At 49.9% G+C, this 45,981-nt stretch carries 44 protein-coding genes and 2 tRNA genes; 31 read left to right on the forward strand and 15 right to left on the reverse strand.

The genetic code is table 11. The annotated features are described in order from the left end of the window. Nucleotides 1-768: 768 nt before the first annotated feature. The 3 genes from ACQY18_RS00800 to ACQY18_RS00810 form a co-directional block, all read right to left on the reverse strand. Nucleotides 769-1,902 carry a hypothetical protein gene (locus ACQY18_RS00800; RefSeq protein WP_428038479.1) on the reverse strand — a complete coding sequence of 378 codons (1,134 nt, stop codon included), beginning with the start codon at nucleotides 1,900-1,902 and terminating at the stop codon, nucleotides 769-771. Nucleotides 1,903-2,062: 160 nt separating this feature from the next. Then, complete coding sequence (locus ACQY18_RS00805) at nucleotides 2,063-3,580, reverse strand: hypothetical protein (protein WP_428038480.1); 1,518 nt, start codon at nucleotides 3,578-3,580, stop codon at nucleotides 2,063-2,065. 93 nt (nucleotides 3,581-3,673) lie between these two features. Then, nucleotides 3,674-4,213 (reverse strand): hypothetical protein, encoded by a 540-nt coding sequence (locus tag ACQY18_RS00810; RefSeq protein ID WP_176777253.1) that lies wholly within the window; start codon nucleotides 4,211-4,213, stop codon nucleotides 3,674-3,676. Nucleotides 4,214-4,324: 111 nt separating this feature from the next. Here ACQY18_RS00810 and ACQY18_RS00815 point away from each other — a divergent pair, with 111 nt between their 5' ends. Both ACQY18_RS00815 and ACQY18_RS00820 read left to right on the forward strand, forming a co-directional pair. Then, entirely contained in the window at nucleotides 4,325-4,942 is a 618-nt protein-coding gene (locus tag ACQY18_RS00815) for a hypothetical protein (protein WP_428038481.1), read from the forward strand. Nucleotides 4,943-4,950: 8 nt separating this feature from the next. After that, nucleotides 4,951-5,487: a hypothetical protein gene (locus ACQY18_RS00820; protein ID WP_428038482.1), complete on the forward strand. Its 537-nt coding sequence runs from the start codon at nucleotides 4,951-4,953 to the stop codon at nucleotides 5,485-5,487. Between the two features lie 72 nt (nucleotides 5,488-5,559). Here ACQY18_RS00820 and ACQY18_RS00825 read toward each other — a convergent pair whose 3' ends face one another. Continuing rightward, nucleotides 5,560-6,042 (reverse strand): redoxin family protein, encoded by a 483-nt coding sequence (locus ACQY18_RS00825; RefSeq protein WP_176777250.1) that lies wholly within the window; start codon nucleotides 6,040-6,042, stop codon nucleotides 5,560-5,562. 65 nt (nucleotides 6,043-6,107) lie between these two features. Here ACQY18_RS00825 and ACQY18_RS00830 point away from each other — a divergent pair, with 65 nt between their 5' ends. The 5 genes from ACQY18_RS00830 (at nucleotide 6,108) to ACQY18_RS00850 (ending at nucleotide 9,356) form a co-directional block, all read left to right on the forward strand. Beyond that, nucleotides 6,108-7,028, forward strand: a complete 921-nt coding sequence (locus ACQY18_RS00830; RefSeq protein WP_176777249.1) for a peptidoglycan DD-metalloendopeptidase family protein — start codon at nucleotides 6,108-6,110, stop codon at nucleotides 7,026-7,028. A gap of 18 nt (nucleotides 7,029-7,046) precedes the next feature. After that, complete coding sequence (locus ACQY18_RS00835) at nucleotides 7,047-7,439, forward strand: bactofilin family protein (protein ID WP_428038483.1); 393 nt, start codon at nucleotides 7,047-7,049, stop codon at nucleotides 7,437-7,439. Nucleotides 7,440-7,459: 20 nt separating this feature from the next. After that, entirely contained in the window at nucleotides 7,460-8,140 is a 681-nt protein-coding gene (locus ACQY18_RS00840) for a SurA N-terminal domain-containing protein (protein WP_428038484.1), read from the forward strand. A gap of 9 nt (nucleotides 8,141-8,149) precedes the next feature. Beyond that, nucleotides 8,150-9,058: a PfkB family carbohydrate kinase gene (locus tag ACQY18_RS00845; protein ID WP_428038485.1), complete on the forward strand. Its 909-nt coding sequence runs from the start codon at nucleotides 8,150-8,152 to the stop codon at nucleotides 9,056-9,058. Nucleotides 9,059-9,173: 115 nt separating this feature from the next. Continuing rightward, nucleotides 9,174-9,356 carry a hypothetical protein gene (locus ACQY18_RS00850; protein ID WP_176777244.1) on the forward strand — a complete coding sequence of 61 codons (183 nt, stop codon included), beginning with the start codon at nucleotides 9,174-9,176 and terminating at the stop codon, nucleotides 9,354-9,356. A 68-nt stretch (nucleotides 9,357-9,424) separates the two neighbouring features. Here the strand turns inward: ACQY18_RS00850 and ACQY18_RS00855 are convergent, their stop codons facing one another. Beyond that, nucleotides 9,425-10,459: a glycosyltransferase family 9 protein gene (locus ACQY18_RS00855; RefSeq protein WP_428038486.1), complete on the reverse strand. Its 1,035-nt coding sequence runs from the start codon at nucleotides 10,457-10,459 to the stop codon at nucleotides 9,425-9,427. 486 nt (nucleotides 10,460-10,945) lie between these two features. Then, nucleotides 10,946-11,029: transfer RNA gene (locus tag ACQY18_RS00860), tRNA-Leu, on the reverse strand. 271 nt (nucleotides 11,030-11,300) lie between these two features. Between ACQY18_RS00860 and ACQY18_RS00865 the strand changes: the two genes are divergently transcribed. Beyond that, entirely contained in the window at nucleotides 11,301-12,305 is a 1,005-nt protein-coding gene (locus ACQY18_RS00865) for a SpoIID/LytB domain-containing protein (protein ID WP_428038487.1), read from the forward strand. Between the two features lie 87 nt (nucleotides 12,306-12,392). On the opposite strand, the gene ACQY18_RS00870 is transcribed toward ACQY18_RS00865, so the two are convergent. Continuing rightward, on the reverse strand, nucleotides 12,393-14,330 hold the full coding sequence (locus tag ACQY18_RS00870) for an N-acetylmuramoyl-L-alanine amidase family protein (RefSeq protein WP_428038488.1): 1,938 nt from the start codon (nucleotides 14,328-14,330) through the stop codon (nucleotides 12,393-12,395). Nucleotides 14,331-14,355: 25 nt separating this feature from the next. Between ACQY18_RS00870 and ACQY18_RS00875 the strand changes: the two genes are divergently transcribed. The 4 genes from ACQY18_RS00875 (at nucleotide 14,356) to ACQY18_RS00890 (ending at nucleotide 17,655) form a co-directional block, all read left to right on the forward strand. Next, on the forward strand, nucleotides 14,356-15,105 hold the full coding sequence (locus ACQY18_RS00875) for a Nif3-like dinuclear metal center hexameric protein (protein ID WP_176777241.1): 750 nt from the start codon (nucleotides 14,356-14,358) through the stop codon (nucleotides 15,103-15,105). Between the two features lie 18 nt (nucleotides 15,106-15,123). Next, nucleotides 15,124-16,359: a M20 family metallo-hydrolase gene (locus ACQY18_RS00880; protein ID WP_428038489.1), complete on the forward strand. Its 1,236-nt coding sequence runs from the start codon at nucleotides 15,124-15,126 to the stop codon at nucleotides 16,357-16,359. Beyond that, the gene (locus ACQY18_RS00885; protein ID WP_428038490.1) at nucleotides 16,360-16,779 is read left to right on the forward strand and encodes a type II secretion system protein; all 420 of its coding nucleotides are present in this window, start codon (nucleotides 16,360-16,362) and stop codon (nucleotides 16,777-16,779) included. It abuts the gene before it with no gap. Between the two features lie 63 nt (nucleotides 16,780-16,842). Further along, nucleotides 16,843-17,655, forward strand: a complete 813-nt coding sequence (locus ACQY18_RS00890) for a prepilin peptidase (RefSeq protein WP_428038491.1) — start codon at nucleotides 16,843-16,845, stop codon at nucleotides 17,653-17,655. Nucleotides 17,656-17,719: 64 nt separating this feature from the next. On the opposite strand, the gene ACQY18_RS00895 is transcribed toward ACQY18_RS00890, so the two are convergent. Beyond that, nucleotides 17,720-18,949 (reverse strand): Bcr/CflA family efflux MFS transporter, encoded by a 1,230-nt coding sequence (locus ACQY18_RS00895; protein ID WP_176777238.1) that lies wholly within the window; start codon nucleotides 18,947-18,949, stop codon nucleotides 17,720-17,722. A 165-nt stretch (nucleotides 18,950-19,114) separates the two neighbouring features. Here ACQY18_RS00895 and ACQY18_RS00900 point away from each other — a divergent pair, with 165 nt between their 5' ends. The 8 genes from ACQY18_RS00900 (at nucleotide 19,115) to ACQY18_RS00935 (ending at nucleotide 29,730) form a co-directional block, all read left to right on the forward strand. Beyond that, nucleotides 19,115-21,826 carry a valine--tRNA ligase gene (locus ACQY18_RS00900; protein WP_428038492.1) on the forward strand — a complete coding sequence of 904 codons (2,712 nt, stop codon included), beginning with the start codon at nucleotides 19,115-19,117 and terminating at the stop codon, nucleotides 21,824-21,826. Beyond that, nucleotides 21,826-23,175 (forward strand): peptidase T, encoded by a 1,350-nt coding sequence (gene pepT / locus ACQY18_RS00905; protein ID WP_428038493.1) that lies wholly within the window; start codon nucleotides 21,826-21,828, stop codon nucleotides 23,173-23,175. Before ACQY18_RS00900 ends, pepT (ACQY18_RS00905) begins: the two co-directional genes overlap by 1 nt. 129 nt (nucleotides 23,176-23,304) lie before the next feature. After that, nucleotides 23,305-24,846: a tripeptide aminopeptidase PepT gene (pepT, locus tag ACQY18_RS00910; protein WP_428038494.1), complete on the forward strand. Its 1,542-nt coding sequence runs from the start codon at nucleotides 23,305-23,307 to the stop codon at nucleotides 24,844-24,846. Between the two features lie 10 nt (nucleotides 24,847-24,856). Then, nucleotides 24,857-25,462, forward strand: a complete 606-nt coding sequence (gene rdgB / locus ACQY18_RS00915; protein WP_176777234.1) for an RdgB/HAM1 family non-canonical purine NTP pyrophosphatase — start codon at nucleotides 24,857-24,859, stop codon at nucleotides 25,460-25,462. A 152-nt stretch (nucleotides 25,463-25,614) separates the two neighbouring features. Next, the gene (locus ACQY18_RS00920) at nucleotides 25,615-25,992 is read left to right on the forward strand and encodes a MerR family transcriptional regulator (RefSeq protein ID WP_176777233.1); all 378 of its coding nucleotides are present in this window, start codon (nucleotides 25,615-25,617) and stop codon (nucleotides 25,990-25,992) included. 13 nt (nucleotides 25,993-26,005) lie between these two features. After that, nucleotides 26,006-26,545 (forward strand): flavodoxin family protein, encoded by a 540-nt coding sequence (locus ACQY18_RS00925; protein ID WP_428038495.1) that lies wholly within the window; start codon nucleotides 26,006-26,008, stop codon nucleotides 26,543-26,545. Between the two features lie 34 nt (nucleotides 26,546-26,579). Further along, nucleotides 26,580-28,337, forward strand: a complete 1,758-nt coding sequence (locus ACQY18_RS00930; RefSeq protein WP_428038496.1) for a 1-deoxy-D-xylulose-5-phosphate synthase — start codon at nucleotides 26,580-26,582, stop codon at nucleotides 28,335-28,337. Nucleotides 28,338-28,392: 55 nt separating this feature from the next. Beyond that, on the forward strand, nucleotides 28,393-29,730 hold the full coding sequence (locus ACQY18_RS00935) for an ATP-dependent DNA helicase (protein ID WP_428038497.1): 1,338 nt from the start codon (nucleotides 28,393-28,395) through the stop codon (nucleotides 29,728-29,730). Here ACQY18_RS00935 and ACQY18_RS00940 read toward each other — a convergent pair. Then, nucleotides 29,727-30,101, reverse strand: a complete 375-nt coding sequence (locus ACQY18_RS00940) for a hypothetical protein (protein WP_428038498.1) — start codon at nucleotides 30,099-30,101, stop codon at nucleotides 29,727-29,729. The two genes, ACQY18_RS00935 and ACQY18_RS00940, sit on opposite strands and share 4 nt — an antisense overlap. 75 nt (nucleotides 30,102-30,176) lie before the next feature. Continuing rightward, the gene (locus ACQY18_RS00945; RefSeq protein WP_176777228.1) at nucleotides 30,177-31,391 is read right to left on the reverse strand and encodes an iron-containing alcohol dehydrogenase; all 1,215 of its coding nucleotides are present in this window, start codon (nucleotides 31,389-31,391) and stop codon (nucleotides 30,177-30,179) included. A gap of 129 nt (nucleotides 31,392-31,520) precedes the next feature. Between ACQY18_RS00945 and ACQY18_RS00950 the strand changes: the two genes are divergently transcribed. Both ACQY18_RS00950 and ACQY18_RS00955 read left to right on the forward strand, forming a co-directional pair. Continuing rightward, nucleotides 31,521-31,787: a hypothetical protein gene (locus ACQY18_RS00950; RefSeq protein ID WP_428038499.1), complete on the forward strand. Its 267-nt coding sequence runs from the start codon at nucleotides 31,521-31,523 to the stop codon at nucleotides 31,785-31,787. A 78-nt stretch (nucleotides 31,788-31,865) separates the two neighbouring features. Further along, nucleotides 31,866-31,952, forward strand: a tRNA-Ser gene (locus ACQY18_RS00955). Nucleotides 31,953-32,662: 710 nt separating this feature from the next. On the opposite strand, the gene ACQY18_RS00960 is transcribed toward ACQY18_RS00955, so the two are convergent. Continuing rightward, on the reverse strand, nucleotides 32,663-33,421 hold the full coding sequence (locus tag ACQY18_RS00960) for a hypothetical protein (protein ID WP_428038500.1): 759 nt from the start codon (nucleotides 33,419-33,421) through the stop codon (nucleotides 32,663-32,665). Nucleotides 33,422-33,481: 60 nt separating this feature from the next. Between ACQY18_RS00960 and ACQY18_RS00965 the strand changes: the two genes are divergently transcribed. The 3 genes from ACQY18_RS00965 to ACQY18_RS00975 all read left to right on the forward strand — a co-directional run bounded on the left by ACQY18_RS00965 (nucleotide 33,482) and on the right by ACQY18_RS00975 (nucleotide 36,827). Then, nucleotides 33,482-34,687 carry an aminopeptidase gene (locus ACQY18_RS00965; RefSeq protein ID WP_176778139.1) on the forward strand — a complete coding sequence of 402 codons (1,206 nt, stop codon included), beginning with the start codon at nucleotides 33,482-33,484 and terminating at the stop codon, nucleotides 34,685-34,687. Nucleotides 34,688-34,907: 220 nt separating this feature from the next. Next, entirely contained in the window at nucleotides 34,908-35,687 is a 780-nt protein-coding gene (locus ACQY18_RS00970; protein WP_176778140.1) for a hypothetical protein, read from the forward strand. A 165-nt stretch (nucleotides 35,688-35,852) separates the two neighbouring features. Further along, nucleotides 35,853-36,827 carry a hypothetical protein gene (locus ACQY18_RS00975; RefSeq protein WP_428038501.1) on the forward strand — a complete coding sequence of 325 codons (975 nt, stop codon included), beginning with the start codon at nucleotides 35,853-35,855 and terminating at the stop codon, nucleotides 36,825-36,827. A gap of 177 nt (nucleotides 36,828-37,004) precedes the next feature. Here the strand turns inward: ACQY18_RS00975 and ACQY18_RS00980 are convergent, their stop codons facing one another. From ACQY18_RS00980 to ACQY18_RS00990, 3 genes are all read right to left on the reverse strand, one after another. After that, nucleotides 37,005-37,628 (reverse strand): anaerobic ribonucleoside-triphosphate reductase activating protein, encoded by a 624-nt coding sequence (locus ACQY18_RS00980; protein ID WP_176778142.1) that lies wholly within the window; start codon nucleotides 37,626-37,628, stop codon nucleotides 37,005-37,007. 26 nt (nucleotides 37,629-37,654) lie between these two features. Then, the gene (nrdD, locus tag ACQY18_RS00985; RefSeq protein WP_176778143.1) at nucleotides 37,655-37,855 is read right to left on the reverse strand and encodes an anaerobic ribonucleoside-triphosphate reductase; all 201 of its coding nucleotides are present in this window, start codon (nucleotides 37,853-37,855) and stop codon (nucleotides 37,655-37,657) included. A 126-nt stretch (nucleotides 37,856-37,981) separates the two neighbouring features. Next, nucleotides 37,982-40,027, reverse strand: coding sequence for a ribonucleoside triphosphate reductase (locus ACQY18_RS00990; RefSeq protein ID WP_428038508.1), 2,046 nt, complete (start codon nucleotides 40,025-40,027; stop codon nucleotides 37,982-37,984). 448 nt (nucleotides 40,028-40,475) lie between these two features. Between ACQY18_RS00990 and ACQY18_RS00995 the strand changes: the two genes are divergently transcribed. Beyond that, a complete protein-coding gene (locus tag ACQY18_RS00995) occupies nucleotides 40,476-40,736 on the forward strand; it encodes a hypothetical protein (RefSeq protein WP_428038502.1) in 261 nt (86 codons plus the stop codon). Between the two features lie 60 nt (nucleotides 40,737-40,796). Here the strand turns inward: ACQY18_RS00995 and ACQY18_RS01000 are convergent, their stop codons facing one another. Then, nucleotides 40,797-41,264 (reverse strand): TspO/MBR family protein, encoded by a 468-nt coding sequence (locus ACQY18_RS01000; protein WP_428038503.1) that lies wholly within the window; start codon nucleotides 41,262-41,264, stop codon nucleotides 40,797-40,799. A 114-nt stretch (nucleotides 41,265-41,378) separates the two neighbouring features. Here ACQY18_RS01000 and ACQY18_RS01005 point away from each other — a divergent pair, with 114 nt between their 5' ends. The 5 genes from ACQY18_RS01005 to ACQY18_RS01025 form a co-directional block, all read left to right on the forward strand. Further along, a complete protein-coding gene (locus tag ACQY18_RS01005) occupies nucleotides 41,379-41,753 on the forward strand; it encodes an acetyl-CoA carboxylase biotin carboxyl carrier protein (RefSeq protein WP_428038504.1) in 375 nt (124 codons plus the stop codon). 9 nt (nucleotides 41,754-41,762) lie between these two features. Beyond that, a complete protein-coding gene (gene accC / locus ACQY18_RS01010) occupies nucleotides 41,763-43,154 on the forward strand; it encodes an acetyl-CoA carboxylase biotin carboxylase subunit (RefSeq protein ID WP_428038505.1) in 1,392 nt (463 codons plus the stop codon). Next, nucleotides 43,138-43,602 (forward strand): D-glycero-beta-D-manno-heptose 1-phosphate adenylyltransferase, encoded by a 465-nt coding sequence (gene rfaE2, locus ACQY18_RS01015; RefSeq protein WP_176778148.1) that lies wholly within the window; start codon nucleotides 43,138-43,140, stop codon nucleotides 43,600-43,602. Before accC ends, rfaE2 begins: the two co-directional genes overlap by 17 nt. 54 nt (nucleotides 43,603-43,656) lie before the next feature. Beyond that, nucleotides 43,657-44,847, forward strand: coding sequence for an aminotransferase class I/II-fold pyridoxal phosphate-dependent enzyme (locus ACQY18_RS01020; protein WP_428038506.1), 1,191 nt, complete (start codon nucleotides 43,657-43,659; stop codon nucleotides 44,845-44,847). 51 nt (nucleotides 44,848-44,898) lie between these two features. Further along, nucleotides 44,899-45,981: N-acetyltransferase family protein (locus ACQY18_RS01025; protein ID WP_428038507.1), on the forward strand; the 1,083-nt coding region annotated here is incomplete at its 3' end.

Here is a 45,981-nt window from a genome sequence, read left to right on the forward strand (position 1 = left end):
CCAACCGCTATGCGGACGATTTCCGCGGTTTAGATGTTTCCCCCAAGGGGGCAACAGGGAGTAGATATTTCACCAAAGGGGACCCGCGGACCGGCAGAGGTGGAAATGGGTTTGAGATTGGGATGATTAGCAGCAGGTTTGGGTTTAGTAACGTTGAACTGAGAACGTTTCGTATGGTTGATGGAAACACTCACCACCCTTCATTGCAATACCAATATGGCTTGATCCGCTATTATCAGAGTGATAATACTAGTTGCTGGGGAACCAACCAAGCCGGGCGCGAATTATGTGCGGACTTTTGCGGAATAGATACGCCTGTGTCAATGTGTTGTGATAACGGAACGGCTACTATCTGCCCTTTTCCCACTGACAACTAATTTGTCCGCGCTTTGTGCGCGTTATAGCGCCGTTTAGCACCCTTTTACACCCCGCCCAAGCGGGGTTTTTTATGGGGTTGCACCCCAAACCCGCCTTACTTTTTTTCATTGCAAAAAAAGTAAGCAAAAAAGCTAGCCCCCTGGGAACCTATAAAACCTATTTTGAGCCGGGCGTTTTACAACTCCCTACGGTCAAACAAATAAAACGCCTTTATAATTCCGTTCAAAATAGGTTTTATAAGCAGGTTCAAAAGGGGGGCATTTAACGGCAACGGCAAAACGGCAAACAACGAGAGTAAAAAGGAAGAAAGACATTTGGCGCGCACGGAGGAAAAATCCACACTAAAGCGGGGGCGTTTTTATTTGATTAAAGAATTTTTTTAAGAAAAAATTAATTTTTCGGTTCGGTCGGTTGCGCTTTGGGCGCAGTGGAGCCCTGCTCTTTGGGCGCGGTGGAATCTTGCGTTTGGGGCGCGGGTAAGTCCGGCTCTTTTTGCGCGGCCGTTTCTGCCGTTTGGGGGGCCTGTTCTTGCGGAGTGGCGGCAGATGTCGCTTTCGGAGCGGTGGCCTGTTCTTGCGCGGCGGCTTTTTCTTGCTGGGCCGTTCCGTCCGTGGCTTTCGGGGCCGTTTCTGCCGGAGTTTCCGGGGTGCTGTTAGCACGGGGCGCTTTGTCCGTTTCGGTCTTAGCTTGTTCCGTTTCTTGCGCCGTAGCGGTTTGCGGTTTTTCGGCATCTTTCGGCGCATTTACTGCGGCGGTTTTTAACTCGTCCGCGCGGGTTTCTTGCGCCACAGTTTCCTGTGTTTGGGCCCCTTGCGGGATGTTCGCGGGGGCGGTTTGCGGTGTGTCCGCATGCGCGGCTTGCGGCTCCGCCGGGGTTTGCGCTTGAGTCACGGCGGCAGGTTCCGCCTGTTGCGCCTTTTTAGCGGGTGCTTTTTCCTCCGCCTGTTTGGGCGCGGCCGTTTTGGCCGGAGCTATATTTTTAGCGGGGGTTTCCGCCTGTTTTGTAGGAATTTCTGCCTGTTTGGCAGGTGTTTCAGCCTGTTTAGCAGGTGTTTCCGCTTGTTTGGCGGGTTTCTCGGCTATTTTTTCTTCCTGCGGTTGCGGGAAGTAATCTTGCGCCATTTTTTCCACCCGTTTGAGCGCGGCGGAATAATCCGCACTGGCTTGTGCAAAGCGGGAGGTGACCGCGGTGCCGGGAGTGTTTTTGGCTATTTCCAGCTCGTAGCGGGCTTTTTTAAGGTCAAAATCCTGGCGGGCCCAAAATAAATCAATTTGGTGGATTAAGCGCTCTTTTTCCTCTCCCACCACTACCGGGCAGGAGTTGAGGGCCTCATTCAAAATGTGCAGGTTGCGTTGGGCGGCGTCCAAGGTGGCGGCGGCAATAGCCGGGTGGGCGGATTGGGCATCCGGCACGGAAATAGCGGCCGCTACGCTGGAACTGCGTTCGGGCAGATAAATGTTGCCCACCAGCATACCGCCTACAAATACTAAAGCTAAAGTAAATAAATATAAAATATAGCGCATAAAGACCCTTGTGTATATTTTAGCAAAAAGCGGCCCCGGGGAACGGATAATATTTTGCGGTTTTGGCGGAGCCGTTCAATCCTACCTGCCGGAGCGGGTTTCCGGTGCCGAAAATAAAAAACGCCGCCTTGCGGGCGGCGTTCAAAATAAGCGGTGCAGGTTATCTCTGCCAACCGTGTTGTTTTTTGTAATGGAAATAATTTTTCATGGCGCGCAGGTATTCAATATAGCCGTAAGCGCCTTCGTTCAAGTTGGTGTTGTACCAAAGGTAGCCGTCCATCCCGGCGGCAAATAAACCGTCGGCGGGTTCTTCCCCGCGGTCATATTTGCTGGAGGCAATTACCGCTACATTTTGGTCCATTTGGCGCAGTTCGGGCATCATGGCTAAACCGCCGTTGGGAACCAGTAAGTCGGTGACGACTAAGTCATAATGTACCCCGTCTTGCACGTTTTGTAAAAATTTACTGCCGTCTGCAAACACTTCCACTTTGGCATTTTTGCCCAGGTAGCCTTTTTCGCCCCATTTGCTAAAGTTCAAGCGGGGCAGGGTGTCATCATTAATTACGGCAATACGCATATTTTCCGGGAGGTGTTTTAATAATTCTTCCCGCTCTATGGCCGCGGCTTCCTGCGTAATGGGCGGATTGGCTTTTTTCATGCGCACATAGGCGTAAGATTCCATTTCTTCCAATTCGTCCGGGTCCAAAATCAAGGTAGAGGAGCGCGGGAGCAGGTAGTCGGTCCCGTCCGGGTTTTTCAAGAAAAATTCTTTTAAGTCCAGGTGGCGTCTGTCAATGCGGCCGGCAACCTCTTTTTTAATCCCCAGTTTCCCTTTGAGCATGGGGTTTAATTCTTCTATCACGCGCACCCAGTACGTTTCCTGCGCCAGCAAGTACGGGTCTTTAGGAATAGAAGTTAAAGCGGCCCGCACGGCGTATAAGGTATCGTCGGCCCTTTTGACCAACCACCCCACTTCGGCAGGAACCGGCATGCGGCCTTCTCCGGGTAGGGCGTTGTAATAAATGGTGGGCATTACATCGGCTTTGGCTTGTGCAATTCTCTGCTGTACTTCGGCATATTGTTTGGTTAAGTATTCCATGGTTTCCGCCGGAACGTCGTGGCGCATATATTGGGAAAATTGCCCCGGTTGGGTCGGTTTAACGGTGTTTAATTCGGCCAGTTCGTTTCTTAAATTCACCCAGCGTTGGCGCTCCCGGCCGATAATGGCTTTATCGGAAAGGGTGTTTTCTTTAACGATGGTGACTTTTTCGGGTACGGCTTCGGATTTAACAAATGCCAAATTGGCAGACGGATAGACCGAATGTTTGGGGGATTTTTTAGTGCCGGCTTGCGCCCCGGTTTGGTTCGCCGGAGCGGCGGCCTTTTGGTGGCGGGCGGGCGTTTTGGCCCCGGCCTTGCGGGTGGCCGCGGCGGCTTTTTTATCTGCCGGGTGGTGGGCGGAAAGTTTAGCCGCGTTGGAGGCCGAGGCTTTGGCGGCCCGGTGGGCCGTGCCTTGGGTGGCGGCGGTCAAATGTTTTACGGCGGAGCCTGTTTCGGCGGCTTTTACGTCCCGCGCCGCCGTTTTGGCTACCGCTTTAATAATGTTTTTTTGTTGTGCCCACGCGGCGGGCATGCAAAGCAACAACGCCGCAATACTAAGCCAAATTTTTTGTAGCATAAAATCTCCTTAAAATGGTATCTACTTATAGTGTAATATATGCGTGAATAAAATGCCATGGGCCTAAAGCCCCAGGCATTTTATAGGCCCTTGTTAATTTTTAGGGTCGTAATGGGTTTCGTCCGCCTGTTCTTCTTCCTCTTCTTCAAAATCTTCTTCTTCGGCGCGGATGTCTTGCGCAAAGCGGGCCCAATCTTTGGCGGGGGCTTCAAAATTGATGTTCAGCCCGGTGTTGGAATAGGGGCCGAAGACTTTGTCTTCCCCGGCTAAAATGTTTTGTTCTAGCGTCACTTGCATAAAAAAGTTATCCGGCCGGTTGAACGCACTGCAACAGTTTTGGGGCGGCTCGCTGGGGCGCATATAAAAAGAGGCTTTCGGCTCCAGCATAGTCCAGTTGCTTTCCTGGCGTTTGGCTAAAACCTCGGCAATAAAATCGGATAAATAAATGGTTTCTTCGTCCTTTACGGCTACCAGTTTTTCCGCTAATGCGGGGTTGAAAACGCTTTCGCCCTGGCAATATAAACCTATTTGGTATTCCATAAATTCCCCTTCACTGCCCGGGGTAGACCAAATGGTAAGCGGGGTGATTTCCAATTCCAAGTGGCCGTGTTCGCCGAATTTTATTTTAGCCATAGTCGCTCCTTGTGTGTAAAAAGGTAAAATCAGTTTCTCTTATTATAGTAAATCGGGCGGAAAAATCCGCGCGTGTTTTGCTACAATAAGGGGAAGGGAGATTTTTATTTTATGAAAAAAATTTTATTGCCGTTATGGGCGGGTTTGTGCTTGTGTGCCTGCCAGAAAGAAGCCCCAAAACCCGTAGAAGTTTCCCGTTCCCCTGCGCCCGTGCCTACGCAAACAGGCCCGGCGGCTTGTTCCGGGCAGTATGCGGAAAAACTGCGCGCGTGCGAACCTTTTACCTGTGTGGAAAACATAGACGTAAACGGCCCTAAAACGCTCACCCGTACCGTGGTGGGCCCGCAAGAGGGCCTGTGCGTGGAAACCACCGCATGGCAAGCCGCCGCAAACGCGGCCCCCGCGCCGGACGGTTGGCCCGGCCAATGGGAGCAAACCTGCCGTTTCCCCGCTGCGGAACAAACGCAACAGGCGGATTATTTAGCGCGTTATTTTGCCCCGGAAAAACCAATCACTCCGCAAGCCCAGTTGTTGCTCCCTCCGGCAGAGCCGTCCCCGACGGAAAACCCTTTGGCTGTTTTTTTACAGAAACACCTTTGTTCCCGCCCGGAATTGCCCGGGGAGAGAACCGTTCCGCCTATCCGCTGTACGGGGACGGATTCCATAACCGTTATTTTACCGGGTAAAAACGGCGTGCCGGTGCCTCAAACCGTGCGGTGTGAAAATTAGGAGAATGTATGTTCAAAAAAACGCTTTTGTTGGTGTCTGCTTTGTGTTTTGCGGCGTGTTCTAATCCCCCGCAGGAAGACGTGGCGGCATTGGCCGCCCCCGCCGAAACGGCCCCTATGCAAAAAGGAAATTGCAACGCGGCGTATACGGCACATTTGGGCCGTTGTGAAAACTACACTTGCACGGAAGGCGCCCCGGACGGGTTGGAAATTGTCCGCACGGTAAAAGGCCGGGAAGGGGATTGGTGCGTGGAAAGCGTGGTGACGAAATCCGCCGGGAAAACGCCCGCGCCCGAGGACGAATTTTTGGAAGAAGACGAAACGGCCCAAGAGCAAATTTGCGCATACCGGGCGGAACAACTGCCCGTAGCCGCCGATTATTTAAGCCGCTATTATGCGCAGAACGGCAACTTTTGGGTTCATTCGGATGTGTCCGCTTCTTTAACCGCCGCCGAAGACGAAAACCCGTTTGCGCAATTTGCGCAAGACGGCACTTGCGCGTGGGCGGTGGCGGATGCCGCCGATGTGGACCAGGTGGATTTTTAATTTTGCGCTTTTGGAAGAGACAAAAAATCCCCGGGCAACCCCGGGGATTTTTTAGCTAGAACGGTTTTTAAGTTATTTGGTCAGCTTGGTTAGTTCTTCCTTAAATTGGGCTTCCAAATCCGGCGAATAGCCGTTCCACGCGCGCACCAAGCGGTGTTTTTTATCAAATAACATAATGTGCGGGAAACCTTGCACGCCCATTTCCGTTCCGGCCTGGCGGGCATTATACAGGGCTTTGGTTTGCATATTGTGCTGTTTGATAACGGCTAATACGGCTTCTTTGTCGCTATCCGCAAAGGCGCCCACTACTTCGGCTTTGCCTGCAAAGGCCGCGCTGGCGGCATCCAATGCCGGCAAGGAGCGTTTGCACCAGGGGCACCAGGAGCCCATAAACGCAATCAATATGGGTTTGCCTTTGTAATCCGCAGAGTTCCAGGAAGTTTCTTCCGTGGCGGCTACGGGTAAAGAAAGGTTGAGTTTAGGCACCTGCGGCAACGGTGCAATACAAGCGGCGGCCAAACAGGCTAAAACTGCGGTAAAAAGAATTTTTTTCATAGATTTCCTCATTTTATTTATTTTGGAGCGCCAACAGACGCTCCGTATATGATAGAATACAAAAGATGGATAAATTAATCAATTCGTTGGAACGGTGGCTGGGCGAACGGGTGGACATATTAATTATGCCCCGGTTCGGCTCTTCCAAAAAAATTAAAGTGCGCGTGCTGACCGTGCTGGTGGTTTTAGCCTTGTGGCTGGCCGTGACGGTGGCCGGACTTTATTTTTGTATCCGCGCGTACGATTACAACATTACCAAAGCGGATAACCGTTTAATGCGCGTAAAAATGCAGTTGATTTCCGACGAGTTGGAGCGCGGCCGCAAGTATTTGGATTTATCCCGCACGACGGAAATGCAAATGCGCCAAATGTTAGGTATGCCGGGCGGAAAATTTGTTAATATGCCTAAAGGGTGGGAAGAACAGCAGGAAAAGGCCGACGCGCGCGCCAAAGCCTTGTTCGGCAAAGATTTGAAAGATTTTGATACAGATGAATTTGAAAAATATATAGATGCCCTGCAAGATACCGCCCAAACGCGCTTGGCCGCGTATCAGGAAATTGCCTGGTACTATGCCAACGCCCGCGAGGGCCTGCACTCTACGCCGTCTATCCGTCCGTCTACCGCGCGGATTAGCTCTGGCTTTGGGTACCGGTTGGACCCGTTCGGCCGCCGTTCTTCCAAACGGCACGCCGGGTTGGATTTTGCTGGCAAGCCCGATAGCCCCATTATGGCTACGGCCGACGGCGTGGTGCGCCACACGGGTTGGGTAAACGGTTATGGGCAGGCGGTACTGGTGGACCATGGGTTTGGGTATTCCACCTTATACGGGCATACAACCGGTGTTCGCGTAAAAGCAGGGGACGTGGTGAAGCGCGGGCAGATTATTGCCACCATGGGCTCTTCGGGCCGCTCCACGGGCACGCACCTGCATTACGAGGTTTGGAAAGACGGCCAGCCCGTCAATCCACGCAACTATTTTAAGTGATTTTTTAGGAGGCAATTTATGGGATTTTTGAAGAAAGATTCTGATTTTGAGTCTGGCGAACATTTTTCTATCGTCAGTGCCGAGTGTTATTTTCAAGGCACCTTGAGCGTACAAGGTTCTTTGCGTGTGGACGGCCGTTTGGAAGGGGCGGTGGATAATGCTCGCCATATTATTGTTGGCGACGGCGGCCACATTACCGGAGATGTGACGGCGGAAGTAGTGGTGTGCGGCGGCGAAATTGAAGGAAATGTATGCGCCGAAATGCTGGAAGTTTTGGCCAAAGCCCGCATTAAAGGCGATATCCGCGCCAAAAAAATGATTGTGGAAGAAGGCGGACGGATTGAAGGGCATTGTTCTATCGGCGGTACGGAAGAAGATGCCGCCGCGCAAGAAGACGGATTAACTAAATAAATTAGGGAGCAAAAACAAGTATGATATCGTTTCTCATCAAACACAAAAAAAGTATTTTAATTATCACGTTGGCGTTTTTTATCGGCAGTATTGTGTATTTGGGGTTGGATTCTTACAGCCGCGGCGCGTTTAGCACCACGGCCGCAACGGTGGGCGGCACGGAAATTTCCTACCGCCAGTTGTATAAAGTATCCGAGGACCGCGCCCGCGCTATCCGCAACCAGGGGATTGATGTGGACGAAGATATGACCAAATTTATCCAACAGCAGGTGTTGGCCGCGTTAATCAGCGAGGAAGTCCTCAACCAAGCCGCCCACAAAATCGGCCTGAACGTGGCGGATTATGAAATCGCTTACGACATCCAATCCGCGCCCCAATTTAACGATAACGGCCGCTTTAACCGCCAGGCGTATGCGTATGCCCTTAAACATTCTTTGGGTATGACGACGGCTGAATTTGAAGAACAACTGCGCAAAACCAAACTGGCCGACCGTTTCCGCGGGGTGTTGTATTCCCATTATAAATTAACGCCGGAAGAAATTAAATATTCCTACAAAGTGCAAAACGGCAATATGAAAGATTTTGAAAAAAACAAAGCCGCGTTTAGCGCTAATTTGTTGGATACCAAAATGGAAACCGCGCAAAAAGCGTTTTTTGACGAGTTCAACAATCAAGTAAACATTAAAACTTATTTGAAATAGGATTTTACCGTGAATAATAATGTGGTAGTAGTGGGTTCCGTAGCTTTTGATACGATTGACAACGCCAACGGCAGTGTAAAACAAGTGTTGGGCGGCGCGGCGAGTTATTCGTCCATTTGTGCCAGTTATTTTGCCAAGCCTTCCGTAGTGGCGGTGGTAGGAACGGACTTTTCCGCCGATTACCGCGCCCCGTTTGTAAAACGCAAGGTGGATTTATCCGGCCTGCAAGTGCGCGAAGGGCTTACTTTCCACTGGGGCGGCCAGTATGATAAAGATTTTAATACGGCCGTCACTAAATTTACGGATTTGAACGTATTTCAAAACTTTCAGCCGGTTTTAACCAAAGAACAGCAAAACGCCGCTGCCGTGTTTTTGGCAAATATAGACCCGGAATTGCAACTATCCGTATTAAAACAGGTCAAGCACCCGCGCTTTGTGGCGTGCGACACCATGAACTATTGGATTTCTTCCAAAAAAGATGTGTTGCTAAAAGTAGTCAAAAAGATTGATATTTTCTTTTTGAACGAAACGGAAGCCCGCCAATTAACCGGCGAATATAATTTGATTAAGGCCGGCAAATGGCTGTTAAAACAGGGCGTTAAATATGTAATTATTAAGCTGGGCTCCAACGGGTCTATGTTAGTCAGCAAAAAGGGTGTGGTGCAGCTGCCGCCTTTTGTGCTGGAACATGTACACGATACCACCGGCGCCGGGGATACATTCGGCGGCGGATTTACCGGCTATTTGGCCAGTGTAAAAAAGTGGAATAGCCCGCAGGAAATCAAACGCGCGATGATGATTGGCAACGTGATGGCCTCGTTTACCATAGAATCTTTTAGCGTGGAGCGCTTGGCCTCGCTCACCCAGCGGGACATAAAAAAACGCTTGAACGAATATATTAAAATGTTGACGTTTTAAGCCAAACCCGCCCCGGCCCCAACCGGGGCGGATGTGTGTTCGGCGTATAATATAAATGCCGCGGCCCCGGTACGGTTTGGATGTGACCGTGGCGGCAGGAGATTAGGGGGAGAATATGTCACGGTGGAATAATGAAGTTAATGTGCGCCTGACTTTAGGGTTTGTGGTGTTTTTTTGGGTGGCGCTCATATACGCGCTGATTGCGTTTATAAAGCGCTGTTTCCAAGCAGACCCGTTTACCTGTTGGACGGTCACCGTGATTATCTTTTTATACTTATACAACCGTTGGCGCAGTTAATAATTACGTTTGAACGCGTGGATTTTTTATCCCCGGGTGCGTGCCCGGGGATTTTTTATGCCCCAGTATTAAGGTTGCTCCGCTTGCGTGCGTTGAATGAGCCGTTGCAACGCATTTAATAACAGTTGTTGGGTGTAGGCGGAAAAATCACTGCCGGATTGGGCTGGCTCGTTGGGAATAACCCATTCTGTATCGTCGGATAAAATGGGGGCCGCTTGCCATAAATTAAGAGGATAGTTGGCATAGAGTGCCGTTAATTTTTTATGATAGGCGCATGCAATATGTACGGAAGCGGTATCAATAGAAAATACGGCATCTGCAAAAAATACATTTGCTAAAAAATCTTCCACGGTATGGCTGGCTATGTTTTGTATGCAAGCGTGCGGGGCATATTGGTTGAGGGCCGCCAAATAGGGGCTATCTGGTGGCAGATTCAAAAACCGGAAAACAAGGTTCCCGTTATCCGCTTTGGCAATTGCTTGAGCAAGAGCAACGGGGTTTAGAAACCGTGTGCTTCCTTGCGGACAAACTAAAATACAGGTTTTGTTGTCTGGCAACGGGTGTTTATTCACTTTCGGTGGATTGAGCTGATATTGGGCTGGAAATTGAGCCGCAAATTGGTAAGGCGTTAATTCAAGCCAATTTCTAAAATGTATTTTCGGGTTAATCGGGCAATACAGGTCAAAACTGTGTACGGAGGCCATGGTGTAGGAACCTTTCGGCGGTTTTTCTACAGTAATGGCCATTTTAGGGTCTAATAATTCGGCAAATAAAATGCGGCGGGTGGAAAAAGTGGTGGAAAAATCCAAAAAAACATCCCATTGGTGGCGATTTTTCCAAGCAGATAGGAGCGAATCTGTTATTAAATGGGTATTGAATGGGGTGTTGGTAAATAAATCTTTGTTTCTGGCTTCTATTACAATGCCTATTTTAGCGTGTGGCAAGGCCTGTTTGAGCTGGGATAAATAACCGGTGGCCATCACGGCATCCCCCAGCGCCGGCCCCACTGGACGGATTAAAATAGAGGAAGCTGTTTTACAGTCAGCAAGATTTAGCACCCTTTTGGCTTTGCACGCGGCCATTACCAGTTTTTGATTCAACATTATAAATATAATAACAAAAAAACCTGCTTTTAAGCAGGTTTCTAAATATTTTACCGGGGAAGGGACTTGCCTTCCGGTAAAATTCCTGACGGAATTTTCCTGCAGGCGCAGGAGTGCGCTTTCGCACCGGGCTCGCGGTTTTTGCCTTGCGCGAAAGGTACCCTTTTACGCGCGCAAACAAAAACATCGCTCCGCCTTTCAAGTCCCTACGCAGGCAAAGCAGTTTATGCGCTCCCCTGTAAAATAAAAAAACCGCCTAAATGGCGGTTTTATATTTTACCGGGGAATTGGGCCTTGCCTTCCGGTAAAATTCCTGACGGAATTTTCCTGCAGGCCGGGCTCGCGGTTTTTGCCTTGCGCGAAAAGTGCCCTTTTATGCGCGCAAACAAAAACATCGCTCCGCCTTTCAAGTCCCTTACGCGCATAAAGCAGTTTATGCGCTCCCCTGTAAAATAAAAAAACCGCCTAAATGGCGGTTTTATATTTTACCGGGGAAGGGACTTGAACCCTTAAGCCCGAAAGGGCAATGGTTTTTGAGACCATCCTGTATACCAATTCCAGCACCCCGGCGTAAATCTTTTGTACTTCGTAAATCTTATATATTTATTCTAGCAAATTTTATGTTAAAAAGGAAATGTTTTTTGTGTATAAAAAATTTCATTTATTTTTTAACGGCTTTTGGCGTTTCGGGCGGTGGGCACAAAATGCAAAACGCCGCACCGTTCCACCCAAAGCAGGCGGTTTAGGTAAATTATATCAAAATAAGCGGCCGGGCGGGCCCAGGTTCCGGCTAGGCCCAAAGGCCCTGGTTTTCCGGGTGTTCAAAACCTATAATATAAGTATGAAAAAATATACCTTATTGACCCTTTTTTTATTATTAGCGGGTGGATTAAATGCCACCACGCTTAATGTGCTTGTGGGCCGCGGGCAACGCATAGCGGAGCTTTCGTTTTCTGCCCCGTATGCCGTGGCAAACGCAGGGGAGGTATATGGTCCCATTGCGGCCGAAAATAATTTGAAGTTGGAAAACACCGCGCCGGACCGCCTGTTAGTCAGCGTGCGGGATTCCAAAACCGGCAAATATAAAAGTTTAGGCACTTTTAAGGGGCGCGTGGACGTGGTGCGCCGGGTAGCGGGCCTGAATATGGCTTCGCCCCGCCCTGTATCCCAATTAAAAGCGCGCAAAATAGGGGAACGCGCGCTCCGATTGGCGGAAGAGTCCGTACTCGGCGGGCGTTTTATTACCTACAAACACCCGGGGTATGGCGGCAAGATTGTGTACGAGGGCCCCTTTTCCGCCTACGGTAAGCAAGGGGTGGAACTGGTGGAAACCGTAGAGCTGGAACGCTATGTCACCCAGGTTGTCGCGTGCGAATTGGGCGGCGAAAAGGCCATAGAAGCCCTAAAAGCGCAAAGCGTTTTGGCGCGTTCCTATGCGTTGGCAACGGTAAAAAGCCGGTTGGATTCTTTGGCAAACGGCGGGCCGAACTGGCTCCACTTCCAACTATTTGCTACGCCGAAAGACCAAGCCTATAACTGTAAAAAACGGGTGGACGATAAGGAGCCGCCCTCCGATTTGGTGGTGCGTGCCGTAAAAGCCACGCGCGGACAGGTTTTATTGCGCAACGGGAAGCCGGTGGCCGCCCAATATAATACCGGGGCCGTCAGCGGGAAAGACAGCGTTTCTCAGCAACATATTCAAAATTTAGCCAACCGCGGGAATTCCTACCGGGCCATTTTGGCGCGCTATTTTAAGGGCGTAAGAATCTTGCCGTATCAAATAGATTTGGTGCGCGAACTGGCCAAGAGCAGTTTGGCGGCCGAGCTTAAAAAAGGTAAAAAATAAATCCGTTTTGTACCACTAAAAAAGACCTTGTCCGCTGGGGCAAGGCCTTTTTGTTATGGGCAAACAAGGCGCCTCATGCGGGCGGTTTTAACGCGGGTAAGAAAGCGGCGTTTTGTTGGCCCAACGTTTAGGGGCCGCCTTTGTCCGTTTGAGGCGGCGCTTGCCGCGGCGGACTTTTTTATTGGCTTTGGGCGGGGCGGGTTTTACGCCGTAAAAATCCAAAATGCCTTCGTAAATGGCGTTGGCGAATAGCTTGCGTTTGGCGGGGTCTTTGGCCATTTCTTCCTGTTCGGGCAAAATAATATAAGCGTTTTCCACCAAAATACTGGGCATTTGCGGAATACGCGGAATAAATAAAATATCGTTGGCAATCATGCCGTTATCCGGCAGGGGCACTTGGCGGGTAAACGCGCTGTAAACCGCTTGCGCCAAACCAAAGCTGTGCGGATAATTGTAATAAACCGAATACCCCCGCGGGCGCGCGAGCGGGTTGGCGGTTTCCGGCAGGGCGTTGTAATGTAAACTGACAAAAATTTGCGGGTTGGTTTTTAAGGCCAAATTATAGCGCCCTTGCAGGCTCAAATGATTGTTGCCGTGGCGGGTCATAATCACTTCCGCACCGGCGTTTTCTAACAGTTTTTGCGTGTCTTGCGCCAAGGCCAAATTGGCCTCGTACTCCAAATACCCGGTGGGGCCGACGGCGCCGTCGTACGGAACGGTGCGTTTGGGGCTGTGCCCGGCGTCCAGCAAAATGCGGGCCCCGGCCAAGGGTTTTTGCGGGGTGGAGGCAATTTGCGGCTTGTGCATAAGGTCTAAAAGCAGGGTGCCTTTTTCAAAGTCGTACGCGTGCCCCCACGGGCCGGTGCCGGGCTTAAAAGAAACCACAAATTTAACCGTATCGCTGGCGGGGTAGCTCCAAGTGATGTTTTCCACCAGGGGGCTGGTGGTATCCAGGCTGAAGTTTTCCCCAAAGCCGGACGTATAATAAAGGGTCAATTCAAAGCGGTCATTAAATTCCTGTACCTGAATGGGCACTTCCCTCAGGCCGTGAAAGGCCAGCCGGGTTTTACTGTCCGAAACAGTGGCCGTCAGTTGGTCAATATAGTTGGGCGTGTATCCGGCAAACGGATGAAATTTCAGCCGGTTGGCTTCCAGCCAGGCGGATTCGTTTTCGTTCAGTGCAATACGGTACAGACCGTTGGAAAGGCCGTTTACTTGCACGCGGCCGTAAGCGCGGTAAAAGGGGTAAAGGTTTTCTTTATGCACGGGGATTTTGCGCACTTTTACGCCGGGCAACGTAATTTCTGCCGTGGTGAACGGATTTTTGGCATCTAAAATTTTAATTTTGCCCGGGGCTGTTATTTTGGCTTTGGTGTAGCCGGGGGCATTTTGCATTTGGTACGTCACTTTAACGGTGCGCGGTTTTTGGTCTTCGTCCAATAAATATTTGGCCCGGTAAATGCCGGGTTGGGCGGAGTCTTCTTTCATGGGGATTTTTTTGGCCCCTTTAATGCCGCTTAACGTATAAAAAACTTCCGTGCGCGGGGTGCCGCGGGCGGAAAGCTCCAGTAAATCGCCCGGCATGAGTTCCACTGGCGTTTTGGGGTACACTTCTTCCGGGTCAAATTCCGCCCGTTCAAACAGCTTTTTCAACGGGAGCCCCGGCACAATAACGGTGCGTTTGGCCTGATATTTTTGTTCCCCGGCGGTAGCGGTTAAAATGAAATCAAATTTTCCGTTTTCCACCGGCAGATAAGCCAAAAAAGCGCCGTTGGTATGCAAAGGCACCGCTTGGCCGTTAATATCCAACGTGGCATTGGGTACGTTTACTTGCCCGAAGATAAAAATGTTTTTTGCCCCCCGGGAAACGCTCATTTTTTCGTGCGGGTATTGCACGGTAATGGGCGCTTTGGCGGCCTGCGGCCCTTCCTGTGCGGGCAGGTAAGGGGCGGCGGGAAGCGTTTGTCCGTGTGCGGCTAAAAAGGGAAAAAGGGTTAAAAATAAGAAAAAAACTATTCTTTTCATCCTTATAAAATGATAACATAAAACTATGACGGCTTGCGATGAAATAATTGCGTTCTTAAATTCTTATTTGAACGCGGCCCAAATACCGGATGCCAGCCAAAACGGCTTGCAGGTGCAGGGCCCTCAGGAAGTGCGTAAAGTGGCGTTTGGCGTGTCGGCCGGGTTGGAGCTTTTCCGCGCGGCCAAACAGGCGGGCGCCCAGTTGGTTATTACGCACCACGGACTTTTGTGGGGCAAGGAAGAACGCCTCACGGGTACTTTTGGTGCGCGGGTGGCGTATTTGTGTAAAAACGATTTAGCCCTGGCGGCGTATCATTTACCGTTAGATATGCACCCTGTTATCGGGCATAATGCGTGTTTGATAAAAAAATTAGGCGCGCAAGACCCGCAACCTTTTGGGCGCTATCACGGCCAAAACATCGGTTTTAAGGGGCAGATAGACTTGCCGCTGGCGGAAACTTGCGCCGTACTGGAGCAATTTTGCGGCGCGCAAGGGCGGCTGTTGGCCTTTGGGCCGGAACACATCCGCACCGTAGGCATTGTAAGCGGCGGCGGGTGGAATATGTTGCCGCAAGCCGTGGAAGAAAAACTGGATTTGTATGTGACGGGGGTAGTGGATGAACCCGTGCAAGAATGGTGCCGCGAAGGCAAAATAAACTGCCTGGCGCTGGGGCATTATAATTCCGAAAAGCCCGGCGTGTTGGCTATGATGGATTTAGTAAAAAGGGAATTTGGCGTAGAAACCGAATTTATTGATATAGCAAACCCTATTTAGGAAAAGCGAGGTTAAATTATGGAAGATACGAAAAAGATATTCGCTAAAATAGACTCTTACAAGGATTTTGTGGTGGACGTGCAGACCAAAATGATTGCCTGCCCGGCCGTTTCTCCGCACGCCGGAGGCGACGGCGAAACCGCCAAGGCGGAATATTTACTGGCCTTGCTGAAAACCATGAAATTTGACGAAGTTTTTGTCATCAACGCCAAAGACCCCAAGTCTAAAACCGGGGTGCGCCCCAACATTGTGGCCAAATACTACGGCCAAAACAAACAGAAAACCTTGTGGGTAATGGCCCACATGGATATTGTGCCCCCCGGGGATTTGAAATTGTGGAAAACGGACCCGTTTAAGGCCGTTGTAAAGGGGGATAAAATTTACGGGCGCGGCTCCGAAGACAACCAACAAGGTTTGGTGTCCGGCCTGCTTACCGTAAAAGCGTTTATGGATTTGGGCATCCGCCCGCCGGTCAACTATGCGCTTTTGTTAAACGCGGATGAAGAAATCGGAAGCACTTACGGCATTGTGGATATTTTGAAACGCCACGGCAAAACTTTTTCCAAAGAGGATTCTTTCTTAGTGCCGGACGGCGGCAACCCGCAAGGGACTATGGTGGAAATTGCCGAAAAAAATATGCTGTGGGTAAAATTTACCGTACAGGGCAAGCAAACGCACGCTTCTATGCCTAAAGCGGGTATCAACGCCAACCGCGTGGCTTCCCATTTAATTGTACGGTTGGAAGAGCTTACCAAAATTTTCAACAAGAAAAATACCTTGTTCGCACCGGAATCTGCCAGCACCTTTGAGCCGACCAAACGCGAAGCCAACGTGCCCAACGTAAACACCATTCCCGGTACGGACGTGTTTTACTTGGATTGCCGCGTTCTGCCCTGCTATAATAACGAAGACGTATTAAAAGAAATTACCCGCATTGTAAAAGGGGTGGAAAAACAATTTAAGGTAAAAGTGAAAATTGAGCTGGAACAATGCGAATCCTCCAAACCGACGGATAAAAAAGCGCCGTTGGTGGGGGCGGTAATTAAAGCGGCCAAAGCCGTCTATAAAAACCAACCCAAAGCCATGGGCGTGGGCGGCGGCACGGTGGCGGCGTATTTGCGCAATAAAGGGTACAGCGCGGTGGTGTTTTCCAAGCTGGACGATATGGCCCACCAACCCAACGAATACAGCAGCATTAAAAACACGTTGGGGGATGCCAAAGTATTTGCGTTGGTAGCGCTGGAGCTGAAATAAATGCTTACAAAAGGTTTTACCAAATTGGAAGTTTTAATTACGGTATTGGTGTTTGCTTTCTTGCTGGGCTGTACGGTGCCGCGTGTTATGCACCTGGTACACAAAGCCAAAGAAGGCAGCACCAAGCACCGTTTGGTTAAAATGCGCAGTGCTATTGCCGCTTATTACGGGGAACACCAGGGCACTTATCCGACGGATGATTTATCCTGCCTGGTGCCTAAATATATTGAAGGTATCCCCATGGTGACTATCCCCGGGTTCCGGCCCTCGCACCATGTAAGTACGGGCTCTTATGAACAGGCGTTTACCAACCAAGGCGGTTGGGCCTATGTAAACGACCCGACCGACCCGCGCTACGGTGACGTATTTGTAAATACTAATAAAGAAGACAGCTACGGCACCGCCTGGAACTTGCATTAATTTTGCCCCCGACCGTTTCGGCGGCCGGGGGTTTTTTATGTATATATATACAAGAGAGTGATTATGGATACTTTAATTTTGGTGTTTGCCGCCCTGTTCGGGCTGGTAATAGGCAGTTTTTTGAACGTGTGTATTTACCGTATTCCAAACGGTAAATCCATTGTGTGGCCGCCGTCGTTCTGCCCCAAATGCGGCGCGCGTATTAAGCCGTATGATAACATCCCGGTATTAAGCTATATTTTTCTGTTAGGCAAATGCCGCAAATGTAAAGCGCCTATCAGCATGCAGTATCCGCTGGTGGAGTTTTTTACCGGTGCGCTGACCACGCTTTTTGTGTGGCATTACGGGCTGACCCCGTGGACGTTTGTGGTGTTGGCGGCGGCGTACGCGCTGATTATCTTATCGGTTATTGATATGGAACTGATGATTATTCCGGACCGCTTTTCATTGGGGTTAATTGTATGGGGCCTGTTATTTGCCTGGTGCAACCCGTATTTTGAGGGCGTCTGGTGGCAGAAAGAGCTGTATAGCTTGCTAGGCGCAAGTGTGGGGTTCTTTGGCGTACTGGCTATTGCGCTGATTGGCACTTGGCTGTTTAAGAAAGAAGCCATGGGCGGCGGCGACGTAAAATTAATGGGCGGCGTAGGCGCGTTAATCGGTTGGCAAGGGGTAATTACCACGGTTATTTTTGCCTCTTTTATCGGGCTCGTCTATTCTATTTTCCTGATGATTTTTAAGGGGAAGAAAGGCGGCGATGCCATTCCGTTCGGCCCGTTTTTAAGTATGGGCGCGCTTATCAACCTGTTTGTATTGGTAAAATTTACGGATTTATCGTCCGGGGCCGATTGGCTGATACAAAAACTCTTGTCTATGTAGTTTTTGCAATTTCAAAAAAATCCCGAAGTTTATTTACTTCGGGATTTTTCCTTTCTAAATAGATTTAAGCGCAAACATTAGCGGTATTAGCGGCAGTTGTTTTTTGGCGAACCCATAACGCGCATACGCCGGAGCCAATAGCGCAAAGCACCAATACAAGCCCGGTGGTAAAAAGCATATTCCCCATACCCACCAACGGGGAAACAATACTGCCGAACAGGAATCCGCACGCCCCCAATAAGGCCGAGCCGGTACCGGCCTGTTGGCGCACGCTATCCATGGCTAAGGTGGTGGCGGCGGTTAAGGAAAGCCCCATCATAAATAATAAGGCAAACAGCAACCCTTCAAACAGCCAAATGTTGGCCCCGCCCAATAAGGCGCCCCATACCAATACACTGCCTATGAACATACCCGCGCAACTGGTTAAGACGCAGTTTTCCTGCCGCTTGAATTTAACGGACAGACCGGCCCCAACGCCGATAGCCACCGCATTTATCCCAAAAAATAAGCTAAAGGCCAGTGGGCTAAAGCCGTAATGCTGTTGGATGATAAACGGCGAGGCGGCAATATACGCAAACAAAACGCCCAGCGCGCAGGACATTTGCAGCGTGTAGCCCATAAAGGTTTTGTTGGTGCAGACGCCCTTAAATAAAGAGAAAGTTTTAAGGAGCGGGGTGCGGGAGCGTTTGGCGTGGGATAAAGATTCGTTAAAATGAATACACGCGCCTAACAGAATAATGCCCAGTACAAACAGTACCGCAAACACGCCGCGCCAATCGGTCCATTTTAATACGGCGCCGCCAATGATGGGGGCCGATACCGGGGCAATCCCGTTAATGGCGCCGACAATCGCCAACGCTTTGGCCAGGCTCGCGCCCTTAAATTTATCGGTGGCGATAGAGCGGGAAATAACAATTCCGCCCGCCGCCGCGCAACCTTGCACAAAGCGCAACAGGACAAAAAACCAAATGCCCGGCGCCCAAATGCACCCCAACGTGGCCCCTAAAAAGAGCCATAAAGAAATCAGGAGCGGCAAGCGGCGGCCGTACTTATCACTAAGCGGGCCGAACAGGATTTGCCCCGCGGCTAGGCCCAACATGGAAAAAGTCAGCCCCAACTGCACTTGCGGGGTGCTGGCATTAAAAAATGCCGTCATAGCCGGTAGGCTGGGCAAATACATATCCGTCACAAACGGGCCGAAGGCGGTTAGCATGCCCAAAAATACAAATAAAAAAAAGGCCGAATTGCGCCTTTTTGTGGAGTGTCCCTGCCAGGTTTTTTTGGTATTTCTCATACCTAAATATAGTATCTTTTTTGGGAGCAAATTTTCAAATTTCCGTCTATTGTAAAAAAGGGGGAAAAAGGTTATTTTGATGTCCGGCGGCGCGTATAATTGGTAAAATATAAATAGGTCACGCGTGAAGTCACATCACGCAAATTCAAAACCGAAGGAAAAACTATGTTGCCTAAAGCTTATGAGCCGCAAGAAGTAGAAAAAAAACTTGCCGATAAATGGCAAAATGCCAAATTGTTCGCCGCCAAGGCGGATAAAACCAAAAAACCGTTTGTTATTGTAATTCCGCCGCCCAATATCACGGGCGCTTTACACATGGGGCACGCCTCTACCAATACCTTACAAGATGTTTTAATCCGTGCCCACCGTATGTTTGGGGAAGATGCCTACTGGGTGCCGGGTACGGACCACGGCGGTATTGCCACCCAAAACGTCATTGAAAAGAAACTTTCCAAAGAAGAACATAAATCCCGCCACGACCTCGGCCGCGAAGCCTTTGTGCAAACCGTTTGGCAATGGTATAACGAATGTGGCAACGCTATTTTTAACCAATTCCGCAAAATGGGTTGGGCGTTGGACCTTTCCGATATCCGCTTTACCATGGATGAAAAGCGCGCCAAAGCCGTTTACGAATGTTTCCGCCAATGGTGGGAAAAGAAATACATTTACCGCGGTAAACGCTTAATCAACTGGTGCGTGCGGTGTTCTACGGCGCTTTCCGATATTGAAGTGGAACACGAGCAACACGCCGGTAAATTGTGGTATTTGCGCTATAAAGGGGAAGACGGCTCCGACGGTGTAGTTATTGCCACCACCCGCCCGGAAACCATTTATGCCGATGCCGCTATTGCCGTAAACCCGAAGGACGAGCGCTACAAAAATTTAGTGGGCAAAAAAGTAATTATTCCGTTGGCTAACCGCGCCATTCCCGTAATTGCAGACGAAGCCGTGGAAATGGAATTTGGTACCGGCGCCCTTAAAATTACCCCGGCGCACGACGCTACCGACTACGAAGTCGGCCAACGCCACAACCTGCCTATTATGACGGTGATTAACGATAAAGGCAAAATGGTCAACTGCCCGGAAAAATACTTGGGCATGGACCGCGAACTCTGCCGCAAAGAAACCGTGAAAGATTTGGATGCCGCCGGCTTGTTGGTAAAAGAAGAAAAATACAATAATGCGGTTTCCACCTGCTACCGTTGCCACAACCCCATTGAGCCGTTTATGAGCGAACAATGGTTTGTAAAAATGGATAAATTGGCCCAGCCCGCTATTGAAGCGGCGGAATCCGGCGCTTTGCAATTCCACCCGGCCAACTGGAAAAATCCGTTTTTGAACTGGCTGAAAAACATTCAAGATTGGTGCATTTCCCGCCAAATTTGGTGGGGGCACCGTATCCCGGTGTGGTATTGCCGCCAGTGCAGTGCAAACGGCTTAACTTTTGCCACGGATAAACAAGGCCACGAACAACTGACGAAAGTGTCCTTTGAAGACGGCGCCCAACCGATTGTATCGTTCGGCAAGCCGGAAAAATGCCCCCATTGCGGCGGGCATGATTTGGTGCAAGACCCGGATGTGTTGGATACCTGGTTTTCTTCCGCGTTGTGGCCCATGTCTGTTTTCGGCTGGCCGGAAAAAACGCCCGAAATGGAACATTTCTATCCTACCAGCGTGATGGTGACCGGGTACGAAATTTTGTACCTGTGGGTGGCGCGTATGGTAATGACCGGGCTGGAATTTACCGGCAAATTGCCGTTCAAAGATGTTTACCTTAACGGCATTATCCGCGATAAAAGCGGCAAAAAAATGTCCAAATCGTTGGGCAACGTCATTGACCCCTTGGATATGACCGCCAAATACGGTACGGATGCGGTGCGGTTCTCCCTACTCATGCAGGCCGTGCCCAGTAAAGATATTCCGTATTCCGAAGACAGCATTACGGGCGCGCGGAACTTCTGCAATAAAATTTACAATGCTTCCCGCTTTATCTTAATGAATATGGAAGGCATTAAGGGGCCGCTGGCTATGCCCGAAAAAGTGACGGAACTGGCCGACCAATGGATTTTGGACCGCTATGCTAATGCCATTAAAACGGCGCGCGAGGGCATTGAACATTATAACTTAGCCCAAACCGCCAACACCTTGTACCACTTTTTGTGGGGCGATTTTTGCGATTGGTATATTGAACTGGCCAAACAGCGCTTCCAAACGCAGGAAAAAGAACACGTTATGGCGCTGTGCGTAAACATTTTGTACGGCACCTTAAAAGCGCTTCATCCGTTAATCCCGTTTATTACGGAAGAAATTGCCGCTTCGTTGCGCCCGTATGTAAACGAAACGGAAGAATTTTTGCTCAACCAGGCGTATCCGCAGTTTAACGCCGCGTGGGTAAACGAAGACGCCGTGCGTAAAATGAACGTGTTGCAGGGTGTCACGCGGGCCATCCGCACCATCCGCTCCCAATTCAACGTGCCGCCTGCCTTAAAAATTACCACGGTGCTTTCCGGCAACACGCAGGAAGAACTGGCGGTATTAAAAGCCTATGAAGGCTACATTACTTTAATGGCTAAAATTGACAACCTGCAAATCGGCGTAAATATGCCTAAACCCAAACAAACGGCTACCGCTATGTTTGAGGGAATTGCTATTTATGTGCCGCTTACGGGGTTGATTGATTTTGATAAAGAACGCAAACGCCTGGAAAAAGATTTGGCCCTTGCTAAAGCCAATATCGCTTCCCGCCAAGCGCGTTTAGCGCAGGAAAACTTTATCAAGCACGCGCCCAAAGAGCAAGTGGAAAAAACGCGCGAAGAATTAGCCGCCGCCCAACAGGCGCTCGCCCAAGTGACGGCCTCTTTAGAGGATTTGGCCTAATGCTCCGCGCCTCTTATGTGCTGGCTGTGGTTTTATGCCTGCTGACCGCACCCGTAATGGGCGCGGCGCAGGATTGGAAGGCCCTTACCCGCTATGATAAAAATGCGGTTAAAACCCAACTGACGGACCGCTTTGTAAAGTATGCGCAAATTGATACGCAAAGTAATCCGTCGGTGGCGTATGTGCCCAGCTCCAAGGGGCAAAAAGTATTTGCCAAACACCTGGCCAAAGAATTAAAAAAATACGGGGCCCAACATGTAAAAGTGAGCGAAAATTCCCTCGTGACGGCGGATATTGCGGCCACGTCCAAAAATCCGGCTCCGGCGGTGGCTTTTTTGGCCCATTTGGATACCGCCCCGGAAATTTCCGCCCATGCGGTCAAACCGCGCGTAATTAAACATTATGACGGCAAAGACATTGTACTGGATGCCGCCCGCCAATTAACGCTAAATTCCTATACGGCCCCCAAATTAACGGCGGCCCACGGGCACGACTTAATTGTGGCGAACGGCGGGACTTCGCTGGGGGCGGACGATAAGGCGGGGATTGCCGTTATTATGACGTTGGTGCAATATTTGTACGACCACCCGGAAATTGCCCACGGCCCCATAAAAATTGTATTTACGCCGGATGAATCCACCGGGGCCGGTATGGCTAAATTAAACCCGGCGGATTTGGGCGTGCAATATGCCTATACCGTATCCGGCGGCGATACAGGCGAACTGATGACGGAAAATTTTAACGCCAAATCCTTTGTAATTACTTTTACCGGCTATCGGGCGGTGCGCCCGGGCCTGGCGCAAAATTCCGCTTTTGCGGATAACGTGTTAATGGCGTCCGATTTCCACACCTTGCTCCCCCGCTACCAACGCCCGGAAACCACCACGGATAAACGCGGTTTTATTTATGTAAACGATATTGCCACCCAAGGCGATACCACCACTGTCCGGGGCATTATCCGTGCGTTTAGTGACGAAGAAACCGCCCAGTTGGTTTCTACCGTGCAAAATGCGTTTAACACGGTTAAAAGTATGCACGCCCACGCCAAAGGGGCCACGCTGGCCTTCCGGGATGAATATAAAAATATGAAAGCCGCTCTGCCGCCCGCTATGTTGCAACTGACCAAAACGGCCATGCAGGCGGAAGAAATCACCCCGAAAGAAGTGTCTTTGCGCGGCAGTACGGACGGCGCCGTTTTGAGTGCGGCCGGTATTCCCGCGCCGGATATTTTTGCCGGAATATATAACACGCATACCGAACTGGAATATGTGGATGCGGACGTGATGGAATCCTCCCTGCGTACGCTTATCAGGCTGTTAACCTTGTGGGAAACACAAAAAGCATTATAATTCAGCCCCGCTTTCAGGCGGGGTTCTTTTTTTGATAAAAGGCCCATTTTATAATGGGCCTTTTGGCCCTTGCGTTTGTTTGTATTTTTTAATTAGAATAATAGAAACCTTTTATGTATAGGAGATGCAATGACTACCCATAGAATGCTGTGTTTGCTGACGGCTGTACTGTTTACTGCGCCTGCCGTTTTTGCGCAAAATACCAATAAGTTTATTACCCCGGCCGACGTGGCCCACCTGAAAGCCCAACAGGAAAACCTCAAGCAACACCGCGCGGCTGAAAAATACGCCACCGTACAGGATTCTTACCGTGCCGCGTTATTGGACCGTTTTTTAGGCTATACCCGCATTAACAGCCAAAGCCAGGATGACCCCACCCAGGCATTCCCCATGAATGATGATTTGCGCCGTATGGCGGCGTTGCTGTACCAGGAAATTAATTTATTTGCCAAGCCGGCCGGTTGGCAAACCTACTTGAGCGAAAACCAATATATTTATATCCATATTCCTTCTACCGTAGATAAAACAGTGCCCGTGCTGGGGCTCAGCGCGCATTATGATTCCACGCCCGATATTCCCGGCTCTAACATTAAAGCCCGCGTGATTAAAAATTACGACGGCGGCGAAGTGATTATCAATAAAGCCAAAAATTTAGTCATTAACCCGCAGACGGACCCGTATTTAGCCAAATTAAAAGGCGAAACGATTGTAGTTTCCGACGGAACCACCATGCTGTCTGCCGACGATAAAGCCGGCGTGGCCGCGGTGGTGACGGCCTTGCAAACACTGGCGGATAATCCGTCTATCAAGCACGGCCCTATCCAAGTAGTCCTTACCCCTAACGAAGATATCGGTATGGCGGGCGAAGGGTTGGATATGGATTTGTATTACCCGGAAATCCCCTTTGATTTTGATGCCGGCGTGAACGGGGAAATTATTGTAGCTAACTTTTCCGCCTATGGCGCGTTGGTGACGGTTCACGGCGTGAACGGCCACCAATCTTATGCCGCCACCAACGGCTACCGCAACGCCAGCGCCGCCGCCGCGTACATTGTGCAAAAAGCGGCTCCAAAACGCACGTTGCCCAATTACAGTACCGGTATGGACGGCTATGTGGAACCCCACCACATCAGCTATGATGCCAAAAATAACACCGTGACGGTGGACTTCCGCTACCGCTTTTTCAACCCCAAACAGGGCAAAAAATGGTTCGCCCGGTTGGATAAAGCCGTGGCCGATGCCGCCCAAAAATTTGATGTAAAAATTGATAAAAAAGTTTCCAAACAATATACCAACGTGGCAGACGGTATGCACCCCGCCGCCGCCAATTTGGCGGGCCAGGCGCTCAAAAAAGCGGGTATGGAACCGCGCTACTTAAAGGAACGCGCCGGAACCGGCCCGGCTATGTTTGCCAAACGGGATATTTGCCTGGGTGCGCCCTGCTTGCCCACGGGCCAAAACAATCCGCACAATTACAAAGAATGGTTGAGCGAAAAGGATTTGTTTATTGCCTATAAAGCCATTTTGAATTTAGTGCAAGATGTGCAGGCCGTGCCGTCTGTTCCGTCCCGCGCCCAACAAGTGCAGGAACGCGCCGCCAAAGCAAAAGCCAAACTGGTGCAGGCGTTGAAGCAAGACCCGCAAGTGCAAAAAAGTATGCAGGGCAAGTAATTAAAACAATATGAAAATTTTAATTGCTACCGGTAATCCGCATAAATTTAAGGAACTTTCCGCCATTTTGCCTAAAAAACAAAACAGCGGGGAAAAGATAGAATACGTCAGTTTGGCTGATTTTAAGGGCTTGAACCTCCCGCCGGAAACAGGCTCCACCCTGGAAGAAAACGCCGCTATTAAAGCAGTGTACGCGGCCAAACAAACGGGTCTGCCCGCCGTGGCGGACGATACCGGGTTAGAAGTGGCCCCCTTGGACGGCCGCCCCGGTGTCCATACCGCACGCTATGCCGGGGAACATGCCGATACCGACGAAAACAACCGCAAGTTATTGGCCGAGCTGGACGGGCTGTTGTTGCACCAGCGCAAGGCCACGTTCCATACGGTAGCTTGCCTGGCCCTGCCTTCCGGCCAGCACCTTACTTTTGACGGCCGGCTGGACGGCTATATCGGCTTTGGCTACCGGGGCGAAAACGGCTTTGGGTATGACCCGCTGTTTATCGTCAAGGATACCACCCAAACATTGGCAGAGCTTACCGATAAAGAAAAAAACGCAATCAGCCACCGCGCCAAAGCGTTCGGGCAACTGTCCGAAAAATTAAAAATCTTAAAGTAAACTGTAAAACAGCACACACCCCGGGCCAACCACCCGGGGTTTTTGGTGCGCAAAACCGAAAATTTCCAGGCGGTGAAATGTTTTTTTCTTTTGAGCCCCTTGACTTAAAGTCAACTCCAAGTAATATAATATTTTATGTAAGGAGGTGCTGAATGACCATTTCCGAAGTGAGCCAAAAGTACGGCCTGCCGGCCGATACGTTGCGCTATTATGAAAAAGTGGGCCTTATCCCGCCGGTAAACCGCAAGGAAAGCGGCGTGCGGGATTACACCGAAACCGATTGCGGGTGGGTGGAATTTATCAAATGTATGCGCGGGGCGGGGCTTTCTATTGAAACATTAATAGAGTATGTGTCGCTTTTCCGCCGCGGCAACCGCACGTTGCAAAAGCGCAAACAACTGCTTATTAAAGAGCGCGATGCCTTGCAACAGCGCGTGGAGCAAATGCAACAAACGCTCAACCGCTTAAACCATAAAATAGAAGTGTACGAAGAAAAAATTGTAGCTTGTGAGAAAAAACTATTGAAATAGAGGTTTTTATAATATGGCAAAAAATGTTTTAATTATTTCCGCCAGCCCCCGCCGGGGCGGCAATTCGGATTTATTGTGTGAGCAATTTTCCGCCGGGGCGCAAGCCGCCGGAAACAACGTAGAAAAAGTATTTTTGAAAGATTATCATATTGCGTATTGTTTGGGGTGCGGTGCGTGTAATACGTCCCACCTGTGCGTACAAAAAGACGATATGAAACCGCTGTTAGATAAACTGGTGGCGGCAGACGTGATTGTGCTGGCAACCCCGGTTTATTTTTACTGTATGGACGGACAGCTGAAAACTTTTATAGACCGCACTGTTCCGCGCTATACGGAAATTTCCAATAAAGATTTTTATTTTATTCTTTCCGCCGCGGATACCAACCGCCAAAATATGCAACGCACCGTGGAAGCGTTGCGCGGGTTTACGCAAGATTGTTTGGAAGGCACCCGCGAAAAAGGCATTTTGTACGGTACCGGGGCATGGCAGAAAGGGGAAGTAAAAAATCTGCCTGTTTTTAAGCAAGCGTACGAAATGGGCCAAAATTGTTAAACGCAGTAAATATATATAGGAGAAGTAATAAAGTATGACGCAAATTTTAGACAAAGTAAACGAGCCGCAAGATTTGAAAGGTTTATCTATGGAGGAGTTGGATGCGCTATCGGCGGAAATCCGCGCCTTGCTGATTCAAAAAATAAACGCCACGGGGGGGCATTTCGGCCCGAATTTGGGTTTTATTGAGCCGACGGTGGCCCTGCACTATGTGTTTAATACGCCGCAGGATAAGTTTGTGTTTGATGTTTCCCACCAATGTTATACGCATAAAATTTTAACGGGCCGCAAACAGTATTTTACAAATCCTGCCAAATACCACGAAATTTCCGGCTATACCAACCCGCAGGAAAGCGCGCATGATACGTTTGTTATCGGCCACACGTCCACCGCGCCCAGTTTGGCGGTGGGGTTGGCCAAAGCGCGTGATTTGCAGGGCAAAACCGGCAACGTAATTGCCATTATCGGGGACGGCTCTTTAAGCGGCGGGGAAGCGTTAGAAGGGTTAGACGCGGCGGCTGAACTCAACAGTAATTTAATTATTTTAGTGAACGATAACGAAATGTGTATCGCGCCGGACCACGGCGGTTTATACAAAAACCTGGCGTTGCTCCGCCAAACCCGCGGGCAAGCGGAATGTAATTTTTTTAAGGCCCTGGGGTTAGATTATAAATATGTGGAAAACGGCAACGACGTGCGCAGTTTAATTGCCGCGTTCCAACAAGTAAAAGATGTCTCGCGCCCGACGGTGGTGCATATCCACACCTTAAAAGGCAAAGGGTGCCCGCAGGCCGAGGCCAATAAAGAGGCGTTCCATTGGGTTATGCCCGGCGTATTGGACGAAAAGAAAAACCCCGCTCCGGCGGCGGAAACGTATGCTTCGCTGACCCAGCGGCATTTGATTGAAAAACGCAAACAGGACCCGTCGGTCATAGTGATTAGCCCCGCCACCCCGGGGGCGTACGGCCTCACGCCGGACGTGCGCGCCCAGTTGGGGGCCGGCTATACGGATGTGGGCATTGCCGAGGAACACGCCGTGGCGTATGCTTCCGGCTTGGCGGCCGGCGGGGCCAAACCGGTGCTGCAAGTTTTAAGCTCTTTTGTCCAACGCACTTACGACCAACTGTCGCAAGATTTGGCGCTCAACAAAAACCCGGCCACCCTGCTTATTCATTGGGGGGGAATTAGCGCCGGGGATGCCACCCACTTGGGCATTTTTGATATTCCCTTGATAAGCAACATCCCCAATATGGTTTATTTGGCCCCCACGGGCCGCGCGGAGTATTTGGCTATGCTGGATTGGGCCATGGCACAAAAACAGTACCCGGTGGCTATCCGCGTGCCGTTTACGGACGTGGCCGAAACGGGCCTGCTGGTGGATAAAGACTACGCTGTATTGAACAAATACCAGGTGGCCGAACAAGGGCGCGAAATTGCCGTGTTGGGGTTGGGTAATTTCTTTAGTTTGGGTAAGTCCGTATGCGGGGAAATCCGCCGCACGCTGGGCATTACGCCTACGCTGATTAACCCGCGCTATATGACGGGCTTGGATAAGCCGCTACTGGAAGAATTAAAGAAAACGCACCGCTTGGTCATTACGTTGGAAGACGGCGTATTAGACGGCGGTTTTGGGGAAAAGGTGGCCGCTTTCTACGGCAACAGCACGATGAAAGTGCTGACTTACGGCGCGCACAAGGAATTTACGGACCGCGTGCCCTTGGAAGAATTGTACCGCCGTTTCCGCCTGACCAAAGAGCAAATTGCGCAAGATGTACATGACTGCTTAAAATAACGGGTTCGGGTTTGTATCGTCGGCCGCCCCCAGGTAGCGGGGCGGCCGGTTTGGTGTGAGCAAACAGAAAAGCTATAATAAAACTATGGCCGAAACTCCCATTATTTTAACGGATGAATTTAAGGATGCCCTGCGCTTGTTGGAATCCACCCCCGCTATAAAACCGCTTATTTTTATAACCGGGCGTGCCGGCACGGGTAAAACCACCCTGCTTAAATACTTTATCCAACATTCCACGCGTAATGCCGTGGTGCTGGCCACCACAGGCTTAGCGGCCATTAACGTACACGGGCAGACGGTTCATTCTTTTTTCCACTTAAAACCGGGCAATTTGTTGGATACGGAAAACTTAAAACGCCTGCCGCGCAAAACGGTGGATGCGCTGGACGTGCTGATTATTGACGAGGCCTCTATGCTCCGGGCGGATTTGTTGGACGCCATGGACCATATTTTGCGCCTTTCCACGCACACAGACTTACCGTTTGGCGGCAAGCAGGTGGTGCTGTTTGGGGATTTATACCAACTGCCCCCGGTGGAGGAAAAGCCCTCCGGCGGGTTGTTTGATTATTTCCATTCCCTGTATAAAAGCCCGTACTTTTTTGAAGCCCGCGTGTGCCGCCGCCTGCCGCTAGAAGTGTTTGAGTTAAAGCGCGTTTTCCGCCAGCAAACGGACCCGGCATTTATGCAATTATTAAACCAAATCCGCGAGGAAACCATTACCCAGCCGGAATTGGACGCCCAATTAAATGTGCGCAAAACCTTTGAACTGCCGGAGGATTTTGCGGACAGCATTATTTTGTCGCCCACCAACCGGGAGGCGGCCTACCGCAATAATATGTATTTGGCAGAGCTAGCCGGACAAGAATTTGTGTATGAGGCGCAAATTGTGGATGCGTTCAAAAGTAAAACCACGCCGGCCGAGCAAACCCTGCGGCTCAAAAAAGGCGCCAAAATAATGATGTTGGTTAATGATGACAACTGGGTAAATGGGGATATTGGCACCGTGTACGATTTAGGGCCGGACTTTATTAAAGTGGCCCTGAAAGGGGAAGTGTACACTGTGGAGCCGCACATTTGGGAAGATGTAAAGTACGAATTTAACCCCTTAACCCAAAAATTAGCGCCCAAAGTGCAGGGGTTTTTCAAGCAATATCCGCTAAAACTGGCGTGGGCCATTACCATTCATAAATCCCAAGGGCTTACCTTTGACAGTATTTATTTGGATATCGGCCGCGGGGCCTTTGCGCCGGGGCAAACGTATGTGGCACTGAGCCGTTGCCGCACCTTAAACGGGGTACACTTAAAAAAGGATATTACCGTGCGGGATGTGTATTGTGACCCGCGTGTGAAAGCCTTTTTTGAGTATGTGCGCGGCAATAAAGTGCTGGCTTAAAATAACCGGTAAATTCCGGCGGCGGTTAGCCCTGCGCCTATTATTATTGCCACATATTCCATAAAACAACTGTCCTCACACATGGCTTCTTTAGGATTGGCGGGGTTAAAAGCAATTTTCTTGATGTCGCCTAATTTCGGCCGGCCGGTTGTCCACACGTTGCTTTGCACTTGGTGTGGTATTCCGTCAACTTCATACGATACTACGGCCGAATACATCCTAGCGCCTTTATCCTGTCGGGAACGGTACGTCGTAATAATACCTTGGGTGACAATGTTTTTCTTAAAAAATCTTTTTTGCCGGATAACAGACCATAAACCAGGAATCCAAAAGGCCATTCCTGTAATTATAAAAATGAGGCTGTCTTTCATAATGCTCCTTTTTTTATTTAGTATAGCAAAAAAAGCCCCCGCCTAAGCAGGGGCTTTTTACTAAGCAAGATAAGGCTATTTGTTGTACGGCGTTAAAGATTCCGCATAAATAGCGCGTACGGCTTCTTTGGTGGCTTTGGTGGGGGCAATCGCCAGGAGTCCGTCCAAAGACGGCGTATTGAATGTCAGTTCCACCAGTTTATCCACGTCTTCGGCCTTAAATCCTTCGTCCGCCAATTTGTGCGTGGAGCCCACGGAGAACAGCCATTTTTCCACCCCTTTGGCAACGGTTTCTGCCTCGCACCCGCACCCTTTCAAGCCGGGCACAATGGGGGCCAACACGTCTGCCAACGTGGCCGGGCGGGCCGGGTAAATGTTTTTGAGTACCGCCGGCAATAACATCGCCAGCCCCAGGCCGTGGGTCAAGTTGGGGTTCACGCCGGAAAGCGGATGTTCCAGCGCGTGCGTGTAGTGCAACATCCCGTTATCAAACGCAATACCCGCAATTAACGCCGCATAGGCCAAAAAGTAGCGGGCGGTTAAATCTTTCGGGTCTTTGAGGGCCACCGGCAGGTATTCTTTAACCAGTTGCACGACGGAAATGGCCAAGTCAATCGCGTAGGGGGAAGTGAGCGTAGTGGTGGCCGCTTCTACCACATGGTTGACGGCATCAATAGACACATAGCGCGTCTGGTTTTCGGAAAGCCCCGCCATAAGGGCCGGGTCGTCAATGGAATAGAGCGGATAGAGGCAATCGTACGCGATGGCCGGTTTGAAGTTCTTTTCTTCAATGCTTACCACCGCAAAGCGGTTCGCTTCCGAGCCCGTCCCGTGCGTTAAGTTGATGGCAATAATCGGGGCGGCTTCGGCCGGAGTAAATTGGAACGTATACAAATCTTCGGCGGTTTTGCCCGGATGTTTCATCAAAATAGCCACGCTTTTGCCGGCATCAATGGCGGAACCGCCGCCGATAGCCAACATGGCTTTGGCCCCAAAATCCTGCGCCATTTTGGCGGCTTCGTTTACATGGTGCGTGTTGGGGTTCGGGGTCACTTTGTCATAATGCACATAAGTAATGCCGTGTGCGGCAAATGCTTTGGTGACGTAATCCCACGCGCCGGTTTTTTTATAGGCCCCATGCCCGGTGACGACAATAAGCTTATCTAGGCCGCGGGCTTTCAAGTCTTTGCAAATATCATCAATTTTGGCAATAGCGCCCACCCCAAAAAATACCGTGGTGCGGCTGCGTATTTCCCGTACTTCGTGAATGTTAATATCTTTTTCCCACATAATAACCCTCCTAAAATATGCAACTGCCTTCCCCATTACTATAACATTTTCCGCCGACAGAAAAAAGCCCCCTTTTTAACTATATTTTACCCCTTTGCAAATGCCTCTAATTATGCCAAAATATATAAGATGACAAACCAAAAAGAAACCGGCGTAATAGAACCGGAAGTATTGGACGAAAACGGACGCGTAATCAGCCGCCCGCAAGGGGACTCCCGCGCCCAAGACCACGCCCGCCCCAAAGGGGACAGTGGCGGATTTTTCGGCGGGCTTTTGGTGTTGGCATTCGGTTTTTTTATGACGTTATTGGTAGCTGTTTTTACTGTTTGCGTGCTACTTCCGCTGATGTTAGTAGGGCGGTTGTTCGGGTTTCAGGTGCGTGCGTTTAAGCGTTAGCGCTTTGCTTACTTAAAAATTTCTGCACACCGCCGGATAATTTGCTATAATAACTAGGTACTTAATACAATTTGCTTTGGAGAGGTGGCCGAGTGGTTTAAGGCACAGTCCTGGAAAGACTGCATACGGGAAACCGTATCGAGAGTTCGAATCTCTCCCTCTCCGAAAATTTGAAACCCCGCTTAAAGCGGGGTTTTTAATTTTCGGAGAATGGCAGCAACACCAACTGCTTGGTGTTGCGTGAGAGTGAGAAGCCCGGAGCGATGTTTTTGTTTGAGCAGGCGGAGCCGCGAAAGGCAAAAACCGCGAGGGCGGTTCCGGGCGCAATTTCCGTCAGGAAATTGACGCAGGACGAATCTCTCCCTCTCCGCCAGTTTTCTTACTAAAAAGCCCTACTTCTTTGTTGCTCACTTGCTCGAATACCTCGGCGCTACCGCGCCGCTACGCACAGTATACTTCGCAAGTTCGCGCCTAGAATTAGGGCTTTTTATTTTGAAAACTCGCTCTCTTTTGTTGGGAGCAAAACCGGGGGACACTTTTGGGCGGTATGCGGTTTCTCTCCCTCTCCGTTTTTTTCTTCCCAAAATCCGTTTATTCGTTGTTGTTCGGTCGGTCAGATACCTCCGCGCTACCGCGCGTGTATGGCAGTATTCCTCCCTCCGCTCACGCCTAGAATAAACGGATTTTTGTTTGAAAAATCCCCTGGCTTGCGGTTGATAGAGCGTTTTTGAATGATTGGCAGCAACACCAACTGCTTGGTGTTGCGTGAGAGTGAGAAGCCCGGAGCGATGTTTTTGCCGGAATATCCCGCGCCTTTATATAGCTTTTTCTTTCTTTTTAGTGCAAGTAGTCAGGTGCTTTTGGCCGGGGCCTTTCTAAAACAACCAAGGCGCAATATAAAAGGAAATCATCATGCCCAGGGAATAGCTGGTCACGTTGGCGGCTAAACCTAAATAGCCGGCCTCTTTCCAGGATAAAACTTTGCGGTTGCACAGCCAAATAAATACGGATTCAAACACAAAGCAGAATATCCACAAAAAGGCCGTTTCACTGATGTAAGCGGCTAAAAACCGCCAAGAAACAAACATGGTAATAATGTTGGAAACAGCCACGGCATACAGCACGCGGTAGGATTTATCCGTATAGGTTAAAAAGGCCCAGGCGGCGGCCAGTTCCAACACTAAAATAATAATAAAAGAAGTCCACGCGTCCCGCCGCATTAAAATACTGGACGGATTTTCCAGCGGGGCGGGCTCTACGGTAAGGGCATGGTCGTCCACATATACCTTAAACCCGCTGCGCAGGGTGTCCGGCGTTTTGAAAATGTTGCTTTCGCGTTTGGAGCCGTCTGCAAACCCAATGATTAATTTTTGGTAATGGTCGTATTCATACGCGATAGAAAAGCAGTTTTCCGGCGTACAATATAATTTTTGCAAGCCGTATGTTCCCAGGGGTTGCGCCTGGATACATTGGTTGTCTTTGCATTGGATTTGCTCGCTGGCATCCGGCAAAATGCGCGGCGTTTGGGCCGTGCGGTAAATAAACGTAAACTCCATTTCCGGCTTGGGGGAAACATCCGCCCACAGGGGGAGCGCAGTAAAAGCGAATACAATAAGCAACAAAATCTTTTTCATTTTTTATTTCCGTACCTTTTTTTGTATTATAACATTATAAGCTAAGAGGGGGAAACCAAAATGTTTTTAACCAAAACACAAACCGCAAAATATGCCGATGTTATGCTCTGGGCGTTAAAGTCCGCCCGCCACGGCACGGCTTTTAAGCCCTATGATGTTATTTTACTGCGCTACGAGCCGTTGGCCCTGCCGCTGGCCGAAGTGCTTTACGCCAAATTAACCGAGCAAAAATTTAATGTTGTCGCCCGCCAAACCAACCCGGATTCTTTTTCCCGCGCGTTTTATAATCAGGCGGATGACACGCAACTGGCATTTATTGCCCCCGGAGAAAAAGAATTGCAAGCCGGCTTAAACGGGTTAATTTCTCTGCGGGCCCCGGCGGATTTAACCAGCCTGAAAAATACGGACCCGGCCCGTATTGCCCGGGCGGCGGTGGCGCATAAACCCTTGCGGGAAATTTTGGACGCGCGCGAACAAGCCGGGCAATTTGCCTGGACTTTGTGCAATTACCCGACGGAAGAACTGGCCAAACGTGCGGGGTTAAGCGTAAAAGAATATGCCGCGCAAATTGCCCGCGCCTGCTACTTAAATGAAAAGGACCCCGTCAAAAAATGGGCGGAAGTGACGGCCCAAATGGAAGAAATCGGCCGGTGGCTTTCTGCCTTGCCGGTGGAGCGTTTCCGCGTGCAGTCTGCCAATATGGATTTTGAAGTCCTCTTGGGGCAGGAGCGCCGTTTTGTGTCCGGCGGCGGGTGCAATATTCCGTCTTTTGAAATTTTTACCTCGCCCGACTGGCGCGGCACGCGCGGCGTGTATTTTGCCGATTTATCCTCCTACCGCAGCGGAAACTATGTAAAAGGCATCCGCCTGGAATTTAAGGACGGCCGCGTGGTAAAAGCCACGGCTCAGCAAGGCCAAAACTTTGTGCGCAAAATGTTGGCTATGGACGAAGGCGCCGCCCAAATTGGGGAATTTTCTTTAACGGACAGGCGTTTTTCCAAAATTACCAAATTTATGGCGGATATTTTGTACGACGAAAACTTCGGCGGCAAGTACGGCAACTGCCATGTGGCGGTGGGGGCCAGCTATGCCGACACCTACACCGGGGACGTAAGCCGCTTGGACGAAACATTAAAGAAAAAATTGGGCTTTAATTCTTCCGCCTTGCATTGGGATTTGATTAATACGGAAGATAAAACCGTCACCGCCATTCTGAAAAACGGCCAAACCCAACTGGTGTACGAAAACGGACAATTTAAGTATTAATTCCCGTTTGTTTTAGGCCCCTGCGGGGGCCTTTTTTTATGGGAAAATTGGCTCCGCTCCGTCGGAAAACCGCTCCGGCGGCGGGCAAAAAACCAGCCCGGCAACCACCCGCCCGCTACATAAAGGACCTAGACAATTTTTAGGTCTAAAGACTCTGGTTTTGGCCGTACAAAAGATTTATTCTATAAGTAAGAAGTAAAAAACATACAGGAGAATACTCATGAAAAAAGTATTTTTATATACCCTTTTAACTGTTTTTTGTGCCGGGGCGGTAAATGCCTTCCCGGGGGATGTGGCGTTTCCTCAAGTGAACGGATTGGACGGTAAAATCCAAAAAACCAAAATGATACGCCAGCAAAACGTGGCCGCTTTGCAGAAGGACGTTTTAAGCGCCGCCGTAAGCGCTAAGAACGAAATTGCCCGCCTGCAAGAGCCTAATTTTTCCTTGGCGTTGCAATCCATTGTTAAAGTAATGGATGCTTACAACGCCTTGCGCCGGGTGTCTGCCTCGGCCGCGGCGGCAACCAGTTTTGAAATTAATGCCCCGTTCAAAGCCGGGTGGGGCGCCCAATTAAAAATGGCCGAATTTGTCTTGCGCGAAAGCGTAGTTCTGCCGGAAAGTATGCAAGGGGAATTTGATGCGTGGGCTAACCAAGTATTGCAGGACGTAGCCAGCGCGGTAAACGCGCCCGCCGCCAGAGAAACTTTGGAAAAATTATCTTCCGCCCGCCGCACCATTAACACCATGAAAACCTACAATGCGGGTTATGTGTTGCAAGCGTTGGCCCCGGTTATGGATGCGCATAACGCTTTACGCAAAGCGGACCCTGCTTTAGCGGCTTTAGTCAGCCGGGAAATCAACAAACCCATTAAGGCCGGCTTTGGCGGCAACGGCGTGGTTATTTCCCGCTTTGTGCAAATGGAAAGCGTGGTAGTAAGCGGCAACTTGCAGTATGAGTTGGATGCCTGGGGCGCCGCCATGGAACGGGATTTGAAATAAAAGATTTGTTGTCCTCCGGGGAACCGCTTGTTCAGGCAGGCGGTTCCTTTTTTATTGCCGGGGCCGGAAAGGGCCTAGAAAAATAGGACCAAAAGACCCTTGACGAAGATGGGTGTATTTTTTAGACTAATAATAAGCACTTAAACTTGTAATAAGGAGAATACCATGAATAAATTTTTAGCGCTGGCAACGGCTGTATTGGTAAGCGGTGTTGCTTTTGCGGCGGAAACTTGGCCGGATAACCAAGATAACAAAACGCAGAAAAAAGCCAACGCCCAAGATGTTGCAAATAACCCGATTCAAGCGTCCATGGCGGGCAAATCTTCTCGCGTGGCGGGCGAACGCATGGATGTCCCGGATATTGAAAACTTGAAAAAACGCGAAGAATTGGCGAAACGGAACAGAAAAAATAATCCCGCAGTGGCGCCGGTCAATGCGGGGGTAAGCGCCCGCCTGCAATCCGCGTTGGAAAAACGCAGTTCCGCGAAACGGAGTGCGGCGGACAATCTGTCCGATGGCCAGTTGACTTTTGCCCGGGCGTGGGTAGATTTTACCTCTGCCGCCAAAACGCGGGCTTATTATGATTTTAATTACAACTTCCAAATTATGGACCCTGTGCGGGAAGCCTTTATGAGCCTTTCCCAAGAAGAACAGGTAGGCGTTGCCAATATGGCCAACCAGCCGGTTGTGTTTAAGAACGGCAAAAAGACCACCTTGGAAGCGTATATCCGCATGGAATCCGTTAATTTAACGCAAAGAGAACAGGCTGTTTTTGATGCGTTCCGCGCGGCTTTAACAAAAGCGTCCGTGTCTGCGCGCAACCAGGCTGTCAACCCGGCGTTGCCTAAAGCCTATGCCCAGGCGGTAGTGTCCTTGCGCCAAACGGTAAGCCGCACGCAAGATGTAAATACCGTTTTGCAGGCTGTAATGGCCCCCATGGACGAATTTTACGCCCAGTTAGAGGCAAATCCGGCATTGGGCCCGGCTATGGCCAAAGAGTTTGTAAAACCGGTCCAAACCTCCGGCGGTGTTGTTAAACCGGCTGAGTTTATCAGTGCGCATGCGATTGAGGTGTTGAGCCAGCCTACGCAAGACAAATTGTTTGAGTTTGTGAAAGACTTGAACCGCTTGTCCCGCTAATCTGCCTTACTTTATAAAAATACCGCCCGGTGTTTCGGCTCCGGGCGGCTCTTTTTTGTTGGGTGCTATGTTGGGGTGTGAACAATAAAAAACGCGCCGCTTGGGCGCATTTTCGGCCGGGAAACCGGGTTTATAACTACTGCTCACAATAAACCCCGGGCGTGAACCCGGGGAGTTTTATATTTCGTCGTGCATTACTTTTAAGGTGGCTTTGGTTTTGGCTACCGGTAAACATTCCTGTACCCGGTAATGGGTGCCGTCCGTCAGCGCGCGGATAGCTTCAATATCGCTGTCCGTCAGTACGGTTTTATCGTAAGTGGTGCGAAATTCGTACGGTACGCCGGATTGCACGATTAACTGCATGGATTCTTTCAAAATAGCCGGGTTGAAATCCACCCCGGTAATCAGGGAGTATTTTTCCAGCGGGGCTTTTAGGTCCATGGCTACATAATCCACTAGTTTACGGGCATAGGCTTCGCGCAATACTTCCGGGCGGGTGCCGTTGGTATCTAATTTGAGGGCAAAGCCCATAGCCTTGATTTGGGCCATAAAATCCAGTAAATCCGCATGAATAGTAGGTTCGCCGCCTGTCACAACAACGCCTTCCAGCGTGCCTTGGCGGCGCGTAAGGAAGGCGAAAAGTTCTTCTTGTGGCATGGGTTCCATGTATAAATGCGGGTAGACTAATTCCGGGTTGTGGCAATAGCGGCAACGGAAGTTGCAACCTTGCGTAAAAACCACTGCCGCCGGGCGGCCGGGAAAGTCTATGAGGGTAAACTTAATAAGTCCGCCGATTTTCATAATGAAACCAAAATAGACTTACCGGCTTATTTGTCGCACCCGCAACCGACGTGCATGGTTTTGCGCAGGGCAAATTCTTCTTTTTTGCCTTTGTTCCAGTTTTGTACCGGGCGCAAATAGCCCACTACGCGGGAGTAAACTTCACATTTAGAGCCGTGTACTTCGGACAATTCTTGTTTAAGTTCGGAAATTTTGTTTTCTACTACTTTCTTTTCTTGAGCGGTCATTTGAGTCTTTCTCCTAAAATACTTCTTGTTGTCCGCACGCGGCGGCCCTACCTTTATAGGGTAGCGCTTTTGCGCGTGCGGATACAACTGCTTTTTTAGATTATGCTTAACCTAAAAAGGATATAATTATTTGCTGTAAAGCTGTTCTTCCAGCAATTTAATCTGGTGTTCCAGTTCTTGCACCCGTTCGGCTTTACATTTGGGACATTCAAAATGTTCGCCTTCAATGTAGCCGCATTTGGGGCAGACGCTGAAAGTAGGCGTAATGGAAAAATACGGTAAAGTATATTTTTCACACACCGTTTTGATGAATTTCTTCATCGCTTCCAAATCTTTAATTCTTTCCCCCGTAAAGATGTGCTGTACGGTTCCGCCCGTGTATTTGGATTGGATAGTGCTTTGCAAATCCAACATTTCAAATACGTCGTCTGTATAGTTGACGGGCAGTTGGGAGGAGTTGGTATAGAACGGCGGGTGCCCTTGTTTGTAAAGCGCTTCGTTGGCGCAGATAATTTCCGGGTAGCGTTCTTTATCCAACTTAGCCAAACGGTAGGAGGTACCTTCGGCCGGGGTGGCTTCCAAGTTATAGTTGTTGCCGGTTTCTTCCTGGAATTTTACCAGGGTTTCCCGCATAAAAGTAAGCGTTTTTTCGGCAAATTTTTTGCCTTTTTCCGTGCCGATGTCTTCCCCAATCAGGTTGAGGGAGGCTTCGTTTAAGCCCACCAGCCCGATAGTGGAAAAGTGGTTTTTCCAGTATTCGTTAAAACGCTGTTTTACGGAGCGCAAATAGAAGCTCATATACGGGTACAAATTCCCCGCCGTAAAGCGTTCAATAATTTTGCGTTTAATTTCCAAACTGGTTTTGGCTACTTCCATGCGGTCTTTCAAATTGTTGAAAAATTCGTCTTCCGTTTTGGACAAATACCCCAAACGCGGCAGGTTGATAGTCACTACCCCAATAGAACCCGTGAGGGGGGCGGAGCCGAACAGGCCGCCGCCGCGTTTGCGCAGTTCGCGGTTATCAATGCGCAAGCGGCAACACATGGAGCGCGCGTCTTCCGGGTTCATGTCGGAATTAATGAAGTTGGCAAAGTACGGAATACCGTATTTGGCCGTCATTTCCCACAGCGGGGTCAGTTTGGGGTTATCCCAATCAAAATCTTTGGTGATGTTGTACGTCGGAATCGGGAACGTAAACACGCGGCCTTTGGCATCCCCGGCCAGCATTACTTCGCAGAAAGCGCGGTTGAGCATATCCATTTCCGGCTGGAAGTCCCCATACGTTTTATCTTGCAGTTTACCGCCGATAATAACCGGTTGGTCTTTATAATAGGACGGAACGGTTAAATCCAACGTCAGGTTGGTAAACGGCGTTTGGAAACCCACGCGGGTAGGCACGTTTACGTTAAATAAAAATTCTTGCAACGCCTGTTTGACGTCTTCGTAAGAAAGTTTGTCGTAGCGGATAAACGGGGCGAGCAGAGTATCAAAGTTGCTAAACGCCTGCGCGCCGGCGCTTTCGCCCTGCAACGTATAGAAAAAGTTGACCACTTGCCCCAGCGCAGTGCGCAAGTGTTTGGCGGGTTTGCTTTCGGCTTTGCCTACAACGCCCTTAAAACCGTTGAGCAGTAAATCCTGCAAATCCCAACCCACGCAGTAGGCGCCCAAAAGGCCCAAATCGTGCAAGTGAAAATCCCCTTCCGAGTGCATCCGGCGCACTTTTTCCGGGTAGATTTTGTTTAACCAGTATACTTTGCTGATTTCGGAGGAAATATAGTTATTTAACCCCTGCAAAGAATACCCCATATTGCTGTTTTCGTTTACTTGCCAGTCAATTTTTTGCAAATATTGGTCTACTAAATCCACATTAAATTTAGACGAAATTTCACGCATGCGGGCGTGTTGGTCCCGGTACAAAATATAGGCTTTGGCGGTTTTGTGGTAGTTAGAAGTTAATAAAACGTCTTCCACAATATCCTGCACGTTTTCCACATTGGGGATAGTATCCGCATATAATTGTTGGATGATGTTAATGGCGCGAATCGTTAATTTCTTGGCGGTTTCGGCATCAAATTCTCCCGTAGCTTCCGCCGCTTTGGCAATAGCTCTGGTGATTTTTTTGGGGTCAAAAGACTGGGTGGTACCGTCTCTTTTTACAATGCTGGTAATCACTTCTGTATTTTCCATAAATAACTTTCCTAGAATAATATTGTACCGCGGTAGTAAAACGGCATGTTTGATTATTGTTGCAAAAAATATACTTTCTATGCAAATAACGGGCCGATTGGTTTTCCGGCTTGCCGGTTGATTGCAAAATCCGGCCAAACAGGTACAAGAAACATTATTGTTTATATGGAGCGTAAAGTCAAAATTTTTTTTGACTAGGTTTTTTAAGGCTTTGTTTTGGCTTAAAAAATAGTAAAAATCTGTTTACCGTTTGGTAGGTTTCCGCAAACGCAAACGGCCGGCCGAAAAACGGAATTTTGGGCCTTTCCGTCGGAAAAATGGCAGGAGGGCCGGAGGGCCTAGGCGGTTATATGGGTCTTTTTTCCGTTTTTGGGCGGGGCTTGACGGCCGCGCGCTAAACTGGTTTAATTAGAAAAAAGGAAAGGGGGTTAATATGGACTTTTACCAATGGTGTACTTTAGTGGCCGTTGTGGCCTTTGTGGTTTTGGTGGTTTTTATTGTGCGCACGATGCTCCAGCTGTACCGCACGGCGGAAAGTGTGGAGTATTTGGCGATGGTATCCGCGGAAAATGTGGAAAAAACCCGCCCCGCGTTTGATTTTGTAGAAAATGTGTCTACTTTATTAGACAGCACTTTCTATAAAACCATGAAGTTAGGGTTTGATTTGGTCAACCGCTACCGCCAGCGCAAATAAACGGCACTTTTTTTATAAAACCCCCGGGCCAAAAGCGGTCCGGGGGATATTTATTTATTATTAGGCGTTTAATAGCCAAAATCCGGCATTTAAGTAGCAGGCAAACAATAGCCACGCGCCGTAAGGCCATAACAATCGGCCCGCCCGGGGGCTCAAACGGCCAAAAGCCCGCACTAGGAAAACCAGCTCCGCTACCATAAGCCCCAGTAATAGGAGCGCTAGTCCCAGTTGGTGCTGGCCGAAAAACAGCGGAGTCCAGCACGCATTTAGCAACAGTTGTACTAAAAACAGGCCCAGCGCTTTGCCGGGTATTGGGGGGCGCAAGGCAAGCCAGGCGCTGAACCCTAACAATATATATAGGAGCCCCCACGCCAGGCCAAAGGCGTAATCCGGCGGGGTAAAAGGCGGCGGGGTGAGCGTGTGGTACCACGCCAAGCCCTCCGGCACATAGCGGGCGCCCGCCAGGCCGGGCAGTTGGCAAACGAATAGCCAAAAAAACAGCTTTAATCCTATTTTTAATGTTTTCATATAGCCACCTTATCATTTTGCCCAAACCTTTACCTGCGCAAAAAAGGATTAGTACCCCGTAAAAAAATGATAAAATAAAACAAAGAGTTTTTAATTATCAACCAGAGGAAAACCATGGATACAAAGTTGATTAAAGAAGTGACTGACTGGCTTAAAACTACCGATTTGGCCGAATTTTGCTACGAAAAAGACGGCGATTGCATAGAAGTAAAAACCGCCGAGGCCCTGCCTGAACCTGCCAAATTTACCTGTTCCCTTTCTGCCGTGTGTGCGCCGGCTATCGGCATTTATAAAACGGCCGCTAAAGGCAAAAATGTGCTTCTTAAAGAAGGCGCCAAAGTGAAAGAAGGCGAAACTTTAGGCGTGGTGGAAACGGTTTCCAAACAGCATAACATTACGGCCCCGGTGGCGGGCATCTTGCGCGTGATTGCGGCCGAAGACGGCAAGCCGGTGGAATATAACCAACCGTTATTTTTTATTGAACCCTAGGAGCGCGGAATGTCTACCAAGGTAAAAATTACTCCTTTTAAGAAAGTTCTTATTGCCAACCGCGGCGAAATTGCCCTGCGTGTCATCCGCACGCTGAAAGAAATGGGCATTCGGTCCGTGGCCGTGTATTCCGAGGCGGACCGCAGTTCTATGCATGTTCGCATGGCGGATGAAGCCGTTTGTATCGGTGCGGCGCCCTCTCCCTTGAGCTATTTGGATATAGATGCCATTGTGACCGCGGCCAAAATTACCGGGGCCGATGCCATTCACCCGGGGTATGGGTTTTTGTCTGAAAATGCCGATTTCGCCCGCGCCGTCACCAAGGCCGGTATTACGTTTATCGGGCCGACCGCAGAAGCGATTGAAATGTTGGGCGTCAAATCCACCGCGCGCGAAATTGCCTTAAAAGGCGGCGTGCCGATAACGCCCGGCTCCAACGGCGTGGTAGGCAAGAACTATCACGAAGTGGCCCGCAAAATCGGCTTTCCGATTATGATTAAAGCCGCGTTGGGCGGCGGCGGCAAAGGGATGCGCGAATGTTTGAAAGAAGAAGATTTGGATAGAATGATGAAAACCGCGCAAGGGGAAGCCAAAGCCAACTTTGGCGACGACCGGATGTATTTTGAAAAATTGGTCTTAAACCCCCGCCATATTGAAGTGCAAATGGCCGCCGATAACTACGGCAACGTGGTAGCCTTTGCGGAGCGCGATTGCAGTATGCAGCGCCGCCACCAAAAACTGGTGGAAGAATCTCCGTCCCCGTTTGTGGACGCCGCCACCCGCGCCAAATTGCAGGAAGCCGCCTGCAAACTGGCCAAAGCCGCCCATTACCGCGGGGTCGGCACGGTGGAATTTTTAATGGCGCAAAATAAAGCATTTTATTTTATGGAAGTAAACACCCGCTTGCAGGTGGAACACCCGGTCACGGAAGCCGTCTGCGGGTTTGACTTGGTTAAACTTCAAATTGAAATTGCCCAGGGCGAGCCGTTGCACGTTTCCCAAAAAGAAGCGGGCGCCGTGCGTTGCCACGCCATTGAACACCGTATTAATGCGGAAAACAGCGAAATGAACTTCACTCCCTGCCCCGGTTCCATTACGGAATGGATACCTGCCGGCGGTTTGGGCGTGCGCGTGGACAGCCATGTGTATACGGGCTACACCATTCCCAGCTATTACGACAGCCTGATTGCCAAGCTCATCGTCACCGCGCCGGACCGCGAACATTTGTTGGCCCGCTGCCGCCGTTGCTTGGGCGAGTTCCAAATCGGTGGGATTTGCACCACCATTCCGTTCCACCAAAAAATTGTGAATAACCCGGAATTTATCGCCGGGAATATGGATACGGGCTTAATTGAACGCATGATGCGTGAAGAAAAAAAAGCAGATGAAAGCAAAAAATAAAATTATGGGCCGCCGGGCCTTGAAAAAATTTGTAGAGGCCGCGCGCGCCGCCGGGCAGAAAATTGTATTTACCAACGGCTGTTTTGATATTCTGCACGCGGGGCATGTAAGCGTGTTGGAATTTTCCCGCGCGAAAGGGGACGTGCTGGTGGTGGGGGTCAATTCGGACGACTCCGTCCGCCGCTTAAAAGGCCCCACCCGGCCCGTAAACACGCAAGGGGATAGGGCGCTGGTCTTGGGCGCGTTGGAAAGCGTCAGCGCCGTATGTATTTTTGAAGAAGACACCCCGTATAATTTAATAAAACTGGTCCGCCCGGATGTATTGGTAAAGGGGGGGGATTATAAACCTTCCGAAATCGTGGGCCGAGAATTTGCAAAAAAGGTGGTCCGTTTTGCCTTATTGAAGGGCCGCTCCACCACAAATATTATAAAAAAGGTAAGTAAATAACCCGCCTGGCGGCTTTCGGGCCGCGGTGCGGTGTTGCGTCAAGAGGATAAAAACATGGCTGATATTTTTGAGAAATGCAAAAACTATAAAGACGCCAAACTGGCCATGCGTATGGGCATTTACGGCTATTTCCAGCCGATTGAGTCCGCGCAAGGGCCGGAGGTAATGTTGGGCGGCAAAAAGTACATTATGGCGGGCTCTAATAACTACTTGGGCCTGGCCGATGACCCCGAAATGAAAAAAGCCGCCGCCGAGGCCGCCCTTAAATACGGTACCGGGTGTGCCGGTTCCCGCTTTTTGAACGGCAACACCAAGGCTGCCGATGCGTTGGAAGAACGCTTGGCCAAATTCAAACGCAAAGAAGCCGGGTTGATTTTTTCTACCGGCTACCAAATGAATTTAGGGGTAGTTTCCTGCCTGATTAAAAAGGGCGACTACGCCATTGTGGATAAACTGGACCACGCCAGCATTTTGGACGGCGTGAAACTTTCCGACGGGGAAATGGTGCGCTTTAAGCACAACGAACCCGGGGATTTGGACCGCGTTTTATCTAAACTGCCGCCGGAAGCGGGCAAGCTGATTATTGTGGACGGCGTTTTTAGTATGGAAGGGGACATTTGCCCCTTGCCGGAAATTGTAAAAATTGCCAAAAAATACGGCGCCCGCATAATGGTGGACGACGCCCACGCTACGGGGATTATCGGTAAAACCGGGCGCGGTACTTGCGAATACTTCGGCCTGGAAAACGGCGAAGTGGATTTAGTGGTGGGTACCTGCTCTAAAACGTTTGCCACGGTGGGCGGTTTTGTGGTGGGGGATGCGGACATTATCCACTATATCCGCCACAATGCGCGCAGCCAGATTTTTTCCGCCGCATTGCCGCCGGCTTGTGTGGCCTCTATTACCAAAGCGCTGGAACTGATTGAAAACGACACTTCCCGCCGCGATAATTTGTTCCGCCTGACCGCTAAACTCAAAAAAGGGTTGGAAGATTTAGGCTACGATTTAGGCACCAGCACCACCCCCATTTTGCCGGTACACGTCGGCAGTAATGAAAACTGCTTCAAAATGTGGCGCTCTTTGCACGAACTGGGCATTTTCTCTAACCCGGTAATTAGCCCCGCCGTGCCTCCCGGCCATGCGCTAATGCGCTTGACCTTAATGGCCACGCATACGGACGAACACGTTGAAAAAATTATTGACGCATTCGCCCAAGCGGGCCGCGCCGTAGGCATTATTAAATAAGTTTTACACTTACAAAAACCCCGCTTAGGCGGGGTTTTGTTTAGGAGCGTTATGATTACCGTTTGCGAAGTGACGGATAAAAATTTATCCCAATTTATTAATTTTCCGTTTGATTTATACAAAAATTCGCCGTATTGGGTGGGGGAATTAAAGGCCGATACGCGGCGCTTGCTTTCCCCTAAAAACCCGTTTTGGGCGCACGCCGTAAACAAGATGTTTTTGGCCTATAAAGACGGCGTGTTGGCCGGGCGTATTATGGCATTAGTCAACCACGCGCACAATGCGTACCACCACGAAAATATCGGCTTTTTCGGCTTTTTTGATGTTATCCAAGATGCGGAAGTTTCCCACGCTTTGTTTAGCGCGGGAGAGGCGTGGCTCCGCGCGCAAGGGGTGCAGGCGGTGCGCGGCCCGGCTAATCCGTCCAGCAACCATGTGTACGGCTTGCTCGTCAATAAGTTTGATACGATGCCCGCAATCATGATGCCGTACAACTTCCCGTATTATGCGGAGCTGATAGAAAAAGAGGGCTTTACCAAAATAAAAGATGTGTTGGCGTTCCACCGCACTAAAAACGAACAGATTTCCCCGCGGTTCCTAAAAGTGTGCGAGCGTTGTATGCGTGCCAAAGGGATTACGCTGCGGCGCTTAAACCTAAAACATATTGAGCAGGAGGCGGAAATTATCCGCCGCATTTATAACAGCGCGTGGGCGGAAAACTGGGGCTTTGTGCCCATGACAAAAGAAGAAATGGCCGACGTGGTGCAAGAGTTGAAAATGGTGGTGCGCCCCGAGGGGACTTGCGTGTTGGAAGTAGATGGAGAGCCGGCCGGATTTTATATTGCCATACCCAATATGAACCATGCGCTCAAAGAGTTGAAAGGCTCTTTATGCAATCCGTGGCGCGTGTGGAAAGCCTTGCGTGCGTGGCGGAAAATTAAAGATGCGCGCCTGATTATGTTGGGCGTGGCGCCGCAATTCCGCCAACGCGGGATTGATTTGGTGCTGATAAAGCATATTATTGACCATGGGGTAGCCGTTTGGAACGAGGCGGAGCTTTCCTGGGTGTTGGAAGATAACCAGGGGATTATTAGGGGGATTGTGGAGTGTGGGTGTTGGGAGGATAAGCGTTAT

The sequence above is a fragment of the Candidatus Avelusimicrobium faecicola genome, assembly GCA_900540405.1.
Lineage (GTDB): Bacteria > Elusimicrobiota > Elusimicrobia > Elusimicrobiales > Elusimicrobiaceae > Avelusimicrobium > Avelusimicrobium faecicola.

What these genes read in the sequence shown, in the direction of transcription:
- ACQY18_RS01005 (WP_428038504.1), top strand. Translation starts at nt 41,379, where the DNA reads ATGGATACAAAGTTGATTAAAGAAGTGACTGACTGGCTTAAAACTACC.
- ACQY18_RS00840 (WP_428038484.1), top strand. Translation starts at nt 7,460, where the DNA reads ATGATATCGTTTCTCATCAAACACAAAAAAAGTATTTTAATTATCACG.
- ACQY18_RS00870 (WP_428038488.1), bottom strand. Translation starts at nt 14,330, where the DNA reads ATGAAAAGAATAGTTTTTTTCTTATTTTTAACCCTTTTTCCCTTTTTA.
- nrdD (WP_176778143.1), bottom strand. Translation starts at nt 37,855, where the DNA reads ATGACCGCTCAAGAAAAGAAAGTAGTAGAAAACAAAATTTCCGAACTT.
- ACQY18_RS01020 (WP_428038506.1), top strand. Translation starts at nt 43,657, where the DNA reads ATGGCTGATATTTTTGAGAAATGCAAAAACTATAAAGACGCCAAACTG.
- ACQY18_RS00950 (WP_428038499.1), top strand. Translation starts at nt 31,521, where the DNA reads ATGACAAACCAAAAAGAAACCGGCGTAATAGAACCGGAAGTATTGGAC.
- ACQY18_RS00850 (WP_176777244.1), top strand. Translation starts at nt 9,174, where the DNA reads ATGTCACGGTGGAATAATGAAGTTAATGTGCGCCTGACTTTAGGGTTT.
- ACQY18_RS00800 (WP_428038479.1), bottom strand. Translation starts at nt 1,902, where the DNA reads ATGCGCTATATTTTATATTTATTTACTTTAGCTTTAGTATTTGTAGGC.
- ACQY18_RS00940 (WP_428038498.1), bottom strand. Translation starts at nt 30,101, where the DNA reads ATGAAAGACAGCCTCATTTTTATAATTACAGGAATGGCCTTTTGGATT.
- ACQY18_RS00980 (WP_176778142.1), bottom strand. Translation starts at nt 37,628, where the DNA reads ATGAAAATCGGCGGACTTATTAAGTTTACCCTCATAGACTTTCCCGGC.
- ACQY18_RS00810 (WP_176777253.1), bottom strand. Translation starts at nt 4,213, where the DNA reads ATGGCTAAAATAAAATTCGGCGAACACGGCCACTTGGAATTGGAAATC.
- ACQY18_RS00815 (WP_428038481.1), top strand. Translation starts at nt 4,325, where the DNA reads ATGAAAAAAATTTTATTGCCGTTATGGGCGGGTTTGTGCTTGTGTGCC.
- ACQY18_RS00885 (WP_428038490.1), top strand. Translation starts at nt 16,360, where the DNA reads ATGCTTACAAAAGGTTTTACCAAATTGGAAGTTTTAATTACGGTATTG.
- rfaE2 (WP_176778148.1), top strand. Translation starts at nt 43,138, where the DNA reads ATGAAAGCAAAAAATAAAATTATGGGCCGCCGGGCCTTGAAAAAATTT.
- ACQY18_RS00880 (WP_428038489.1), top strand. Translation starts at nt 15,124, where the DNA reads ATGGAAGATACGAAAAAGATATTCGCTAAAATAGACTCTTACAAGGAT.
- ACQY18_RS01000 (WP_428038503.1), bottom strand. Translation starts at nt 41,264, where the DNA reads ATGAAAACATTAAAAATAGGATTAAAGCTGTTTTTTTGGCTATTCGTT.
- ACQY18_RS00945 (WP_176777228.1), bottom strand. Translation starts at nt 31,391, where the DNA reads ATGTGGGAAAAAGATATTAACATTCACGAAGTACGGGAAATACGCAGC.
- ACQY18_RS00855 (WP_428038486.1), bottom strand. Translation starts at nt 10,459, where the DNA reads ATGTTGAATCAAAAACTGGTAATGGCCGCGTGCAAAGCCAAAAGGGTG.
- pepT (WP_428038493.1), top strand. Translation starts at nt 21,826, where the DNA reads ATGCTCCGCGCCTCTTATGTGCTGGCTGTGGTTTTATGCCTGCTGACC.
- ACQY18_RS00895 (WP_176777238.1), bottom strand. Translation starts at nt 18,949, where the DNA reads ATGAGAAATACCAAAAAAACCTGGCAGGGACACTCCACAAAAAGGCGC.
- accC (WP_428038505.1), top strand. Translation starts at nt 41,763, where the DNA reads ATGTCTACCAAGGTAAAAATTACTCCTTTTAAGAAAGTTCTTATTGCC.
- ACQY18_RS00805 (WP_428038480.1), bottom strand. Translation starts at nt 3,580, where the DNA reads ATGCTACAAAAAATTTGGCTTAGTATTGCGGCGTTGTTGCTTTGCATG.
- ACQY18_RS00835 (WP_428038483.1), top strand. Translation starts at nt 7,047, where the DNA reads ATGGGATTTTTGAAGAAAGATTCTGATTTTGAGTCTGGCGAACATTTT.
- ACQY18_RS00925 (WP_428038495.1), top strand. Translation starts at nt 26,006, where the DNA reads ATGGCAAAAAATGTTTTAATTATTTCCGCCAGCCCCCGCCGGGGCGGC.
- ACQY18_RS00820 (WP_428038482.1), top strand. Translation starts at nt 4,951, where the DNA reads ATGTTCAAAAAAACGCTTTTGTTGGTGTCTGCTTTGTGTTTTGCGGCG.
- ACQY18_RS00890 (WP_428038491.1), top strand. Translation starts at nt 16,843, where the DNA reads ATGGATACTTTAATTTTGGTGTTTGCCGCCCTGTTCGGGCTGGTAATA.
- ACQY18_RS00970 (WP_176778140.1), top strand. Translation starts at nt 34,908, where the DNA reads ATGAAAAAAGTATTTTTATATACCCTTTTAACTGTTTTTTGTGCCGGG.
- ACQY18_RS00965 (WP_176778139.1), top strand. Translation starts at nt 33,482, where the DNA reads ATGTTTTTAACCAAAACACAAACCGCAAAATATGCCGATGTTATGCTC.
- ACQY18_RS00830 (WP_176777249.1), top strand. Translation starts at nt 6,108, where the DNA reads ATGGATAAATTAATCAATTCGTTGGAACGGTGGCTGGGCGAACGGGTG.
- ACQY18_RS00930 (WP_428038496.1), top strand. Translation starts at nt 26,580, where the DNA reads ATGACGCAAATTTTAGACAAAGTAAACGAGCCGCAAGATTTGAAAGGT.
- ACQY18_RS00825 (WP_176777250.1), bottom strand. Translation starts at nt 6,042, where the DNA reads ATGAAAAAAATTCTTTTTACCGCAGTTTTAGCCTGTTTGGCCGCCGCT.
- ACQY18_RS00900 (WP_428038492.1), top strand. Translation starts at nt 19,115, where the DNA reads ATGTTGCCTAAAGCTTATGAGCCGCAAGAAGTAGAAAAAAAACTTGCC.
- ACQY18_RS00995 (WP_428038502.1), top strand. Translation starts at nt 40,476, where the DNA reads ATGGACTTTTACCAATGGTGTACTTTAGTGGCCGTTGTGGCCTTTGTG.
- ACQY18_RS00920 (WP_176777233.1), top strand. Translation starts at nt 25,615, where the DNA reads ATGACCATTTCCGAAGTGAGCCAAAAGTACGGCCTGCCGGCCGATACG.
- ACQY18_RS00865 (WP_428038487.1), top strand. Translation starts at nt 11,301, where the DNA reads ATGAAAAAATATACCTTATTGACCCTTTTTTTATTATTAGCGGGTGGA.
- ACQY18_RS00960 (WP_428038500.1), bottom strand. Translation starts at nt 33,421, where the DNA reads ATGAAAAAGATTTTGTTGCTTATTGTATTCGCTTTTACTGCGCTCCCC.
- rdgB (WP_176777234.1), top strand. Translation starts at nt 24,857, where the DNA reads ATGAAAATTTTAATTGCTACCGGTAATCCGCATAAATTTAAGGAACTT.
- ACQY18_RS00975 (WP_428038501.1), top strand. Translation starts at nt 35,853, where the DNA reads ATGAATAAATTTTTAGCGCTGGCAACGGCTGTATTGGTAAGCGGTGTT.
- pepT (WP_428038494.1), top strand. Translation starts at nt 23,305, where the DNA reads ATGACTACCCATAGAATGCTGTGTTTGCTGACGGCTGTACTGTTTACT.
- ACQY18_RS00875 (WP_176777241.1), top strand. Translation starts at nt 14,356, where the DNA reads ATGACGGCTTGCGATGAAATAATTGCGTTCTTAAATTCTTATTTGAAC.